Source organism: Polaribacter litoreus (genome assembly GCF_054584775.1).
Window position 1 is genome coordinate 115,343 of record NZ_JBTLRD010000010.1, and the last position, 57,500, is coordinate 172,842.

Annotated in this window: 59 protein-coding genes and 1 pseudogene (2 of these 60 running past the window's edge); 33 read left to right on the forward strand and 27 right to left on the reverse strand. The window is 29.7% G+C overall.

What is annotated here, in order from left to right; translation table 11 throughout:
* A protein-coding gene (locus ACW9UN_RS10515; protein WP_459486218.1) for a dihydroorotase crosses the window boundary here: on the reverse strand, window positions 1-385 show its beginning. The gene continues 953 nt to the left of window position 1, outside the view; 385 of the gene's 1,338 nt are visible here — the first part of the coding sequence; its start codon is at window positions 383-385; its stop codon lies off the left edge, out of view.
* 2 nt (window positions 386-387) lie between these two features.
* Window positions 388-1,116 carry a polyprenol monophosphomannose synthase gene (locus ACW9UN_RS10520; protein ID WP_459486219.1) on the reverse strand — a complete coding sequence of 243 codons (729 nt, stop codon included), beginning with the start codon at window positions 1,114-1,116 and terminating at the stop codon, window positions 388-390.
* A gap of 82 nt (window positions 1,117-1,198) precedes the next feature.
* On the opposite strand from ACW9UN_RS10520, the gene ACW9UN_RS10525 reads away from it, so the two are divergent.
* The 3 genes from ACW9UN_RS10525 to ACW9UN_RS10535 all read left to right on the forward strand — a co-directional run bounded on the left by ACW9UN_RS10525 (window position 1,199) and on the right by ACW9UN_RS10535 (window position 3,624).
* Complete coding sequence (locus tag ACW9UN_RS10525) at window positions 1,199-1,840, forward strand: DUF4271 domain-containing protein (protein ID WP_459486220.1); 642 nt, start codon at window positions 1,199-1,201, stop codon at window positions 1,838-1,840.
* Window positions 1,841-1,859: 19 nt separating this feature from the next.
* Window positions 1,860-2,606, forward strand: a complete 747-nt coding sequence (locus ACW9UN_RS10530) for a uroporphyrinogen-III synthase (protein WP_459486221.1) — start codon at window positions 1,860-1,862, stop codon at window positions 2,604-2,606.
* Between the two features lie 487 nt (window positions 2,607-3,093).
* Window positions 3,094-3,624: a plastocyanin/azurin family copper-binding protein gene (locus tag ACW9UN_RS10535; RefSeq protein ID WP_459486222.1), complete on the forward strand. Its 531-nt coding sequence runs from the start codon at window positions 3,094-3,096 to the stop codon at window positions 3,622-3,624.
* 229 nt (window positions 3,625-3,853) lie between these two features.
* On the opposite strand, the gene radA is transcribed toward ACW9UN_RS10535, so the two are convergent.
* The 4 genes from radA to panC all read right to left on the reverse strand — a co-directional run bounded on the left by radA (window position 3,854) and on the right by panC (window position 7,700).
* Window positions 3,854-5,215 (reverse strand): DNA repair protein RadA, encoded by a 1,362-nt coding sequence (gene radA, locus ACW9UN_RS10540; protein ID WP_459486223.1) that lies wholly within the window; start codon window positions 5,213-5,215, stop codon window positions 3,854-3,856.
* Window positions 5,216-5,525: 310 nt separating this feature from the next.
* Window positions 5,526-6,470 (reverse strand): lysylphosphatidylglycerol synthase transmembrane domain-containing protein, encoded by a 945-nt coding sequence (locus ACW9UN_RS10545; RefSeq protein WP_459486224.1) that lies wholly within the window; start codon window positions 6,468-6,470, stop codon window positions 5,526-5,528.
* 2 nt (window positions 6,471-6,472) lie between these two features.
* On the reverse strand, window positions 6,473-6,823 hold the full coding sequence (gene panD, locus ACW9UN_RS10550) for an aspartate 1-decarboxylase (RefSeq protein WP_459486225.1): 351 nt from the start codon (window positions 6,821-6,823) through the stop codon (window positions 6,473-6,475).
* 25 nt (window positions 6,824-6,848) lie between these two features.
* The gene (gene panC / locus ACW9UN_RS10555; RefSeq protein ID WP_459486226.1) at window positions 6,849-7,700 is read right to left on the reverse strand and encodes a pantoate--beta-alanine ligase; all 852 of its coding nucleotides are present in this window, start codon (window positions 7,698-7,700) and stop codon (window positions 6,849-6,851) included.
* Between the two features lie 96 nt (window positions 7,701-7,796).
* On the opposite strand from panC, the gene ACW9UN_RS10560 reads away from it, so the two are divergent.
* The 3 genes from ACW9UN_RS10560 (at window position 7,797) to glmS (ending at window position 12,107) form a co-directional block, all read left to right on the forward strand.
* The gene (locus tag ACW9UN_RS10560; protein WP_459486227.1) at window positions 7,797-8,606 is read left to right on the forward strand and encodes a glycogen/starch synthase; all 810 of its coding nucleotides are present in this window, start codon (window positions 7,797-7,799) and stop codon (window positions 8,604-8,606) included.
* 67 nt (window positions 8,607-8,673) lie between these two features.
* On the forward strand, window positions 8,674-10,227 hold the full coding sequence (locus ACW9UN_RS10565) for a DUF4270 domain-containing protein (protein WP_459486228.1): 1,554 nt from the start codon (window positions 8,674-8,676) through the stop codon (window positions 10,225-10,227).
* A gap of 23 nt (window positions 10,228-10,250) precedes the next feature.
* The gene (gene glmS / locus ACW9UN_RS10570) at window positions 10,251-12,107 is read left to right on the forward strand and encodes a glutamine--fructose-6-phosphate transaminase (isomerizing) (RefSeq protein ID WP_459486229.1); all 1,857 of its coding nucleotides are present in this window, start codon (window positions 10,251-10,253) and stop codon (window positions 12,105-12,107) included.
* 74 nt (window positions 12,108-12,181) lie between these two features.
* Here glmS and ACW9UN_RS10575 read toward each other — a convergent pair whose 3' ends face one another.
* The 3 genes from ACW9UN_RS10575 to ACW9UN_RS10585 form a co-directional block, all read right to left on the reverse strand.
* Window positions 12,182-12,925 (reverse strand): energy transducer TonB, encoded by a 744-nt coding sequence (locus ACW9UN_RS10575; protein ID WP_459486230.1) that lies wholly within the window; start codon window positions 12,923-12,925, stop codon window positions 12,182-12,184.
* 115 nt (window positions 12,926-13,040) lie between these two features.
* A complete protein-coding gene (locus tag ACW9UN_RS10580; RefSeq protein ID WP_459486231.1) occupies window positions 13,041-13,646 on the reverse strand; it encodes an FAD-dependent oxidoreductase in 606 nt (201 codons plus the stop codon).
* 1 nt (window position 13,647) lies between these two features.
* A complete protein-coding gene (locus ACW9UN_RS10585) occupies window positions 13,648-14,235 on the reverse strand; it encodes a MarC family protein (RefSeq protein ID WP_459486232.1) in 588 nt (195 codons plus the stop codon).
* A gap of 87 nt (window positions 14,236-14,322) precedes the next feature.
* Between ACW9UN_RS10585 and ACW9UN_RS10590 the strand changes: the two genes are divergently transcribed.
* Entirely contained in the window at window positions 14,323-14,892 is a 570-nt protein-coding gene (locus ACW9UN_RS10590; protein WP_459486233.1) for a DUF3109 family protein, read from the forward strand.
* 181 nt (window positions 14,893-15,073) lie between these two features.
* On the opposite strand, the gene ACW9UN_RS10595 is transcribed toward ACW9UN_RS10590, so the two are convergent.
* Genes ACW9UN_RS10595 through ACW9UN_RS10605 form a run of 3 tightly spaced genes read right to left on the reverse strand, consistent with a single transcriptional unit; the run spans window position 15,074 to window position 19,197 of the window.
* Window positions 15,074-16,522, reverse strand: coding sequence for a sensor histidine kinase (locus ACW9UN_RS10595; protein WP_459486234.1), 1,449 nt, complete (start codon window positions 16,520-16,522; stop codon window positions 15,074-15,076).
* 6 nt (window positions 16,523-16,528) lie between these two features.
* Window positions 16,529-18,451 carry a tetratricopeptide repeat-containing sensor histidine kinase gene (locus tag ACW9UN_RS10600; RefSeq protein WP_459486235.1) on the reverse strand — a complete coding sequence of 641 codons (1,923 nt, stop codon included), beginning with the start codon at window positions 18,449-18,451 and terminating at the stop codon, window positions 16,529-16,531.
* 11 nt (window positions 18,452-18,462) lie between these two features.
* Entirely contained in the window at window positions 18,463-19,197 is a 735-nt protein-coding gene (locus ACW9UN_RS10605) for a LytR/AlgR family response regulator transcription factor (protein ID WP_459486236.1), read from the reverse strand.
* A gap of 305 nt (window positions 19,198-19,502) precedes the next feature.
* Between ACW9UN_RS10605 and ACW9UN_RS10610 the strand changes: the two genes are divergently transcribed.
* The 3 genes from ACW9UN_RS10610 (at window position 19,503) to ACW9UN_RS10620 (ending at window position 22,003) form a co-directional block, all read left to right on the forward strand.
* Window positions 19,503-20,243, forward strand: coding sequence for an energy transducer TonB (locus ACW9UN_RS10610; protein ID WP_459486237.1), 741 nt, complete (start codon window positions 19,503-19,505; stop codon window positions 20,241-20,243).
* Between the two features lie 104 nt (window positions 20,244-20,347).
* Window positions 20,348-20,917: an acyltransferase gene (locus tag ACW9UN_RS10615; protein ID WP_459486288.1), complete on the forward strand. Its 570-nt coding sequence runs from the start codon at window positions 20,348-20,350 to the stop codon at window positions 20,915-20,917.
* A gap of 210 nt (window positions 20,918-21,127) precedes the next feature.
* Entirely contained in the window at window positions 21,128-22,003 is an 876-nt protein-coding gene (locus ACW9UN_RS10620; protein WP_459486238.1) for an AraC family transcriptional regulator, read from the forward strand.
* 213 nt (window positions 22,004-22,216) lie between these two features.
* Here the strand turns inward: ACW9UN_RS10620 and ACW9UN_RS10625 are convergent, their stop codons facing one another.
* From ACW9UN_RS10625 to ACW9UN_RS10640, 4 genes are all read right to left on the reverse strand, one after another.
* Window positions 22,217-23,143: an ABC transporter ATP-binding protein gene (locus tag ACW9UN_RS10625; RefSeq protein WP_459486239.1), complete on the reverse strand. Its 927-nt coding sequence runs from the start codon at window positions 23,141-23,143 to the stop codon at window positions 22,217-22,219.
* A 6-nt stretch (window positions 23,144-23,149) separates the two neighbouring features.
* Window positions 23,150-23,632, reverse strand: coding sequence for an ABC transporter ATPase (locus tag ACW9UN_RS10630; RefSeq protein ID WP_459486240.1), 483 nt, complete (start codon window positions 23,630-23,632; stop codon window positions 23,150-23,152).
* Between the two features lie 82 nt (window positions 23,633-23,714).
* The gene (locus ACW9UN_RS10635; RefSeq protein ID WP_459486241.1) at window positions 23,715-24,326 is read right to left on the reverse strand and encodes a thioredoxin family protein; all 612 of its coding nucleotides are present in this window, start codon (window positions 24,324-24,326) and stop codon (window positions 23,715-23,717) included.
* A 47-nt stretch (window positions 24,327-24,373) separates the two neighbouring features.
* Window positions 24,374-25,318 (reverse strand): NAD-dependent epimerase/dehydratase family protein, encoded by a 945-nt coding sequence (locus ACW9UN_RS10640; RefSeq protein ID WP_459486242.1) that lies wholly within the window; start codon window positions 25,316-25,318, stop codon window positions 24,374-24,376.
* A 176-nt stretch (window positions 25,319-25,494) separates the two neighbouring features.
* Here ACW9UN_RS10640 and ACW9UN_RS10645 point away from each other — a divergent pair, with 176 nt between their 5' ends.
* Together ACW9UN_RS10645 and ACW9UN_RS10650 are read left to right on the forward strand one after the other, a co-directional pair.
* Window positions 25,495-26,085, forward strand: a complete 591-nt coding sequence (locus tag ACW9UN_RS10645; RefSeq protein ID WP_459486243.1) for a hypothetical protein — start codon at window positions 25,495-25,497, stop codon at window positions 26,083-26,085.
* On the forward strand, window positions 26,085-26,609 hold the full coding sequence (locus tag ACW9UN_RS10650) for a nuclear transport factor 2 family protein (protein ID WP_459486244.1): 525 nt from the start codon (window positions 26,085-26,087) through the stop codon (window positions 26,607-26,609). The genes ACW9UN_RS10645 and ACW9UN_RS10650 overlap by 1 nt, the downstream gene beginning before the upstream one ends.
* Before the next feature lie 89 nt (window positions 26,610-26,698).
* Here ACW9UN_RS10650 and ACW9UN_RS10655 read toward each other — a convergent pair whose 3' ends face one another.
* From ACW9UN_RS10655 to ACW9UN_RS10670, 4 genes are all read right to left on the reverse strand, one after another.
* Complete coding sequence (locus tag ACW9UN_RS10655) at window positions 26,699-27,241, reverse strand: pyridoxamine 5'-phosphate oxidase family protein (protein WP_459486245.1); 543 nt, start codon at window positions 27,239-27,241, stop codon at window positions 26,699-26,701.
* Between the two features lie 2 nt (window positions 27,242-27,243).
* Window positions 27,244-27,915: a LytR/AlgR family response regulator transcription factor gene (locus ACW9UN_RS10660; protein ID WP_459486246.1), complete on the reverse strand. Its 672-nt coding sequence runs from the start codon at window positions 27,913-27,915 to the stop codon at window positions 27,244-27,246.
* Complete coding sequence (locus ACW9UN_RS10665; RefSeq protein ID WP_459486247.1) at window positions 27,912-28,712, reverse strand: sensor histidine kinase; 801 nt, start codon at window positions 28,710-28,712, stop codon at window positions 27,912-27,914. The genes ACW9UN_RS10660 and ACW9UN_RS10665 overlap by 4 nt, the downstream gene beginning before the upstream one ends.
* 241 nt (window positions 28,713-28,953) lie before the next feature.
* Window positions 28,954-29,613 carry a hypothetical protein gene (locus tag ACW9UN_RS10670; RefSeq protein WP_459486248.1) on the reverse strand — a complete coding sequence of 220 codons (660 nt, stop codon included), beginning with the start codon at window positions 29,611-29,613 and terminating at the stop codon, window positions 28,954-28,956.
* 132 nt (window positions 29,614-29,745) lie between these two features.
* Between ACW9UN_RS10670 and ACW9UN_RS10675 the strand changes: the two genes are divergently transcribed.
* Window positions 29,746-31,221 carry a Na+/H+ antiporter NhaC family protein gene (locus tag ACW9UN_RS10675; protein WP_459486249.1) on the forward strand — a complete coding sequence of 492 codons (1,476 nt, stop codon included), beginning with the start codon at window positions 29,746-29,748 and terminating at the stop codon, window positions 31,219-31,221.
* 22 nt (window positions 31,222-31,243) lie between these two features.
* Window positions 31,244-32,443 carry a PD-(D/E)XK nuclease family protein gene (locus ACW9UN_RS10680; RefSeq protein WP_459486250.1) on the forward strand — a complete coding sequence of 400 codons (1,200 nt, stop codon included), beginning with the start codon at window positions 31,244-31,246 and terminating at the stop codon, window positions 32,441-32,443.
* Window positions 32,444-32,454: 11 nt separating this feature from the next.
* Here ACW9UN_RS10680 and ACW9UN_RS10685 read toward each other — a convergent pair whose 3' ends face one another.
* Together ACW9UN_RS10685 and pheS are read right to left on the reverse strand one after the other, a co-directional pair.
* A complete protein-coding gene (locus ACW9UN_RS10685; protein WP_459486251.1) occupies window positions 32,455-32,850 on the reverse strand; it encodes a hypothetical protein in 396 nt (131 codons plus the stop codon).
* A gap of 247 nt (window positions 32,851-33,097) precedes the next feature.
* Window positions 33,098-34,117: a phenylalanine--tRNA ligase subunit alpha gene (gene pheS / locus ACW9UN_RS10690; RefSeq protein ID WP_459486252.1), complete on the reverse strand. Its 1,020-nt coding sequence runs from the start codon at window positions 34,115-34,117 to the stop codon at window positions 33,098-33,100.
* 195 nt (window positions 34,118-34,312) lie between these two features.
* Here pheS and gdhA point away from each other — a divergent pair, with 195 nt between their 5' ends.
* From gdhA to ACW9UN_RS10760, 14 genes are all read left to right on the forward strand, one after another.
* Complete coding sequence (gene gdhA / locus ACW9UN_RS10695; RefSeq protein ID WP_459486253.1) at window positions 34,313-35,668, forward strand: NADP-specific glutamate dehydrogenase; 1,356 nt, start codon at window positions 34,313-34,315, stop codon at window positions 35,666-35,668.
* A gap of 85 nt (window positions 35,669-35,753) precedes the next feature.
* Window positions 35,754-36,377, forward strand: a complete 624-nt coding sequence (locus tag ACW9UN_RS10700; RefSeq protein WP_459486254.1) for a LysE family translocator — start codon at window positions 35,754-35,756, stop codon at window positions 36,375-36,377.
* A 110-nt stretch (window positions 36,378-36,487) separates the two neighbouring features.
* Window positions 36,488-37,327 (forward strand): alpha/beta hydrolase family protein, encoded by an 840-nt coding sequence (locus ACW9UN_RS10705; protein WP_459486255.1) that lies wholly within the window; start codon window positions 36,488-36,490, stop codon window positions 37,325-37,327.
* Window positions 37,328-37,420: 93 nt separating this feature from the next.
* Entirely contained in the window at window positions 37,421-38,503 is a 1,083-nt protein-coding gene (gene dinB / locus ACW9UN_RS10710; protein ID WP_459486256.1) for a DNA polymerase IV, read from the forward strand.
* A 52-nt stretch (window positions 38,504-38,555) separates the two neighbouring features.
* The gene (locus ACW9UN_RS10715) at window positions 38,556-39,002 is read left to right on the forward strand and encodes a GNAT family N-acetyltransferase (RefSeq protein ID WP_459486257.1); all 447 of its coding nucleotides are present in this window, start codon (window positions 38,556-38,558) and stop codon (window positions 39,000-39,002) included.
* Window positions 39,003-39,068: 66 nt separating this feature from the next.
* Window positions 39,069-40,178 carry an NAD(P)/FAD-dependent oxidoreductase gene (locus tag ACW9UN_RS10720; protein WP_459486258.1) on the forward strand — a complete coding sequence of 370 codons (1,110 nt, stop codon included), beginning with the start codon at window positions 39,069-39,071 and terminating at the stop codon, window positions 40,176-40,178.
* A 97-nt stretch (window positions 40,179-40,275) separates the two neighbouring features.
* Window positions 40,276-40,806 (forward strand): YceI family protein, encoded by a 531-nt coding sequence (locus tag ACW9UN_RS10725; RefSeq protein ID WP_459486259.1) that lies wholly within the window; start codon window positions 40,276-40,278, stop codon window positions 40,804-40,806.
* A gap of 3 nt (window positions 40,807-40,809) precedes the next feature.
* Entirely contained in the window at window positions 40,810-41,943 is a 1,134-nt protein-coding gene (locus ACW9UN_RS10730; RefSeq protein ID WP_459486260.1) for an NAD(P)/FAD-dependent oxidoreductase, read from the forward strand.
* Window positions 41,943-42,668, forward strand: a complete 726-nt coding sequence (locus ACW9UN_RS10735) for a methyltransferase domain-containing protein (RefSeq protein ID WP_459486261.1) — start codon at window positions 41,943-41,945, stop codon at window positions 42,666-42,668. The genes ACW9UN_RS10730 and ACW9UN_RS10735 overlap by 1 nt, the downstream gene beginning before the upstream one ends.
* Window positions 42,669-42,759: 91 nt before the next feature.
* Window positions 42,760-43,812, forward strand: coding sequence for a type III polyketide synthase (locus ACW9UN_RS10740; protein ID WP_459486262.1), 1,053 nt, complete (start codon window positions 42,760-42,762; stop codon window positions 43,810-43,812).
* Window positions 43,813-43,862: 50 nt separating this feature from the next.
* On the forward strand, window positions 43,863-44,303 hold the full coding sequence (locus ACW9UN_RS10745) for a 3-hydroxyacyl-ACP dehydratase FabZ family protein (RefSeq protein ID WP_459486263.1): 441 nt from the start codon (window positions 43,863-43,865) through the stop codon (window positions 44,301-44,303).
* A gap of 107 nt (window positions 44,304-44,410) precedes the next feature.
* On the forward strand, window positions 44,411-45,703 hold the full coding sequence (locus ACW9UN_RS10750; protein ID WP_459486264.1) for a beta-ketoacyl-[acyl-carrier-protein] synthase family protein: 1,293 nt from the start codon (window positions 44,411-44,413) through the stop codon (window positions 45,701-45,703).
* 58 nt (window positions 45,704-45,761) lie between these two features.
* The gene (locus ACW9UN_RS10755) at window positions 45,762-46,013 is read left to right on the forward strand and encodes an acyl carrier protein (protein ID WP_459486265.1); all 252 of its coding nucleotides are present in this window, start codon (window positions 45,762-45,764) and stop codon (window positions 46,011-46,013) included.
* Window positions 46,013-46,567 (forward strand): 4'-phosphopantetheinyl transferase family protein, encoded by a 555-nt coding sequence (locus tag ACW9UN_RS10760; RefSeq protein WP_459486266.1) that lies wholly within the window; start codon window positions 46,013-46,015, stop codon window positions 46,565-46,567. Before ACW9UN_RS10755 ends, ACW9UN_RS10760 begins: the two co-directional genes overlap by 1 nt.
* A gap of 119 nt (window positions 46,568-46,686) precedes the next feature.
* Here the strand turns inward: ACW9UN_RS10760 and ACW9UN_RS10765 are convergent, their stop codons facing one another.
* The 5 genes from ACW9UN_RS10765 to ACW9UN_RS10785 form a co-directional block, all read right to left on the reverse strand.
* Window positions 46,687-47,403: a 3-ketoacyl-ACP reductase gene (locus tag ACW9UN_RS10765; RefSeq protein ID WP_459486267.1), complete on the reverse strand. Its 717-nt coding sequence runs from the start codon at window positions 47,401-47,403 to the stop codon at window positions 46,687-46,689.
* Between the two features lie 9 nt (window positions 47,404-47,412).
* Window positions 47,413-48,939, reverse strand: a complete 1,527-nt coding sequence (locus ACW9UN_RS10770) for a Dabb family protein (protein ID WP_459486268.1) — start codon at window positions 48,937-48,939, stop codon at window positions 47,413-47,415.
* Between the two features lie 19 nt (window positions 48,940-48,958).
* Window positions 48,959-49,444, reverse strand: coding sequence for a GlcG/HbpS family heme-binding protein (locus tag ACW9UN_RS10775; RefSeq protein WP_459486269.1), 486 nt, complete (start codon window positions 49,442-49,444; stop codon window positions 48,959-48,961).
* Between the two features lie 79 nt (window positions 49,445-49,523).
* Window positions 49,524-50,102 (reverse strand): Crp/Fnr family transcriptional regulator, encoded by a 579-nt coding sequence (locus tag ACW9UN_RS10780; protein WP_459486270.1) that lies wholly within the window; start codon window positions 50,100-50,102, stop codon window positions 49,524-49,526.
* Window positions 50,103-50,467: 365 nt separating this feature from the next.
* The gene (locus tag ACW9UN_RS10785) at window positions 50,468-51,322 is read right to left on the reverse strand and encodes an AraC family transcriptional regulator (protein WP_459486271.1); all 855 of its coding nucleotides are present in this window, start codon (window positions 51,320-51,322) and stop codon (window positions 50,468-50,470) included.
* Window positions 51,323-51,474: 152 nt separating this feature from the next.
* On the opposite strand from ACW9UN_RS10785, the gene ACW9UN_RS10790 reads away from it, so the two are divergent.
* From ACW9UN_RS10790 to ACW9UN_RS10810, 5 genes and pseudogenes are all read left to right on the forward strand, one after another.
* Entirely contained in the window at window positions 51,475-52,629 is a 1,155-nt protein-coding gene (locus ACW9UN_RS10790; protein WP_459486272.1) for a cytochrome P450, read from the forward strand.
* 5 nt (window positions 52,630-52,634) lie between these two features.
* Window positions 52,635-52,943: a 2Fe-2S iron-sulfur cluster-binding protein gene (locus ACW9UN_RS10795; protein ID WP_459486273.1), complete on the forward strand. Its 309-nt coding sequence runs from the start codon at window positions 52,635-52,637 to the stop codon at window positions 52,941-52,943.
* 9 nt (window positions 52,944-52,952) lie between these two features.
* A pseudogene (locus ACW9UN_RS10800) lies at window positions 52,953-54,193 on the forward strand (NAD(P)/FAD-dependent oxidoreductase).
* A gap of 8 nt (window positions 54,194-54,201) precedes the next feature.
* Complete coding sequence (locus tag ACW9UN_RS10805; RefSeq protein ID WP_459486274.1) at window positions 54,202-55,317, forward strand: Zn-dependent alcohol dehydrogenase; 1,116 nt, start codon at window positions 54,202-54,204, stop codon at window positions 55,315-55,317.
* Between the two features lie 122 nt (window positions 55,318-55,439).
* A protein-coding gene (locus ACW9UN_RS10810; RefSeq protein ID WP_459486275.1) for a glycoside hydrolase family 2 TIM barrel-domain containing protein crosses the window boundary here: on the forward strand, window positions 55,440-57,500 show its 5' portion. 444 nt of this gene lie beyond the right edge of the window; 2,061 of the gene's 2,505 nt are visible here — the first part of the coding sequence; it begins with the start codon at window positions 55,440-55,442; its stop codon lies off the right edge, out of view.

Sequence of the window (57,500 nt, forward strand, 5' to 3'; positions counted from 1 at the left end):
CATTAGTACCACCAAACATAAATGAATAATTGGTGTACGAATCTTTTGCTGCTATTTGAAATTTATCTTCTAATAATTTTTGTGTTGTTGCCTGTGGTACTGTATTGGGTTGCTCTATAAATGTGGTAATTCCGCCAGCAACTGCGGCTTTACTTTCTGTAGCAATGTTTGCTTTATGGGTTAAACCAGGTTCTCTAAAATGTACTTGATCATCAATAAAACCAGGAATTAAATACTTTCCTTCAGCATCAATAATTTCTATATTTTCTGTAACGTTAATTTTTGATGAAATTTTTTTAATGATCTCATTTTCTATGAGTACATCACCTTTAAAAGTGGTATTCTCATTTACAATTGTTGCATTTTTTATTAAGTAACTACTCATGGCTATTTGTGTTTTGGTAATCCTTTTAATCTCATTTTTATTACTCCAAAAAGAGCTTCAGAAATAATGTTTCCGCTCATTTTTGATGCACCTAAATTTCTGTCTGTAAAAATAACAGAAACTTCTTTAATCTTAAATTTATGTTTCCAGGCCTTAAACTTCATTTCTATCTGAAAAGCATAGCCTATAAATTTTATTTTATCTAACTGTATGGTTTCTAATACTTTTCTGTTCCAACACACAAAACCTGCTGTAGTGTCAAAAATGGGAATTCTTGTTACAAAACGCACGTATCTAGAAGCAAAGTAAGAGAGTAGTAAACGTTTTATATCCCAATTTACTACATTAACTTGATTGTTTACGTATCTAGATCCTACAGAAACGTCTGCACCATTATTATAACAAGCATTATACAACCTTATTAAATCTTCTGGATTATGAGAAAAATCTGCATCCATCTCAATAATGTAGTCATATTTTTTTGACAAAGCCCACTTAAAACCATGAATATATGCAGTACCTAAACCATTTTTTTCTTGTCTTTTTTCGATGAAAAGTTGATTGGGAAATTCACTCATTAATTGGGTTACAATTCTTGCAGTTCCATCAGGAGAATTATCATCAACAATAAGAATATGAAATGCTTTTTTTTGCTTAAAAGTTGCTCTGATTATAGCTTCAATATTTTCTTTTTCGTTATAGGTAGGGATGATTATTAAAGCGTCTGACATAAATTAATTTTCAGTAGAAAGTAGGCAAATATACACTATTTAATCACTAATTTTGTGTAAATGAATTATAAATAAAAGTTAATTGCAAGCCGTTGATAAAATAGTACAAACAAATGATTGGGTAACACTATTATTCTTAATATTATTTTCGGGTATTGTTGTGTTGAAATTCATTAATTCAAAAAAACTAAAAGAAAATTTTTTTGCATTTTCTAGGTTTACAATTCTTGGAGATAAAGATGTAGAAATAACATCCTTTTTTAAAGGATTTCAACTTTTAATTTTTATGTTTTCTACATTGGTGTTTTCCTATTTAGTATATCAATTTAAATTATATAAATTACCAGAATCAAAAACGGGTTTACAAGCATTTTTATCCATATTTTCCTATGTATTGCTTTATTTTGTGGTAAAAAGAATTTTAGAGTATTCTTTGTTACTGCTATTTATGATTAAAAAAAGGGTGCAGTTTTTTGTAAATTTAAAAAACAGTTATCTGTACAGTATCTCTTTTTTATTATATATAGCTTTAATTGTTGTTGAATATTCTTACATGCTTAAGCAATACTTGTTGTTTTTTGCAGCCTTTCTATTCGTTTTACGATATCTGTTCTTGGTTGCAAGAAATAAAAAGCTGATTTTTAATAAGTTGTTTTATTTTATTTTGTATATTTGCGCCCTCGAAATAGCACCGCTATTTGTAGTTTTTAAATTGATGTTTTAAATACAAAAATACAAAGCGTATGAAAGTGAAAACTATATTGGTTTCCCAACCAGCACCAAAGACAGAAACCTCTCCTTATTTTGATTTGTCTGATAAACAAAAAGTTAAAATAGATTTTCGATCTTTTATTCACGTAGAAGGAATACCTGTAAAAGAGGTGAGAGCAGAAAAAATTGATTTGTCTAAATTTACTGCTATCATTTTAACAAGTAGAAATGCAGTAGATCATTTTTTTAGAATAGCTGAAGAAATGCGTTTTAAGGTGCCAGATGCTATGAAATATTTTTGCCAATCTGAAGCTGTGGCATATTATTTACAAAAATATGTGGTGTACAGAAAACGTAAAATTTACGTTGGAAATAGAACTTTTCCTGAATTAACGAAACTAATTAAGAAACATAAAACAGAAAAATTTTTACTGCCTTCTTCAGATAAATTAAAACCATCTATTCCTGAAGAGTTAGATAAGTTAGGAGTAAATTGGAAAAGGGTAGATTTGTACAGAACAGTAGTTAGTGATTTGTCTGACTTAGAGGATGTATTTTACGATGTTTTGGTGTTCTTTAGTCCATCAGGAATTGAATCATTGTTCAAAAATTTCCCAAATTTTAAACAAAATCAAACTAGAATTGCAGCATTTGGAAACTCTACAGTTAAAGCAGTAACAGAAGCAGGTTTAAAGTGCGATATTGTTGCACCTTCTAAAGAAACACCTTCTATGACTATGGCTTTAGATAAATATATTAAAGAGGTAAATAAAAAATAATCTATTCAAAAAATAATTTTTTGTAATATACAAAGCCAAGCAGAAATGCTTGGTTTCTTGTTTTAGCGTACTTTATATATTACAAATTTAAAAATAGTTCTCGCGGTTTTAAATCGTTTTATTCTAGGAACAGTAAATTCATTTCCTCATCCAATATTGTTAAACATAATTCATTTGGTTTAGTGTTTATAATCAAAAGAGCGCAGTTGAGAAATCTCTTAATTTTATCAAGATTTTTCCTTTCCATTCTAAGTAACATTCGTTTTGAATAACAAAATGGAATCTAGTTAAACCATAGTTCTTATGTCGAACTTATCTTCATAATCATTTTTATAATCAATAAAAAATGGATCAATTAGATAAATAGGGGTTTTTAAAATCGAACTCACTCTACTAATTTTAATTAAATTTTATCATTTTAATTTATAGATTTCTTATGATAGTTGTTAATTTTGTTTAAAGTATAAACTTAAAAATTAAACAAAACATGAAATTATTTAAATTACCTCTTTTATTTTTAGTTTTATTAACACTTGCAAATTGTGGTGGAAAAGAAAAAAAGAAAGAAGAACCGAGCTATAAGAAAGAAATAAAAAAGCCAAAGGAAACCAAAGCAAAAGTTGATTTATACAGTGATGTTGAATTATCTAACGATATCATTTTAACATCAAGTGATATTTCTAGATTTAGTAAAGAAATTTTGAAGGTAAAAGGAGGGCAAAAAGTAAAAATTACGCTTAAACATACTGGAAAATTAAAAAAAGAAGTAATGGGCCATAATTTTGTTTTACTTCAAAAAGGGGTTAGCATGTCTTCTTTTGCCAGAGATGCAGCAAAGGCCGTTTCTAATGAATACATACCCGAAAATTCAAAGGATGTTATTGTGCATACAAAGTTAATTGGTGGAGGTGAAGAAACTACAATAGAATTTGATGCACCAGAAGTTGGAACTTACAGGTTTATTTGTTCTTTTCCAGGGCATTATGTTTCTATGAAAGGTAAGTTTGTGGTAATTTAAACATAAAATTACAATAGTTATCATTTTCTTAAAAAAGAGACTGTCTAAAACACTTCAAAAACGCATCATTTCTACTATCAGAGAGATTTTATTTATCATAATTCAATGTTATGGATTTTTCTCAATTTTGCTAAAAATGATAGCTCACTTTGCTTTTTAGGCAGTCTCTTTAATGCTGAAAATTTCATCTAAAATTGCGGATAAGTGACGTTTCTATAAAGGCTCTAAATTAAGCAAACAAAGTTGCAAAAGCCTCTTCAATTTTACCAACTAAAATTAGTCTTATAGAATGATTTTTAGAGGATATTTTATTGTATTTCGAAGCAACAAAACTTTTGTAACCTAACTTTTCTGCTTCTAATATACGTTGATCAATTTTTGATACAGGTCTAATTTCACCAGCCAAACCAACCTCTGCTGCAAAACAAACATTAGGGTTAATGGCAATATCTTGATTGGATGATAAAATTGCTGCAACCACAGCCAAATCAATAGCAGGATCATCAACATTAATTCCGCCAGTAATATTTAAAAACACATCTTTTGCACCCAATTTAAATCCTGCTCTTTTTTCTAAAACCGCCAATAACATATTTAACCTTTTTAGATTGTAACCTGTTGTAGAACGTTGTGGAGTTCCGTAAACTGCTGTAGAAACCAAAGCTTGAATTTCAATCATTAAAGGTCGTATTCCTTCTAAAGTTGATGCAATTGCAGTTCCGCTTAAATCTGCATCTTTTTTAGAAATTAAAATTTCTGACGGATTAGAAATTTCGCGCAAACCATTAGACAACATTTCATAAATCCCTAATTCTGATGTAGAACCAAATCTGTTTTTCTGACTTCTTAAAATTCTATACGTATGATTTCTATCGCCTTCAAATTGTAAAACCACATCAACCATATGTTCTAAAATCTTGGGTCCTGCAATGTTTCCTTCTTTGTTGATATGACCAATTAAGAGAACAGGTGTTGCAGTTTCTTTGGCAAATTTTATCAATTCTGCACTCGTTTCTCTAATTTGAGAAATGCTTCCAGGAGAAGCTTCTATTGCATTTGTATGTAAAGTTTGAATAGAATCTATTACCAAAACTTCTGGCTCAGTTTCTTCGATATTTTTAAAGATTTGTTGGGTATTGGTTTCTGTTAAAATTAAACAATTAGAGTTTTCAGCATCTAAACGTTCTGCTCTCATTTTTATTTGAGATTGACTTTCTTCACCAGAAACATACAATACTTTTTGACTGATGTTTAAAGCAACTTGTAATAATAATGTCGATTTTCCAATACCAGGTTCACCACCTAAAAGAGTTACAGAACCTTTTACCAAACCACCACCTAAAACGGTATCTAATTCGTTGTTTTTAGTGATTACTCGTTCTTCAGGATTTAGAACAATATCAGCAATTTTTAAAGGTTTGTTAACCGATTGTTTTGCTGTGGTAGATTGTTTCCAAACTCGTTTTTCTTCTTTCTGAATTACTTCTTCAACAATGGTATTCCACTCTTTACAAGCACCACATTGTCCTACCCATTTTGCATGTTGAGTTCCACAGTTCTGACAGAAAAAAGTTGTTTTGGTTTTGGCCATTTTTATTAGAGTTGCAAAGTTTGAAAGGCGTAAAGTTACAAAGTAAAGTTAGATTATAAATATCTATTTTTTAATATAGACCCTTCAGGTTTTAAAAACCTGAAGGGTCTTTTTATTTTGAAAAAGTTTTCTCTGCTAAATAAAAAAAGGTTTTTGGATTTTTCTTGTTGCTGGCAAATAGTTGCGTTAGCGATTGAACGACCTGTTTGAGCTCTTTTTATTTGATAAAATAAAAAAGCGAGTAGTGAAAGCGCGACCTTTAGGGAACGCCCAAGTTCTATATGAAACTTTTAAGAAAAATTACGTTAAGCTATTTGTTTTTATTTACAACAGGAAGTAGTGCAAATGCTAACCCTCCAAAAACAATTACCATGGCAGTTTGTGCAGTCCACATAATCCATCCAAAAGCGGTTGCAGGTTCTGTTGGAATATTAAACAAGGCTAAAGCTCCAGCCACAGCAATTGGGTATAAACCAATTCCGCCATTAGTAGCAGCAATAGAAAATCCACCAGCAATAAAGCCTATTAAAATTCCTCCAAAAGGAACGTTTAAACCTTCAATAGCAGGTATTGTTGCCCAAAACATGGCCACATACATTACCCAAATAAAAATAGTGTGAGCTATAAATGCCCACTTATTTTTCATTTTAAAAATGCTGGTAACTCCTTCAATTAAACCCGAAACAAAGGTTTTAATTTTTAATAAAAAACCAGATTCTGCCTTTTTTACAAAGGATGAAAAAACAAAGAACCCAATAATTAAGATGATAAAACCAATGATAATTTTTGTAGGATCGAAGTTTTTAGTTAACAAATTGTAAATAAAATCGAATTGAACAAAAAGCGTTATGGCAACAATAGAAAGCATCATAATTAAATCTGCCAATCGTTCTGCTACGATAGTTCCAAAACCTTTTTCGAAAGGAATATCTTCATAATTTGCCATTACTGTTGCTCTTGAAATTTCTCCAGCTCTTGGCAAAGCTAAATTAACCAAATAGCCCACTAAAACTGCTAAAACACTATTGGTAAATTTTGGTTTAAAACCTAAAGGCTCTAGCATAAACTTCCATCTATAGGCTCTAGAAAGGTGACTCAAGATACCAAAAAATAACCCAAGAAATATCCATCCATAATTGGCTTCTTTAAAATATAGGCCTAATGTTTCAATTGAAATATCAGACAAAGAATACCAAACTAAAAAACCTCCCAAAGCGAGAGGTAGTATGGTTTTTAAAATTTTTTTGATGTCCAAAATTAAGTAAGGGTGTTGTCTTTTTCGTTAGGAAAAACGAGTTTTGGTTTAAACGTTTTGGCTTGTTCTAGTTCCATAAAAGCATACACAATTAGAATTAAAACATCACCTACAGCAACTAATCTAGAAGCTGCACCATTTAGGGTAATTTCTCCACTTTTTCGTGGGCCAGGAATTGCATAAGTTTCTAAACGATTTCCGTTATTATTATTAACAATCTGCACACGTTCTCCTTCTATAATACCTGCAGCATCCATTAAATCTTCATCAATGGTAATGCTTCCTATATAATTTAAATCTGCACCTGTAACTTTTACACGGTGGATTTTAGATTTTACTACTTGTACTAACATGTTGCAAAAATACAGTTTTTTTTGGTTAATTGTTTTTTAAACGAATGTTATCAATCAATCTAATATCACCTGCAAAAACTGCGATAAACGCTCTGTATTTTTTGCCAGATTCTTTGTTTTTTATAGTTTTTAACGTTTTTTCTTCAGCAATGGTAAAATACTCTAAAGCCAATTCATCTTGATTTTCGAATTGATTTTCTACCCAGGCTATAACCTTGCTAGCACTTTCTTTTTTAAATTTCTTTTTTGCTTTTTTTAGCGTTTCATATATAAACGGGGCAGCTTTTCTTTGGTTGTCTGTTAGTCTGGCGTTTCTAGAACTCATTGCTAAACCATCTTCTTCTCTAAAAATTTTACAGCCTTTTATTTTAACATGAATTCTGTTTTTTTTCACCATTTTTTTGATGATTTGTAGCTGCTGAAAGTCTTTTTTACCAAAATAAGCTCTGTCCGGTTCTATAATTTCGAAGAGTGTTTTTACAATAGTGCCTACACCATTAAAATGCCCATCTCTAAATTTACCTTCCATCTCATGCTCTAATCCGTCGAAATCGAATTTTTGAGAAATAATGTTTTTGTCGTAAATTTCTTCTACAGTTGGATGAAAAAGAACATCGCAAGAAACACCCAATAAAAGATTTGTGTCGTTGTCTAATGTTTTAGGGTATTTTGCTAAATCTTCTTTATTGTTGAATTGCGTAGGATTAACAAAAATACTAACCACAACAAGGTCGTTTTTTTCTTTAGCTTTTTTTATTAATGATAAATGACCTTGATGTAAAGCGCCCATAGTAGGTACAAAACCAATGGTTTTATTTTGAGCTTTTAGCTTAGACAGGTAAACTTTTATAGATTGCTTTTCAGTAAAAATGTTCATGGTAAAAGGCTGTATAACGGATGCAAACTTACCAATTTAACACCATATTAGCATAAAAATTTGTACTTTTGCATTTTTATAAAAGAGTTTGATTTAATGAAGGACAAGAGAATTTTATTCGTATCATCAGAAGTTGTTCCCTACTTACCAGAAACAGAACTTTCTTCCACAGCATTTACTTCCGCTAAAAATGCACATTCAAAAGGAGTTCAAACCCGTATTTTTATGCCAAGATTTGGTGTTATTAACGAAAGAAGGCATCAGTTGCATGAGGTTATTCGGTTATCTGGGATGAATTTAGTAGTCAATGATGTAGATATGCCATTAATCATAAAAGTTGCATCTATACCTAAAGAAAGAATGCAAGTATATTTTATTGATAATGAAGAGTATTTTAAGAGAAAAGCAGTTTTTACAGATGAAGATGATCAGCTGTTTCCAGACAATGATGAAAGAGCTATTTTCTTTGCAAAAGGTGTTGTAGAAACTGTAAAAAAATTAAACTGGGCTCCAGATATAATTCATATTCATGGTTGGATGGCTTCTTTATTACCACTTTATTTAAGAGAATTTTATAAAGAAGAGCCATTGTTTACTGAAAGTAAAATTGTTACTTCGCTTTATAATAGTGGTTTTAAAGGTAATTTAAGTACAGATATGGCTGATAAAGTAAAATTTGATCTTAATGCATCCGATAAAATAGCTACGATAACTGCACCAAGTCATATTAATATTTTGAAAAGTGCAATCGAAAATTCTGATGCAATAATTCATGGTAGTGAAACTATTGATGAAGAATTAAGTTCTTTTATTGAAGAACAAGAAATGCCTGTTTTAGAATATCAATCAGAGCATTTAAAGGAATCTTATTTGAATTTTTATGCTGATTTAATGGCAGCAGAGTAATTGTTTATTGAAAGTGAAAAAAAATATCAATCGAAGCCTATATTTAGGTGTTTTTATATGCCTATCAATGGCAATCTTATCTTGTGAAGAAGACTTTACAAACATAGATTCTAGCGTATTAACCAATACAAAGTTTACCTCAAATTCTCTATTGGTAGATATTACTGCTGAAAATAGTCCTTTAGAAAGGGTTCAATCAGATAATATTTCAAGACGATTGGGGCAATATCTCTTGGGTGTTTACGCAAATTCTGATTATGAAAAGCTAGAAGCATCTATTGTTTCTCAAGTGGCCATTACTGCAGGCTTGCAGCTTGTTGATGATGATGATATAACAGATACAACAGATGTAATTAGTTCTATAGATACTGTATTTTTAAAGCTGCCTTATCAAGCAACTTTGCAAGACAACTTATCATCTGGTCCTGATTTTAAATTAGATTCAATTTTTGGAGATAAAACTAAAGCATTTACCTTAAATTTATACAGATCTGATACTTATATGAATGTATATAATCCAGAAGATCCATCAAAAATAAACCGTTTTTATTCAGATGATGTTTTTCAAAAAACATCAGATAGATTAAATGCAGAATTAGACTTTCAATTCATACCAAAAGATACAATTATAGGAGATAATACCATACCTACAGATACAGTATTTTATGTAAAAAGAAGAACAGATAAAAACACCCTTATTAAAACGGATACAATAACGTATAATTCTTCGTTAGGCATACCGCAGCCTTTTGCAAGAATTCCTTTAAATGAAAATCTAATAAAAGAACTTTTTTTAGACAAATATGAATCTTCAGAATTTTCATCACAAGAAGCTTTTAATAATTATTTTAGAGGGCTTATTATAGAAGCCACAGGAGAAGATGGTGCTCTTTATTCTTTTAATTTTAATTCTACTTCGGCTGATTTAAATCCTTCTATAGAAGTGTTTTACACAAACACTGTATATAGTAAAGGAACAAATGACACTATTAAAACAGTTAAGAACAACAATTCCTTTCCTTTATCAGGTTTTAGAGTAAATACGTTTACTATGGATGATAAAATATACCCTGATAATGATGAAATTATTGTTCAAGGAACTGCAGGTAGTGAAGGTGCAATTACATTATTTGATGAAGCTAAAATGCAAGAGTTAAGAGATAGAAACCTATTAATTAATGATGCTTCTTTAACATTTTATATCAATCAATCTGCAGATACAAGTCATGTTCCTGATAGATTATACCTCTATCAAGATAATACAGCCGTTAATGCAGGTTTTGGACAAATTAAAGATAGTTATAGAGAACAACTCTTTTTTGGGGGTGAGTTGCAAAGAGATGCAAATGGAACAATAGAAAAATACACGTTTAGAATTACTAAGCATGTATCAGATTTATTAAGTGGTAAAACAAATTACTCACCAACTTTTAAGCTAAAAGCTTTTAATATTACAGATTTTCCAAGTTCTATACCCTTACCAAACACAGTAAGTGCAACAGATACAATTTTTAATAATTTTAGTTGGAATCCTAAAGCTGTAACGCTTTTTAATAGTTCAACTGCAAATACAGCAAAAAAAGCAGTTTTAAAAATATCATATTCAGAAGAGAATAACTAACTTCACACCACAAAACAAATATTATGTGCGGAATATCAGCCTATATTGGTTATAGAGAAGCTTATCCAATTGTAATTAATGGTTTAAAAAGACTAGAATATAGAGGTTACGACAGTGCAGGTGTTATGATTTATGATGGCAAGAATATGCACCTCACCAAAACTAAAGGAAAAGTTTCTGATCTAGAGGTAATTACAGATAAGGATGAAAAAAGAAAAGTTGGCAAAATTGGTATGGGCCATACACGTTGGGCAACACATGGTGTGCCTAACAACATAAATTCTCATCCTCATACATCTAATTCTGGTAATTTAGTAATAGTACATAATGGTATTATAGAAAATTACGATACTATAAAAACAGAGCTTATTTCTAGAGGATATACTTTTAAAAGTGATACGGATACAGAAGTTCTTATAAACCTTATAGAGGAGGTAAAAGAAACAGAAGGCTGTAAATTAGGGCATGCTGTTCAATTGGCTTTAACAAATGTAGTAGGTGCGTATGCGATTGCAGTGTTCGATAAAAACAGACCTAATGAAATTATTGTGGCACGTTTAGGAAGCCCAATAGCTATTGGAGTTGGTAAAGATGAAAAAGAATTTTTTATAGCCTCAGATGCATCACCTTTTGTAGAATATACAAAAAATGCTATTTACTTAGATGATGAAGAAATGGCAATAATAAAACTAAGTAAAGGGGTAAAGGTACATAAAATTATCGATGACTCTATGGTTGAGCCAACAATTCAGAGCCTTCAAATGAGCTTAGATCAGATAGAAAAAGGAGGTTACGACCATTTTATGCTAAAGGAAATTCATGAGCAACCCAAGGCCATAACAGATACGTTTAGAGGAAGAATGTTACCACAAGACAATCTCATAAAAATGTCTAGTGTTGAAGATCATTTAGATAAATTTTTAAACGCAAATAGAATTATTATTGTTGCTTGTGGTACATCTTGGCACGCAGGTTTAGTGGGCGAGTATCTTTTCGAAGAAATGGCAAGAATACCAGTTGAGGTTGAATATGCATCAGAATTTAGATATAGAAACCCTATAATTACTAATAAAGATGTAGTAATTGCAATTTCTCAGTCTGGTGAAACAGCAGATACCTTAGCAGCCATTAAATTGGCAAAATCTAAAGGAGCTTTTGTTTTTGGTATATGTAATGTTGTAGGATCGTCAATTGCAAGAGAAACCCATTCAGGATCTTATACACATGCAGGCCCAGAGATTGGTGTTGCATCTACTAAAGCATTTACAACGCAAATTACAGTATTAATTTTAATGGCTTTAAAATTAGGAAGAGCCAATAAATCTTTAGCAGATCATACTTTTGAAAATTATATTCATAAAATGCAATTGATACCTAGGCAGGTAGAAAAGCTTTTAGATATAGATGAACACGTAAAAAATATTGCCTCCGTATATAAAGATGCATCAAATTGCTTGTATTTAGGAAGAGGGTTTAATTTTCCTGTAGCCTTAGAAGGTGCCTTGAAGTTGAAAGAAATTTCTTACATCCATGCAGAAGGATATCCTGCAGCAGAAATGAAACATGGGCCTATTGCATTAATTGATGAAAATATGCCAATTTTTGTAATTGCAACAAACAAAGGACATTATGAAAAAGTGGTTAGCAATATTCAAGAAATTAAGTCTAGGGCTGGAAAAATTATAGCTATTGTTACTGAAGGAGATACTCAAGTAAAAGCAATTGCAGATCATATTATAGAAATACCAGACACAGAAGAAGCTTTAACCCCATTGTTAACTACAATTCCTCTTCAGTTACTTTCTTATCATATAGCTGTATTGTTGGGTAAAAATGTAGATCAACCAAGAAATTTAGCAAAATCTGTTACTGTAGAGTAACAATTTTCTTATATAAATCTAAAAAGTTTAGCTTACATAAGCTAAACTTTTTAGATTCAACATATAGATTATTATCACATAACAACCTCAAAAGTAACAGGTATACTATAGGTAACTCCTACAGCTATGCCATGTTGTTTACCAGGTGTCATTTTAGGTAAAGATTTTGTTACCTGTACAACCTCTTCTTCTAAAGTTGGGTGTGGGCCTCTTGCTCTTACATTGGTTATGTTGCCAGTTTTATCTACTGTAAAAACAACATAAATACTTTTTTTTCCAGAACTTAAGCCAAGTTCGCTACCTAAATTAGCATTAAAGTTTTTTCCAAAGTGTCTAGCAACTTTTTTTGTGAAGCATTTTTTTAATTGCTCATTACTACCTTTACAGCCAGGATATACAGGTACATTTTGAATCATCATAAAAGGTACATCTTCTACAATCGTTTCTTCTTCTGCAACTTCAACAATATCATCTGTAGTAACAACGGCATCAGTAATTGCTTCGTTTTCATCGGTCTCTGTAGATTCTATTATGGTTTCTGGAACCTCAACATCATCTTTTACCACTTCTAACTTTTCTATTGATGGAGGTGGTGGAGTTTTTACTTGAGTAGGTTTAATTTTTATGACTTTAACAATAGGAATATCTTCTGTCATTTCTGCTACTAAAACAACAGTTTCTAATTCGCCATATGTTTTTTCGTAAGTTTTATGTTCTATAAAAACATGAACGATAAACAATGTAAGAACAATACCTATTTGGAAGAAAATTTTACTAAAATTTTCGAGCTGGAGACGAGGGTTTTTTTTGATTTCCATCTTATAATCCTTTTAAAATTTATAACATATTTGTGTCAGAAATTATGGAATTCTTAATAATTCGATTTCTGGTTATAAAATTATAAATAAAATAGGGTTTAAAATATGATTTCCGTCATAATTTATCATGAACTTTGGTATGGTTTCCATCATTCCAAAGCGTTAAAATATCTGTGGCTACAGAGGCGCCACTGCCAGCCGCAATTGCAAATTGACTTCTATGTCCGGCTATTGTACCACAACAATATAATCCTTTTTCAATAAAATGATCTTTGTTTTTAAGTTGAATTCTGTTTTTAGCTAGATTTGTTTTTTGGTGAGGAATTAAATATTCATCTAAACCTTGTATCGTAAAAGGTTTAGAATAATTTAAGGCAAGTATTACAATTTTAGATTGATATACATTGTTGTTTGTTTTTACTAAAAATGTTTCACTAAATTTATCAATAGCAACTACTTTTTCTTTTTTAATTTGATGAATATCAGGATATAAGGTAGATAGTTGTAATTTACCATCATTTAAAATATCTTTACCTAGGGTTTTGGCAGATAATCCTAAAACATTATTAAAAAGCGCATTTTCTAAATGTGAAGCTTTTTGATGCAAAACAATTCCGATGTTTTTATTAGCAGCAAAGGGTTTATTTTTAGCCGAGCCTAAAACCAATGCACATTGCATTCCTGCCACACCACCACCAATAATTAAACAATCAAAAACCATTTTAAACAAATAACATTTTTATATTTTGAGCAAATAACTTTACAGAAATAGCCAATAAAATTACTCCAAAAACTTTGCGGATTATTTGAATACCAGCAGCACCCAACAAGCGTTCAATTTTAGAAGAAGTTTTAAGTACAAGATATAAAAAAATGATGTTTAAAATAACAGCAACAATAATATTTTGTATGGCAAATTCTGCTCTTAAAGATAATAACGTAGTTAAACTTCCTGGGCCAGCAATTAGAGGAAAAGCTATAGGAAATACAGCCGCCGTTAATGAGGCATTAGAATCACTATCATCTTTATACAATGTAATTCCTAAAACCATTTCTAAAGCTATAAAAAACAGTACAAAAGAACCTGCTACAGCAAAAGAATTTACATCAATACCAATTAGGCTAAGTAAACTTTGCCCTACAAATAGAAAAAGAACCATAATAAAACCTGCAATTAAAGAGGCTTTTTCAGACTGTATGTGTCCAACCTTTTTGCGTAAATCTATGATTATTGGAATGTTTCCTATAATATCTATAACCGCAAATAATACCATAAAAGCAGTTAATATTTCTTTGAAGTCTAAAACCATTTTTATTTTTTAATTTTTTGCAAAAGTAGTTAACTATTTTTACGAAAATCAAAAAAAATCAGAAATAAATATTCTTATTTTTGCGGTATGTTTCAATTAGGAAAAACCATAGTTTCAGAAGATATTATAGAGAAAGATTTTGTCTGTAATTTGTCGGCTTGTAAGGGGGCTTGTTGTATTGATGGTGAAGCAGGAGCGCCTCTAGAAAAAGAAGAAACCAAGATTTTAGAAGAAATTTATCCAAAGGTAAAACCTTATTTAAGAAAAAAAGGGATAGAAGCTATAGAAAAACAGGGAACTTGGATTACGAACGAATGGGGAGAATTAGAAACCCCTTTAATTAAAGGAGCAGATTGTGCCTATGTTATTTTTGATGAAAAAAACACAGCGCTTTGTGGTATTGAAGAGGCCTATAATCAAGGAGAAATAGGTTGGAAAAAGCCAATTTCTTGTCATTTATATCCTATACGTGTTAAAGATTATAGTGAGTTTTCTGCCATAAATTACCATAAATGGGACATTTGTGATGATGCATGTTCTTTAGGTAAAGAATTACAAGTACCTGTTTATAAGTTTGTAAAACAAGCTTTAATCCGAAAATTTGGAGAAGATTGGTATGCTGAATTAGAAAAGGTTGCAGCAAAATATACACCATAGTTGTTTAGTGAAATTTTGTATTAGCAAATTAATTACAGAAATCTTTATTGGTTTTAAAAGATACCTTAATTCGTGTTTTACAACGTTTCGTTGATAAGCTGCGAAATACTTTTTTATGTAACTTGTATAAAATAGCGGTAGTTTATTAAAACTTATGTATGTAAAAGTTTACTAGTAACTTTTATTTTAGTGGAAATTTTATCACCACTTTTGTGCCTGTTACTTTTTCAGTATTTTGCAAATCTTTATAAGTAATTGAACAATTGTTTTTAAAGTTTTTTACCAAATTATAAAGCCTTGCTTCACTTAAATTAATGCCCGAATATTTTTGATTTATAGGTTTATTAGACGTGATTTTAGAAGAAGTTTTACTTCTAATTCCGTTATCTTTAATACAAATTTTTAGGCAATTTTTATTTTTTTTACGAATAGATAAAACAATTCTTTTGTTATTTTTTTTAGAAGACAATCTATTCCAAATAGCATGTTCTAAAAAAGGCTGCAAGAAAAATGGAGGTACTTTTATTGTGTTTAGGTTTAATGCTTCATCTGCAGAAACAGTAAAGTCGATTTTATCATAAAAACAACTATTTTCTATGCTCATATATAAATGCATCGTTTCTAACTCTTCTTGTAAGCTAATTTGTTTTGTAGTAGATGCTTCTAAAATTTTATGAATTAGGCTAGAAAGTTTATTTAAATAAAGCTTGGCAGTTTCAACTTTATTAAGAATAATAAATTGCTTTATAGAATTTATGGCATTAATAATAAAATTCGGATTCATTTTACCTAATAAACTCACAAATTGTAATTGATGTATTTCTGATTCGAATATAGTATCAATTTCGTCAGTTGTATAAAGCGCTCCTTTTTTAGAAAATTTTGTATTCAATTTTTCTTTTAAAACAGCATTTTTTTGAAGCTCAGAAATTAAAAGTGAGTTGCAATCGTTTGGTTCTTTACCATATAAATAGTATTTGTATCCTAACCCAATAGAGAGTGTTATTGCTTTTAAGAGTACACCAATTTTAAAGAAATCAATTGGAGTTATAGTTGTAAAAGGGTAAGTTTTTAGATTAGAAAAACACAATGGTATTATTGAAAAACCAAGTAAAAAACACAATCCAAATACAAAAAACACATTCATTTTATCGTTATGATGGTATATGGTTTTCAACAAAAATGAAATGATTGTTAAAGATATTGGTACAAAAATAAAGACAAAAAAACGATCTATGTAAACGCCATCAAACAAGAAAAAATCAACAAGAAAAAAGAAAGTAGAAATTATGGTAGTTATTAAAATAAAGAGCATAATTTGTACTGCTAAATTGATGTTTTTTTCTTTTAAACTTAAAAAGTGAATTGAAAACCAGCAGTACAGCATCCAATACCAAATTTGAATGATGTAGTTGAAGGTGTTAAAAAATGATTCGAATTTTTCGGTGATAAAAGTAGAAGTAAAATTCTGTGTTTTAGGAATTAAATACAGCATAACTAAACCTAAATAGCAGGCATAAATTGCAAAGCTTTTATCTTTTGTAAAAAAATAAGAAGCAGCATGATACATAATAAGAAAAAAAAGTACCCCTTGTAGCCAAGAAGAAACATCCTGAAAAAAAAGCTCCATATATTTTTAAATTATAGGAATTTTAAGGGCAACTCTTGTTCCCTTTGGTTTTTTCTCTTCATCAAGCAAATCGCTAAAAATAAGACTAAAAGGATATTGAAAATCTTTTATAAAGTTTTGTAAGCGTTCTTTTGTTAATTCTATACCAATAGATTTTCTGTTGATAATTTTTTTCGATTTAATTTTTGCAGAGGCAGTTCTACCAATACCATTGTCTTCTATTTCAATTAGAATGAATTCTTTTGAAGGTTGAGATACAGACAAGACTATTTTTTTATTGCCTTTTTTAGAAGATAATCCGTGCCACAAAGCATTTTCTAGAAAAGGTTGTAGCACTAAAGGAGGCACTTTAATGTGTGTTAAATCTAAATGTTTATCAACTTCAATGGCATAATTAATTTCATTAGAAAATCGAATATTTTCAATGTTCATGTACAAATCCATAGTTTCTAACTCTTCTTGTAAAGAAACTTCTTTTAGTTTAGAGCATTCTAAAATTTTACGAACCAGTTTAGAAAACTTATTTAAGTAGCGAACGGCATTTTTTTGCTCATTATTAATAATATAATGCTTAATAGAATTTAGAGCATTAAAAATAAAATGTGGGTTCATTTGCGTTCTTAAAACGTCTTGTTCTAAGGTTAAAATGCGCTTTTGTTTTTGTAATAAACGTTGCCTGTATAAAAAGTATAAAACAGCAATAATTAACAAAAAGGTTACAATAATAATAATCCAAATATTTCTGTTTTTTACCAATTGCAATTGGGCAATTTCATTTTGTTTGGCTAAGTTTTTTATCTCATTATTTTTGCGCTCGCTATCGTATTTGATAATAAGATCGTTTACATATTGCGTGTTTCTTTCGTTAGAAATTTTATTTTCAAATTCGTAAGATAGTTTGTGAAATTCTAGTGCTTTCTTATACTGTTTTTTTTGTTGATATAATTCAGATAAGTAACTGTAAGCATAAGATTGTTCTAACGCAAAATTATATTTTTTAGCAATGGTTAAGCCTAAATTTATATTTTTTTCTGCCTTTAAAAATTGATTTAGTTTGCTTTGTGCCCAACCTAAATTTAAGTAGTAGTCAGACAACATTTCTTTATTGCCTAGTTTTTTTACCGCATCAAAATTAGTAGTAATTAATGAAATTGCTTCTTTAGGTTTGTTTTGTTTTATGTAAATATTGGCAATACTACCATTACAAATAACCTTACCAAAACTATTATTTATTTTATTGTTTATGGCCAAAGATTTTAGAAAATACGTTAAGGCTTCGTCTGTTTTTCCTTGAGCATCTTTTGCATATCCAATGTTTTGATAGTTAATGGCTAAACCTAATTCATTACCAATACTACGTTCTAATTTTTGCGATTTTTTAAAACGTTCAATAGCCAAATCGTATTGTTTTAGTAGTAGGTAAATATTACCCATACTATTTAAAGAAACAGCAATACTTCTTTGCAATCCAAGACTTGGGTTTTCTACAGTTTCAGCTAATTTTAGTGCTTCATAATTGTAATCTAAAGCAGTTCTGTTGGCATCCATTTTACGGTAATCTACGCCTAACATATTTAAGCTAAATACTTCAAATTCTATACTTTTCGCATTTTTAGCTGTTTTTAAAGCTAAGGTATGTGTAGTGATGGCTTGGTTAAATAAAGAATAGTTTCTGTATTGAATACCTAACAAATTCTCAACATAAGTTTTACCATCTAAATAATTCGCTTCCTTAAATTTTTGTGCCAGTATTTTTAATTTGGTTGTATCTCTTCTAAAAGGTTTTAAATAGTTGTTTATACCTTTATAAGTAACGGGTTTTTCTTTTAGTATATTACTTATTTGTGCAGTAAAATCTGGAGTTTTCTTTTGCCCATTTGTATGGAAAAAGAAAAAGCCTAAAACAAAAAACAACCATAATTTTTGCATAGAGATTCAATTTATAATTTTTCTAAAAATTCAGATTTTCTTTGTCTAGCAACAGGTACCTTTGCACCACTTTCTAAAATAACATAACCATCAGACTTTAAGAACTCTTTAATAGTATCTAAATTAATGATGTAAGAATTATGTATTCTAAAAAAATGATCTTTAGGTAATAATTCGTTTATTTCTTTTAGTTTTTTAGTAACTACAATTTTTTTATTTTTAGATAAATGCAAGGTTGAATAATTACCATCAGACTCTACATAATAAATATCTTTTGGTTCTAAAAAAACCAATTTACCATCTGTATTTATAGTAATTTTTTTATGATGAAGTTTGTTGTTAAACTTTAACAACATGTCTTCAAATTTATCGGCATTAAAACCCTTAGTATTGTGTTTTTTTATTTTTCTTATGGCTTCTGTAAGATCATCTGAATCAATGGGTTTTAACAAATAGTCAATAGCTTCTTTTTTTAAAGCTGTAATGGCATATTCATTATAGGCTGTTGTAATAACTACGGCAAAATTTTTAGTTTCTAATTGCTCTAAAAACTGAAAGCCATCCATAGTTGGCATCTCAATATCTAAAAATAAGCAATCTATTTTAGTTGATTTTAAATAGCGTATTGCTTCTTCAGGCTCTGTAAAAGTAGCCATAACTTCAATTTCGTCATTAAAGTTAGAAAGTTCCCAAGCCAAACCTTGTATAGCTTTAGGCTCATCATCAATAATTACAGCTCTAATCATTCTTATCAATTTTCTCAAAGTTAAAATTTATTTTTTAATTTATTTTTAACGATGTACAAATTGTATGGTATTGAATACAACTAGTATTTAATAGTTTATAAGTGGTTAAAATACGGTAAGTAATTTTGCAACTTTATTTTAAAGTGGATGCAACAGAAAAAACATCAATTATAAATTGCTCCATAAATATGATTACAAATAAAAACTCTTACTCTTTAAGTAGTATTTAGCTAAATATCTGAAGAACTGTTTTTTGGCACGTTATTTGGTTTAACAAACCTTTAACAACTTAAAATTTTCTAATTATGAAAAACCTAAAAAAACTACCAACCAAACAATTAGAAAAGTTCTCAACCATTTTTACTCAGTTAGGACTTGTATTAGTACTCTTTATCGTTTATATGGCTTTAGAGCATAAAACCGAGCAGAAAACTTTAGCTGTTTTTGAGCCAGAAGTTACAAATATTACTTATGTAGAGCCCAATACCGAAGTTCTGTTTGTAAAAGAACCCAAACTAAAACCAAAGGTTCAAGTGCATAAACAACAGTTTATACCAGATGCAGAAATTAAAAAAGGTAAAGACGATATAATAGAAACCATTATCAATATTCCTGAAGATGAGCCTGTTCAATTAAATATAGATGATGTAATTACTGAAGATGAGCCTATAGATGACAATATACCAGATACTGTACCTTTTCTTTTAATAGAAAATGCCCCTGTTTTTAAAGGATGTGAGGCTTTATCAAAAGAAGAAAATAAAAAATGTTTCGATAAAAAAATGATGCAATTTGTACAGCGTAATTTTGATATAAATTTAGCCAATGAGCTGGGTTTACGTGCTGGAAAACATAAAATTTTCACACAATTTATTATTGATGATAATGGCAATGTTGTAGATATTAAAATTAATGCACCGCATGTAAAACTAAAAAATGAGACACAGCAATTGATAGAGAAGCTTCCTAAATTTACACCAGGTAAACAAAGAAATAAAGCTGTTAAAGTAAAATACGCATTACCGATAACATTTCGAGTAGAGTAAATATCACTTGTTAATAAAATTTTAAGCTCAACTTATCAGTTGAGTTTTTTGTTTTACATTTGTTTAACAAAATAGGCTCTCCAAAACAAGCACCCAATTTACATATGGATTATTTTGCACACGAAACAGCTGTTATAGATGATAACTGTAAGATAGGAAAAGGTACTAAAATATGGCACTTTAGTCATATTATGTCTAATTGTATAATTGGGCAACGTTGTAACCTTGGTCAAAATGTAGTGATCTCTCCCCATGTTGTTTTAGGACAAAATGTTAAAGTACAAAATAATGTATCAATTTATACAGGAGTTACTTGCGAAGACGATGTTTTTTTAGGCCCATCTATGGTTTTTACTAATGTAATTAACCCAAGAAGTGCCATTATTAGAAGAAATAAATACTTAAAAACCATTGTAAAAAAAGGGGCTAGCATAGGCGCAAATGCAACTATTATCTGTGGCATTACCATTGGCGAATATGCGTTGATAGGTGCAGGTTCTGTAGTTACAAAAGAGGTTTTGCCTTATGCGTTGGTTGTAGGGAATCCATCAAAACAAATAGGTTGGGTTAGTGAGTATGGCCATACTTTAGTTTTTAATGAAGATGGTTATGCTAAGTGTAAAGAAAGCAAAAAATACTACAAAATGGTAAATGGTAGGGTAGAGAAGTTGTAAAGTACCTAAAATTCTAAAGGTTTATCAGACAGAATAACATCACTAACTTTTTAAAAAAATTCAACAACTACTTTTTTTTGGTGATAAATATTTCGTTTTATGTTGTGTAAGAAACAGCCAGTTTCAATTTGTGTTTAAATAGTGCGATATTAAAAGGATATTGAAATAATAATTTTTTAATTTCGAAAATAATTTTTAGTCCTCCCATAAATGAATAACAGTTACCCAAAAGTTAACTACGATTTCAAGTTTCAAACATCTACTTTTAAGATATTAAAAATAGAAGACCTATTTATGTCTGAAAATAGCGATGTATTTGTAAGAAACCATAAAGTAAACTTTTATACAATAATGGTTATTACGAATGATGTTGGCAGGCATTCAATAGACTATAAAGATTTTTATTACAGCAAAGGCACAGTTTTAGCCATAAGAAAAGATCAAATTCATCGTTTTTATAGTAATAAAAATGTAAAAGGTTATTTGTTACTTTTTAAAGAAGAATTTTTAAATAGTTACTTAAATGAACATCAAGTTGCTATGACAATTCAAATGTTTAACGAGTGGATAATTTCTCCAAAAACTCAACTAAACACCACCGAATACGTAAAATTTTTACAATTGTTAATTCAAATTGAAAAAGAGTTTACAAATATTTCAGATGATTATTCTTTAAAAATTATTAGAAGCCAGCTACATGTTTTAATTACGTTAATACATAGAGCAAAATCTAAAGGCTACAACAAAGTGCAACTTAGTGGCTATTTAAAAGAGTTTATAAAGTTTCAAAGCTTATTAGAAAAAAATTATTCAAATAGTAAAAAAGTACATTTTTATGCAGATAAGTTGGGTTTTTCATCTAAAAAATTAAATATCGTTGTAAAATTTATTGCAAATAAATCTGCAAAAGTATTTATAGATGACCTAGTAATAATTAAGGCAAAAAAATATCTTTTACATTCTAATTTATCAATTAAAGAGGTTTCTTATAAGATAGGCTTTAAAGACCCTGCAAACTTATGTAAGTATTTTAAGAAGCACACACAATTTACACCAGAGGCTTATAGAAAAAGGTATAAGGTGTAAGAATATTCCCATTTTTACAATGTAAAAGCTAAAAACGACACCTTTGCAATAAAAATTCCTATTAAATTTGTTAATAAGAGAAAACAATAAATTATGTCCCCCAACTTTTTAATTGAAATAAAAAAAGATTTTTTTTAAAAGGTTCATAATTTTATCACCCTTATTTTTAAAATTTGGGTGATTTTTTTTAAAAAATGATATAACTTCATAAAGCTATTTTTCAATTTTAAAACTAACGCTACTATTTTTAGCAATTTTAGAATGATGATTTATAAATAATGGCTTATTATCAAACGATACTTCAATCAACCAAAAAGAACCTTTAAAATACGATTTAATTACAGTTGCAGAAAAGTTAGAGTGCTCAACAATTTTAATTTGATGAGGGTATAATAATAATTTTTTATTATCAATTTTCAGTTCATTTACATCGTCAAAAAGTGCAGCAACATATTTTTCTTTTGGATTTTTATAAATTTCTTTAGGATTATTATTGTCTAAAATTATGTTGTTTTTAATGATGATTAAATGATCTGCAAAAGAAAGCGCATCATTTTTATCGTGTGTTGCTACTATACAAGCAATTTCTTTTTCTTTTAAATACCCAAATAAATTACGTCTTAATGTGTTTTTTTTAAAATTGTCTATTTGTCCAAAGGGTTCGTCTAATAAAAGTAATTTAGGTTCTTTAGCCAAAGCTCTAGCAATTGCTACTCGTTGTTTTTGACCTCCACTTAAGTTTTTAACCTTTACGTTTTCAAAAGGTTTCATCTCAATAATTTCTAATAACTCCTGTGTGCGTTGCTCACTCTCTTCCGGATAAAAACGAGACAAGAATTTTTTTATGTTTTCTGATACAGAAATGTAAGGCATCAAATCAAAATCTTGAGCTACATATTTAAACTTTTCAAAACCGGGTACTAAATTAAATTTTGGCCCCAAAATCTGTTCATCATTCCAAAAAATAGATCCTTTAGGTACATCTAACAAACCATAAATGACTTTTAATAAAGTTGATTTTCCACAACCACTTTCGCCCATCACACATAAATGCTCTCCCTTTTTTAAGGTAAAATTAAAGTGTTCTAAAACCGTTTTGTGTTTAGAATACGAAAAAGAAATATGATTTACGTGAAGCATAAAATTTTATAAAAATCGGCTGTACCAACTATCTTCTATTGGGGTTTCCCAAAAGTTTTTAAAATCGTGATTATTGGTAATTAAATTATCAAAAACGATGCTTTTGCTAGTTAAAGCTTTGTTTTTTAATAATTTTTTAAAGTCTTTTAACTCTTTGTATTGTACAAACTCACCTTGTTTAAAGCAAACATTCATTTTGTCTAAAAGCTGGACATTATATTTTTCTTGTAACTCTAGAATAAAAGAAACTGAAGCATCAATATCTGTATTTGTTAATGTTGATTTTTCATCATCGGCTACCAAAACAATAAACCTATTGTATAAAAATTGATACGATGCTGTAAAGTTTTCGTCGTCCGTTTTCCATTGTTCTACAAAGGTCTTTATTGCGTTTTCAACTTCTTCAATTTCGGTTTTGTAAAACTTTCTACTTGAAGGGTATATCCATACTTTAGCATCATCAGCAATAGTTTTGTAGTCAACAAACATAATTCTGTCTTTAGTTGTACAAATATACGCAAAGAAAAACCGCAAATTAAAAAATGAGATTTTTGGTTTTTTTGTAAAAAGGTTAAACTTCTTTTAAAGTACTTTTTTGAATGATTTTAACAAAATCTTCTTGGGTGCTCACTCCTTTATCTTTGTTATACCAAACTTGTAAATCTTGTTTAAATTGCGCATCTAAAACGCCATGTGCTGCCTTATAATCTGCAACAATTTTAGCAGCAACAGTTGGTCTAGGACCCCAAGTATCTATCACGTTAAGGTTACTATCTAAAGCAATTAATTTTGGTATAGATCTGCCACCATTTGTTAAAAATAAATCCATTAAAGCTAAATTATCATCGCGTAAAACTAATTTTAGGTTGATGTTTTCATTTAATTCAGCCATTTTATGAAGTATAGGTAAATTTTGTGCGGCATCACCACACCAACCTTCGGTAATTACTAGCCAAGTTTGTGGGGTTACAACTTTTTGAATTTCTTGGGTAGTTTCTTCAGTAATTTTAATGGTTTTATCCAAACGCTTCATTCTTCTGTCATTCAACATGCTGTAGTTTGTCAAATCTTCAGATTGATTGGGGCCAGTAGATTTACCTTGGTCTAATAAACTTTTTACTAAATTTCTATATTCTTGGTAAGTATAGGTGTTTGCTAAACTTTGTTTTATAATTTCTTTCATAATTTTAATGCTAAATACATACTTTTAGACGTAAATTTAGCACAAACTTACAGTTTCTTAATCTGTTGAATAATGACTTTTGTCATTGATTCTAAATCAAACTGATGTTGCCAGTTCCAGTCTTTTCTGGCTTGAGAATCATCAATAGATGAAGGCCAACTATCTGCAATTTTTTGTCTAAAATCTGGTTGATATGTAATTTCAAACTCTGGGATATGTTTTTGAATTTCTTGAGCAATTTCTTTAGGAGTAAAACTCATAGCCGCCAAATTATATCCATTTCTAATTTTTATAGTATCGGATTCTGCTTGCATTAATGCAATGGTTGCGTTAATGGCATCCTCCATATACATCATTGGCAAGCACGTATTTTCAGATAAAAAACATTGGTACTTTTTTTCTTTTAACGCTTTAAAATAAATATCTACAGCATAATCTGTAGTACCTCCACCAGGTTTTGTTTTCCATGAAATAATACCTGGGTAACGTAAGCTTCTAACATCTACACCGTATTTTTTGTGGTAATAATTACACCAAAACTCACCAGAAACCTTGCTAATTCCGTAAACTGTAGTGGGTTCCATTACTGTTTTTTGAGGTGTATTATGTTTAGGTGTTGTTGGGCCAAAAACAGCTATAGAGCTTGGCCAATATATTTGTTGTATGTGTTTTTCTTTGGCTAAATCTAATACAGCCAAAAGCGAGTTCATGTTTAAATTCCAAGCTTTTTGTGGATGATTTTCAGCAGTTGCAGATAGCATTGCTGCCAATAAATATACCTGAGTAACATTATATTTTTGAACTACTTTTAAAATAGATAATTTATCAGTAGCATCAATAATTTCAAATGGGCCAGAGCTCATCATTTGCTCATTACCTTTTCTAATGTCAGAGGCAATTACTTGCGTATTTCCATACAAAAAACGTAATTTTTGAGTAAGCTCAGTGCCTATTTGTCCGCTTGCGCCTAAAACAAGAATACATGTTTTCATGCTTATAAATTATATATTTAACAACAACAAAGGTAATTAATTTTAGTATTCGTAATTAAAGTTTCTAAAAACATTTGTTTATTATGAAATCAAAAAATATAATGCAGTAAAAATTAAGATTTCAATAAGAGTATTACGCTTTAAAATTGTTTATTTTTACAACATAAAATTTAGTTTTGAAAGCCTACATATCACTTATAATCTCACTTATTATTTTTTCTTGTGATCAAAAACAAGATCAAGCAAAACCAGACGAAAAAGTAAAACCACTTTTAAGTGTGGTTAAAGAGCATTTGCCTGTAAAACCTGTAAACCCAATGTATGTTGCAGAAATAGAAAATTGGGAAGAGTTAAAAGCTGTAGATAACTTTTTAGGCAGATTTAAAAAAGTGTCCGCTAACGAAATACTAAGTAATGCTTTAGAATTAAAGGGTTTGGCGAAAAATTTAAAGGATAATGTAAAATTAGAACAATTTAATGTAGCCTCTTTTAAAGCAAGAATTAATATATTTTATAACGAAACCTTACGCTTGGCAGATATGACTACAATAAGGGCTATAACTGCAGCTGAAGTTCATCAACAAACAGAAAAAATTATCGATGCGTTTTCTGCAGTAAATGCTAAAGTAAATACCATTTTTTCTAAAAAACGCTTTGAAGACGAAATAGAAATTGATGTTAAATTTATAGGTTTAGATTCTACAAAAATAGACAGTATAACCCGTAAAAGTTTGAATAAAAATCTAAAGATAAAACCGAGAAACTGATGAATAAATTAAAAGTCATTTTTTTGTTATTTGTTTGTATAATAACATCTGCATCTATAAATGCACAACAATCAACATCATCAGCAGTAAAAGAAGCAACTAAAAATAAAATTAATACACTTTTAAACGATTGGCATTTGGCTGCATCAGAAGCTAATTTTAATAATTATTTTGATAAAATGGATAGTGTTTCTGTTTTTATTGGCACAGATGCTACAGAAAATTGGACCAAGACTGCTTTTGAAAAATTTAGCAAACCGTATTTTGACCAAGGTAAAGCATGGGATTTTAAAACCCTAGAACGTAATATTTACATAAATAGCACAGGTAATTTTGCTTGGTTTGATGAGTTGTTAAATACCTGGATGGGTACTTGCAGAGGTTCTGGAGTTTTAGAAAAAAAGGAGAATGTATGGAAGATAAAACAATATGTGTTGTCTGTAAGCATACCTAATGATGATGTGCAGAAAGTAATAGCTGCCAAAAAAGAAAATGATGCTGCTTTTTTAAAAAAGTTTAATTAACGTGAGTACAATGTAACTTCTTTGGTCTAAATAAGGGGTATTGAGTTAAAAATTAAATTGTTGTTATTTTTAATTTTAAAATGCAGAATCTACTCTAAAATTTTGGTGGGTAAACCATCTATACTGGTTTGGTTTTTTTCTGTCCAATAGTCTTTAATTTCTTTTTTTCCTTTGGATGCTGCCCAATCATTTAACTCTTCTCTTTCTCCTTTATATTCATAAAACGGAATAGACATTCCGCAAGAAGTTTGTGCAGAATCTACAGTAATATCAAAAATTTGACGTGTTCCAGGAGTTTCTGGAAATAGTTTTATCAATTCATCCCAAGAAGCATCACCTTCTTTAATTTCTTTGCCTTTTCCATACAAACGTAAAATATTGGGTGCTTTTTCAAAAGAGCAAAACATAATAGTAATACGTTTGTTTTCTAACAAATGTGCAGCAGTTTCATTGCCACTTCCAGTAACATTTAACCATAAAACTCGGTTTTCACTCATCACCCTAAAAGAATCCATCCCTTTTGGAGACAAGTTGATTCTGCCAGAATTTGGAGCGGTTGCTACAAAAAATATTTTTTGATTTGCGATAAATTTTTGAAGTCTTGAGGTGATTTTTGTATAGAATTTTGACATGTTTAGGATTTAAAATTGTCTATAAAGTCTTTTTTATATTTCTGACCTAAAGGTATTTTATTTGATTGAATTAAAATCATATTTCCTTCAATATAATCAATCTTATTCTTATTAATAATATAAGATTTATGCACTTGTTTAAAAAGTGTTTTTGGCAATTCAGTATACATGTTTTTCAACGTTTTGTAAACGATAAGAAAATGAGCAGAAAAATGAACTTTGATATAATCTCCCAAACTTTCAACATACAAAATATCATCTACTTTAATTTGATGCAACCTTTTGTTAGATTTTATAACAATATTATCTGTATTTAAATCTTGTAATATGTTAACTTTAGAAATGGCTTGCACAAAACGTTCAAAAGAAAAAGGCTTTAATAAATAATCTGTAGCATCTAAATCAAAACCGGCTAAGGCGTATTCTGAATAAGCAGTTGTAAAAATTACTTTTGGTGGATTTTGCAATGATTTATAAAAAGAAATACCAGAAAGTTGAGGCATATTAATATCTAAAAAAAGCAAATCAATACTTGTGTTTTTTAAATATTCTAGGGCTTCTAAAGCATCATTACAAACCTGTTTTAAATCTAAATAATCTATTTTATTGATAAAAGATTTTAGTACATTTTGAGAAGAGGGTTCATCATCAATTATAATACAACGTATTTTCATAATCGTAAATCTATTGTAAGGTTTACAGTAAAAACATCATTATTAATTTCTGTTTTAAATAAGTGTTTTTCTGGATATATCAATGCTAAATTTTCTTGAATATTTTTTAATCCAACACCCTTATAATCAGTATTATTTAAGTTGATTTTTTCTTTAAAGTTATTCGAAATTTTAAATACAAGTTGATTTTTGTTTTCACATAAATCTATTTTCACAAAAGGATTTTCAACACCACTTTTTAAACCATGTTTAAAACTGTTTTCTATTAAGGGTAGCAATAACATGGGGTAAATTTCTAACTGCTCATTCACATTATAATCAAAACTAATTTTTGAGTTTTTTGTATGTCTGTTTTTTTCAAAAGCAATGTAATTTTTAATCAAATCAATTTCTTTTTGCAACGAAATTTTATCGGTTTCTACATCATAAATTACATAACGCAAAATGTCGGAAAGCTGTAGAATAGCATGAGTAATTTCTTCTTTTTTGTCAATCGCTAAAGAATATAATACGTTTAGCGAATTGAATAAAAAATGAGGGTTAATTTGTCCTTTTAAATAATACAATTGATGCTCAATTTCTTGTTTTTCTGCCTTTAGAACTTGGTTTTCTACTTTATTTAAATACACCCAATCTTCAGCCAATTTAGATAAGGTAGAAAGTATAAAAAAGATAAAAAAGATAAAGTAAATTTCTATTTTATTATGATAACTAATAAAGTAATAATCTGTAAAAAAGCCATTTACAATGGTTTCAAAAAACAATGAATTTAACTCAGAAAAAACAATGAGGTTCAAGATAAAAAACACGCAAAACAAAATGTTTTTTTCTTTTTTTAAAAACTTAGGAACTAAAACATATAAGTTTATACAAACAGGGATGCATAAAGTTACTACAAAGCAAATGGTATAGATATAATCTATTTTTTCTAGAGTTGTTCTTCCTGAAAAAAGAAATAATAAAATAACAAAAGAACATACCCATAATATAGTATTAAATATCAATATATTATGAGAATTGGTCCTGTTTAATATTAACTTATTCGCTATCACTGGTTTTGCTTAAGGTGAATTTTGTTGAGGTATCCCATTTCTCTTCGTCTTTAGAATTCATATATTTTTCAATAAATTTTTCTAAATCTTTAGAGGTTGCCGTTAATAAATATTTGTTTTTTAAGGTGCCTATTTTTTTATGCTTAATCTTTATTTTCTTTTCTTTAAAAAGGGTTTCAATTTTATCTTCATCTAACCATCTTACATCAATTTTACCGTTTTTTTGTACGTCGTATTTAACCAGACTATGTGTGTAAATGAGGTGACTTTCTAATAAATGATTGATATCATCTTGATATTCTAAAGGATAAAAATCTAAAAAAGTTTGATTGTTAATTTTAAAAGGAGTTGCTAAAAACAATGCTTCTTCTCCTTTAAATTCTCTTTGTATATAATAACTGTTTTTGTATTCTTTATACAACTGCAAGTCATCTTTTTTCATTTTTTCTACAGGATTATTTTTTGTGATTTCATCTCTAAAACGAACCACTGTCCAAACCCCTTTTTTAGAATCTGTCCATTTTCCTATAAAACGATTGTCGTAAGAAATGGTTTTTTTGGTGTAAAAAGGATTTAATGATTTTACAACACAAGAGCTTAAAAAAAGGATACTAATACCAAATAAAATGGAGTTTCTAATTTTCATGATAATCAAATTTATAATTATTTGATACAAATGACCAAAAGATTGGAAGGTTTTAAAAGTATTTTAGACAAACATCAATTTTTTCTCGGCAAAAACACTTAAATTAATATCTTTAGCAAAATATTTTTCTTCATGGAATACGGATTTCTTTCAGTTTTACCACCAATATTAGCTATTATTTTAGCGTTAAGAACCAAACAAGTATATATTGCTTTGTTATTCGGAATTTGGTTTTCTTGGTTCATTGTAAAAGGTTGGAACCCTTTAGAAGGAACTTTAGCCATGATAGAAGGTATGGTTAACGTTTTTCAATCGAAAGGAAATACAAGAACCATTATTTTTAGTGCTTTGGTTGGTTCTTTGCTGGTATTTATTCAATATTCTAGAGGTGTAGAAGGTTTTATCAATTTTATCAACAAAAAATTGGTAAAATTAGAAGCAAAGAAATCGGGATATAGTAGAGTTATGGTTCAAATTTTGGCAACGCTTACAGGATTGTTATTGTTTGTAGAAACCAGTATTTCCTCTTTAACAGTTGGTACTTTATATAGACCAATTTTTGATAAATTAAAAATTCCTAGAGAAAAACTGGCTTACATTGCAGATTCAAGTTCTGCGCCTTCATCAATCTTAATTCCTTTTAATGCTTGGGGAGCATTTATTATGGGTTTGTTGTTAACACAAGGTATAGAAAAACCGTTTTCGGTGATGTTAGCCTCTATTAAATATAACTTTTATCCACTTTTAGCAATCGGAATTTTATTCTTCATCATCTTATCAAAAAAGGATTTTGGATTGATGAAAAAAGCAGAAAAAAGAACTAAAGAAATAGGTTTGTTAATGAACGAAGGTTCTAAACCAATGATTTCTGATGAGGTAACTTCTTTTCCGCCAAAAGAAGGTATAGAGGCCAAAGCGTATAATATGATTGTGCCACTTTTGGTGATGGTTTGTATGATGCCAATTAACTTAATTTATACAGGTTGGGATGCTGTAAAAGAAGCAACCTCATTTTTAAATCACGCTTCTTTAGCCCTTGGTGAAGGTTCTGGTTCATCATCGGTTTTATATGCAGTAATTACGGCTATTTTAGTAGCAATTATGATGTATTTTGTTCAAGGTATTTTAAAACCAAAAGAAGCCGTAAACCTAACTTTAAAAGGAATTAGCGAATTAATGCCTTTGGCTTTGTTAATGTTATTGGCTTTTGCTATTGGTGATGCTTGTAAAGTTTTAGATACTGGTAATTACGTAGCAAATATTACAGAAAGTTGGTTATCACCAGAATTGTTACCAGCTGTTGTTTTTGTGGTGAGTTCTTTTATTGCATTTTCTACAGGAACTTCTTGGGGTACTTTTGCAATTATGTTGGCAATTTCAGTACCAATGGCTAATATTCATAATGCAGATTTAACGATTGTTGTTGCTGCAACTTTAGGAGGAGGAATTTTTGGAGACCATTGTTCGCCAATTTCAGATACTTCAATTATTTCATCAATGGCTTCTGCTAGTGATCATATAGACCATGTTAAAACACAATTGCCTTATGCTTTATTTGGAGGAATAATTACGACTATTTTGTATTTAATTATTGGGTTTTTGAGGTAAAATTTAATTATATAAAATTATTTTGAAAGTTGAAAAAAAATATTTTGATCAAATTAATAGCTTAATAGATAAATATCAAAAACAAAAAAAAGATGATAGATTTAATATTTTTTATGCTTTGCATAAAGAACATGATGAAGTAAATCTTCATTCACGTTTTATATCATATTTACTATCTAATGATTCTGGCCATCAGAAAGGAAACACTTTTAAAAAGCTGTTTTTTGAGATAGTATTGCATCTAGATTTCATAAAAGGTTTTGAGGTTATTCCAAACGAATTTAATAAAACTGAATTTAAAGAGATAGATATTTTACTTTTTAATAAAACAGATAATCATGGAATTATAATTGAAAACAAAATCTATGCTAAGGACAGTAATCATAAAAACAAGATTGAAGGTTATAATGGACAATTGGAAAGATATTACAATACATTAATTAAGGGTACTCCAATTGATAATGAATTAGAAATTAATTCTGAGCCCATTAAAAAGATTGAATTTAAAAAACATAAATTCATTTGCAAGACTGTAGATATTTATTATTTGACTCTGAACAAACCAAAGAAGGAAAATTTTAATTTAAGTTTAGGGAATACCTTAAAAAAAGAAGATGTTACAATAGTATATTATAAAAATGAAATAGTTGATTGGCTAAATAAATGTTTAGAAACTTTAGAAAATGATTTTTTTATTCATAAAATTATTAAACAATACTTAATTCTAATAAAAAATATGACAAAGACAAATATACCTTATAACGAATTAAATGAATTGAGAGAATTATTTTCTAAAGAGTTGAAATCTACAAAGTACATCGTAGAAAATTTTAAACATATAAAATGGCATACTGTAGACTCTTTTCTTAATGAATTAAAAAATTCTTTAAAGTTAAAAGGATTGGAAAATGTAAAATTATACCCATTACAAGAAGAAGAAAGATTAAAAAATTTAGAAGAATTAACTCATTTTAATAATGACATTAATATGGGCGTCTTTTTTGAAGTTAATAAATTAGTTTTCTATATCAGTACTTTAAACAATTTAAGTTGGGGAATTGTTGAGACTGAAAAATGGAAAGACTTTTCACACAATACTTTACAAAATATAAGGTTTTCAGATTTTTCTACGGAGAATACTTACAATTTAATAGATAAAAGTAAATCTAAAGAAGCAATAAATAATATCATTGAAGAAATTTTAGATGATGTAATAAATTAATTTTGATTAATCTAACCAGCCAAAACTCCACGTTTATTTAGCTCAGTTATCATACGTAAAGCACCTTCTTTAATGGTGTTTGCTTCGAAGATGAATGTTTTTTCATACAATGTATTTCCTTCAAAAAAAGTAACTTGAAAACGATTATTTAATTTGAATAATTCAGGTTGAATTAATTCAATCTTAGCAAAAGAATTTGCAGGTAATTTGTCCAATTTTTTACGCAATAAAGAAGTGGTTTTCGTATCAGAAAAACCTTGAGAAACAATCACAAGCATTTCTAAATCAACATTTTTTTTATTGATGATGTATACATTCCAATCGTCTGTTTTATAAATATCATTGTATTCATAAACAACAGCCATTTCTACGTTTGTAACTTCTGGTATTTGGATATCTTTTTTCATAAGCCCACTTTCTCCCAATTGGAGATATTGTTTAGTAATATGTTTTCTATAAACTGCTTTTAAAATATTTAAAAAGTTTTGTCATTTCGACTTTATGGAGAAATCTAAAATTGATTAAAAGAAAAAAATCAAGATTTCTCAACTTCACTGTGTTTCGTTCGAAATGACAAACAAAATAATTACGATCAATAAAAATATCCACAAACTTTGTAGTTCCTTCCCTTTGGGAAGGCTAGGATGGGCTTCTTTAGATTATTGATTTAAATTGCTCTAAAAAACGCTTATCATTTTCATAAAACATTCTAATATCTGGTATTTGGTATAACAACATTGCAATACGTTCTATACCCATTCCAAAAGCGTAACCAGAATATTTTGTAGGATCTATGTTTGCATTTTTCAACACATTTGGGTCTACCATTCCACAACCCATAATTTCTAACCAACCAGTACCTTTTGTAATTCTGTAATCAGTTTCAGTTTCTAATCCCCAATAAATATCTACTTCTGCACTTGGCTCTGTAAACGGAAAATAAGAGGGTCTTAATCTAATTTTAGATTTACCAAACATCTCTTTTGTAAAGTATAAAAGCGTTTGTTTTAAATCAGCAAAAGAAACATCAGTATCTATATATAAACCTTCTACTTGATGAAAAATACAATGCGCTCTTGCAGAAATATCTTCGTTTCTAAAAACTCTTCCTGGAGAAATAGTTCTAATAGGTGGCTCATTATTTTCCATGTAGCGCACTTGCACAGAAGAAGTATGTGTACGCAATAAAATATCTGGATCTTGTTCTATAAAGAACGTGTCTTGCATATCTCTTGCAGGATGATATTCTGGTAAATTTAAAGCAGTAAAGTTATGCCAATCGTCTTCAATTTCTGGTCCTTCAGAAACTGTAAAACCAATTCTATTAAAAACTTCAATAATTTGGTTTTTTACTAAAGATATTGGATGACGAGATCCTAATTCAATAGGTTCAGAAGGTCTGGTTAAATCACCATAAACTCCTTTTTCTTCTATGGCACTTTCTAAAGATTCGTTTAATGCTGCAACTTTACCTTCAGCAGCATTTCGTAATCTATTTAAAGCTTGTCCTAAATCTTTTTTTAGTGATGCATCAACATTTCTAAATTCAGCAAATAAACCTTTAAGTAAACCTTTGCTACCCAAATATTTAATTCTGAATGCTTCTACTTCCTCTTTTGTGGTTGCTTTAAAAGCATCAACATCGCCAATCAATTCTTTTACTTTATCTAACATTTTAAAATAAAATTTAGACCACAAATTTAAACTTTTTTAGAGAGTTTAAGATTGTATTTTAAAAGAAAAGATTTGAGTAAGCGAAATCGATTGAAATAAGGGTTTTAAAAAAAATTAAGAAAACTTTTTTATTTTGCCATATTTAAAATTAACTATCTTTGCAGGGTTAAATTTTTATTAATATCACAAAAAAATATGGAGGAAAGTATTAAATCCAAAATTGATGGTTTTATGGACTTGGTAAAACAACGTAATGGACATGAACCAGAATTTTTACAGGCTGTACAAGAAGTAGCAGAAACTGTAATTCCTTATATCATTGATAATGATATTTATTTCGGGAAAAACGTTCTTTTAAGAATGGTAGAGCCTGAACGGTTAATTTCTTTTCGAGTTTGCTGGGTAGATGATGATGGAGAAATTCAAGTAAACAGAGGTTATAGAGTACAGATGAATTCTGCAATTGGTCCATATAAAGGTGGTTTGCGTTTTCATCCTACAGTAAATGCTAGTATTTTAAAGTTTTTAGCTTTTGAACAAGTATTTAAAAACTCTTTAACAACATTACCTATGGGTGGTGGTAAAGGAGGTTCTGATTTTGATCCTAAAGGAAAATCAGACAACGAAATTATGCGTTTTTGCCATGCTTTTATGACAGAATTATTTAGACACATTGGCCCAAGTACAGATGTGCCTGCTGGAGATATTGGCGTAGGTGCTAGAGAAATTGGTTTTATGTTTGGTATGTATAAAAAACTAAATAACGAGTTTACAGGTGTTTTAACAGGTAAAGGTCAATCTTGGGGAGGTTCTTTAATTAGACCAGAAGCTACAGGTTATGGAGCTGTATATTTTGCAGACAATATGCTAAAAGTTAAAAACGATTCTTTTAAAAATAAAACAGTTGTAATTTCTGGTTCTGGAAACGTAGCACAATATGCTGCAGAAAAAGCCATAGAATTAGGTGCAAAAGTAGTTACATTATCAGATTCTAGTGGTTATATTTATGATGAAGAAGGTATAGATGGCGAAAAGTTAAAGCACGTTATGTATTTAAAAAATGAAAAACGTGCTAGAATTAGTGAGTATTTAGAAAAATACCCGAATGCTAAATATGTAGCAGGAGATAGACCATGGTCTGTTAAATGCGATATTGCTTTGCCTTGTGCAACTCAAAACGAGTTAAATGGAGAAGAAGCAAAAACATTAATAAAAAATGGTTGTATGTGTGTTTCTGAAGGTGCAAATATGCCTTCTACACCAGATGCTATGCATGCATTTCAAAATGCAAAAATTTTATTTGCACCAGGAAAAGCGAGTAATGCTGGGGGAGTAGCTACGTCTGGTTTAGAAATGAGTCAAAATGCACTAAGAATGAGCTGGACTCGTAAAGAAGTAGATGAAAAACTAAAAGATATTATGGAAGATATTCATGACTCTTGTGTAGAATATGGTAAAAATGAAGATGGCTCTATAGATTATGTTAAAGGAGCAAATATTGCTGGTTTTGTAAAAGTTGCAGACGCAATGTTAGCACAAGGAATTATCTAAGAAATCTTTTTTGAGTTATTATATGTTGTAAACGCATCAATTTATTGATGCGTTTCTTTGTTTCTTTGCTATATAATAACAAACCATGACCTTTATTTTCTGCTTACTTTTGGGTTTTGTAATTGCTGCAATGGGTAGCATTACACCTAGTTTTTTAAATTTAACTGTAGTAAAATATAGTTTAAGAAATGGCAAAAAACCTACTTTTTACTTAATTGCTGGTTATGCAACAGTATTGTTTTTTCAGGCAAATTTAGGGGCTTATTTGGCCAATATTTTAATGAAAAACTCAGAATATATCACCTTAATTCAACAAATAGGAACAGGTATATTATTTCTATTATCTGTTAATTTTTTTCGAGTTTATTATTCATCCAAAGAGCAAAAAAAGGAAAAAGAAATTCCGAAATCAAAATCTTATTTCTACGGAATTCTAATGTCGTTGTTAAATATGATGGCCATTCCTTTTTACTTTACGTTTATATCGCTTTTAATTGGTTTTGAGTATTTTAACTACAGTTATTTAAATGCGTTTTATTTTTCAATTGGTTCTACAATTGGTTCTTTTACGCTCTATACAATTTATGCTATTGTTGCTAAAAATATAGAACACAACCTAACCTTTATAGCATCTAAGATGGATTTTATCTTAGGATGTTTAACCGGTTTTGTAGCTATTGGTAACTTAATTTATCTATTCAATAAATAATAATAATCACCCAACGTTTTAATGATTAGTGCATTTATCTATTTTTAAGTTTTATTGCAGCTTGTTTTGGTAACTTTACTATATTTAAACTTGTTATATAATTATTTCTGATGAAAATACTTAAAAATATAATTGTTGATGGCATTCATCAAAAACCAATTGTTACGGATGTTTTTTACAATCCAAATAATCAACCTAAAAAAGTAGTTATTTTTTGTCATGGTTATAAAGGCTTTAAAGATTGGGGACCTTGGAATTTAGTAGCAGAACATTTTGCAAAAGCCGGTTTTTTCTTTATAAAATTCAATTTTTCTCATAATGGAGGCACCATAGAGCAGCCTATAGATTTCCCAGATTTAGAAGCATTTGGAAACAACAATTACACCAAAGAATTAGACGATTTACATTCGATTATTGATTGGATTTCTACTGAAAACACGTATAAAAACGAGGTTAATATTGATGATATTTCTTTGATCGGTCATAGTAGAGGAGGAGGAATTGTGTTATTAAAAGCTAATGAAGACAATCGTGTTAAAAAAGTAGTAACATTAGCAGCAGTTTGCGATTTTGGCAAAAGAAGCTCAACGATTGGCGATTTAGAAAACTGGAAAAAAAACGGAGTTAAATTCGTTGTTAATGGAAGAACAAATCAGCAAATGCCTCATTTTTATCAGTTTTATGAAAATTATAAGCTAAATGAAGCTCGTTTAAGTATTCCAAATGCAGTTAAAAATTTAGATATTCCACAATTAATTATTCACGGAAATAAAGATGATGCTGTTTTTATATCAGAAGGAGAAAATCTAAAAAAATGGAATCCAGAAGCACAATTTAAGGTAATAGAAAACGCAAATCACGTGTTTAATGTTTCTCATCCTTGGCATAAAAATGAATTAACCAAAGAGTTAAAAGAAGTAGTAGAAATTTCTATTGATTTTTTACAATAAAGTGTTTTTTATAATTAAAATAGTTCTTTATTTTAACAAGATTGCTATAAAAACTCGCAATTAAAAACACTAACTTTTTTGTAAATTCGAAAGATGGAATTACAACCTCCTTTTCGTAAAATTATTCATGTAGATATGGATGCGTATTATGCATCTGTAGCGCAATTAGATAATCCTGAATTAAAAGGAAAAGCCATTGCTGTTGGTGGAGGAGGAGATAGAGGTGTAGTTTCTGCTGCAAGTTACGAAGCACGTAAATTTGGTGTAAAATCTGCAATGAGCAATGTTTTGGCCAAGCAGAAATGCCCACATATTATTTTTGTGAAATCCGATTTTGCTAGGTATAAAGAACTCTCTTCGAAAATTCGAGAAATTTTTTACGATTACACAGATTTGGTAGAACCTTTGTCTTTAGACGAAGCTTATTTAGATGTTACCGAAAACAAAAAAGGAAATCCGTCTGCCAATGATATTGCCAGAGAAATAAGACAGCGCATTTACAACGAAATTGGTTTACGAGCATCTGCAGGTATTTCTATTAATAAATTTATTGCAAAAGTTGCTTCGGATATCAATAAACCCAATGGACAAAAAACAGTTCATCCAGATGAGGTAATTCAATTTTTAGAAGAATTGCCTGTCAATAAATTTTATGGAGTGGGTAAAGTTACTGCTGCAAAAATGTACAATTTAGGCATTTTTGTAGGCAATGATCTAAAGCAAAAATCATTAGAAGAACTTACAAATCTCTTTGGTAAATCTGGTAAACATTATTACAATATTGTAAGAGGTATTCATAACAGCCCAGTAAAACCAAACAGAATCAGAAAATCTGTTGGTGCAGAACGTACTTTTTTTGAGAATATATCATCAGAAATTTTTATGTTAGAAAAACTAGAAAATATTGCTGATGAAATTGAAAAACGAATGCTAAAATCGAATACCAAAGGCAAAACCATCACCCTAAAAATTAAATATTCCGATTTTACACAACAGACCAGAAGTAAAACTGTTGATCATTTTATGAGCACTAAAAAGGAGTTTTTTCCTATTGTAAAAGAATTGCTTTTTCAAGAGAAATTAAAAAATTCAGTTCGTTTATTAGGTATTTCTTTTGGCAATTTAAATACAGTAATTAAAGAACCAGTTTGGGTTCAATTAAAATTTGAATTTTAAGACACATTTACCTGCAAGGTTTTGAAAACATTGTAGGTTTAACTCAAAAAAGATGAAAATAGTTAGAACAAATTCAGAAAACCAAGACTTTATAAATCTAGTAAAAAAGCTAGATGCGTATCTAAAAATTACAGATGGAGATGAACATGACTTTTACAATCAATTTAATAATATCGATGTTCTAAAAAATGTGGTTTTAATTTATTTAAATGATATTGCTGTGGGTTGTGGAGCCATTAAAAAAATGGATAATTCTGCTGTAGAAGTAAAACGAATGTTTGTTTCTTCGGATAAAAGAGGCAAAGGAATTGCTCAAATAATACTCACTGAATTAGAGGTTTGGGCAAAAGAATTGGGCTATAAAAAGTGTATTTTAGAAACAGGTAAAAGACAAGTTGAAGCCGTAAATTTTTATCATAAATGTAAGTATAAGGTAATTCCAAATTATGGACAATATGCTAAAATGGAAAACAGTATTTGTTTTGAAAAAGAGCTTTAAATTATAAACCATTTAGACCTCACAGGTTTCTAAAACCTGTGAGGTCTAGAGGATAAAAAAACAATAATGAATTATAGCTATTGGGAATTAAAAGAATGGTTTACAAACCTCGATTTTACAATTGTGGGTAGTGGAATTGTGGGCCTAACTTGTGCTTTAGAACTTAGAAAAAAGCATCCAAAAGCTAAGATTTTAATTCTAGAAAAAGGAATGTTACCTCAAGGAGCAAGTACTAAAAATGCAGGTTTTGCTTGTTTTGGCAGTTTATCTGAACTAATAGACGATTTAAATTCGCATACAGAAGATGAGGTTTTTAATTTAGTTAAAAAACGCTGGGAAGGTTTACAACTTTTAAGACGAAATTTAGGTGATGCAACCATCGATTTTCAGCAAAATAAAGGTTTTGAATTGTTTAAAAATCAGGCTTTATTTGAAAACTATTTATCAAAAAAAGACGAAATAAATAAGTTGCTAAAACCCATTTTTAAAGAAGATGTTTTTTCTGTTTCTGATAATATTTTCGGATTTCAAAAAGTGCATCAAAAATACATTGTCAATCAATTTGAAGGTCAGATTGATACTGGAAAAATGGCAAGTCAGTTGCTTTTAAAAGCACAAAAAAACGGAATTAAAATCCTGAATAATATCACCTTAAAAAGTTTTGAGGAAAATAACAGTCAAGTAGATTTAAAGACCGATAAAATCAACTTTAAAACCAAACGCCTTTTTATTTGTACCAATGGTTTTGCAAGTCAATTATTAAACGAAAAAGTAAAACCTGCAAGAGCACAAGTTTTAATTACAAAACCGATTAAAAATTTACAGATTAAGGGCACTTTTCATTTAGATAAAGGGTATTATTATTTTAGAAATATAAACGATAGAATTTTATTTGGTGGTGGCAGAAACCTCGATTTTAAAACAGAAGAAACTACAGCGTTTGGGCAAACAAAAATAGTTCAAAACGAATTAGAACGGATTTTAAAAGAAACCATTTTACCCAATACAAAATTTGAAATTGAACACAAATGGAGTGGAATTATGGGTGTAGGAAATCAGAAAAATGCCATTGTAAAACAAGTTTCTAATACTGTTTTTTGTGGTGTGCGTTTAGGAGGAATGGGCATTGCTATTGGTAGTTTAGTGGGCAAAGAATTGGCAGAATTAGTTGAGTAAATTTTTTAGAAAACATTAATATTGAGTGTTTTAAATATTTGAAATTTTTATTTTAAGATAAATTTTTACTAAATTGGTAACCTAAAACAATCCCCCAATGTTAAAACGTTCCCTTTATTTCGTTCTATTTTGCCTTTCCAGTACTATTTTTTCTCAAGAATGGCAGCAAAATTCTAGTCAAGCTTTATTTTCAGTAAAAAAACTCGGTATCAACGTTGTTGGTAATTTTAATGATGCCAAAGTGTACACCAATTTTAATTCTAATGATTTAGAGAATAGTTACATCAACTTAAAAATTAGAGTAAAATCAATCTCTATGGGAAAAAAGAGTAGAGATAAAATGATTTTAAACAGAAAGTATTTTTTTGAAAAGAATTATAAATTTATCCATTTTAAATCGTCAAGAATTGTGAAAAGAAAAAATGGTGATTTGTACCTTATTGGAATTCTAAAAATTAAAGGAATTGCAAAAAAAGTTCAAATTCCTTTTGAAGTTTCAGAAGATGATCAAAAAATTATCATCAAATCTAACTTTAAAATCAAGAGAAAAGATTTTAATCTTGGAGAAAACGACGTAAGTTTGTCTAAATCTGCAAAAATAGCAGTAGAATTTACAGGAACAACATAAAATTTGATAAAAAGTAGCTATTTTGATGTTATAATAATAGGTGGTGGTTTAGCAGGATTATGCAATGCCATTCATTTATCAAAATTTGATAAAAATGTTTTATTGATAGAAAAAAATAGCTATCCAAAACACAAAGTTTGTGGCGAGTATATTTCTAACGAAGTCTTACCTTATTTATCTTTTTTAGAGATAGATCCTTTTAATTTTGGTGCTGTAAAAATTGATAATTTTAAATTATCAACCACAAACAATAACGTGATTTCTGCAAAATTACCTCTTGGTGGATTCGGAATTTCTAGGTACACTTTAGATTTCGAATTGTATAAAAAAGCCATTAAAAACGGAGTTACCTTTCTGCAAGATACTGTAATTAATATTGCTTACAATGATGCTGTTTTTTCGATAGAAACCAAGGAAAACAAAACATTTACAGCTACAATTGCAATTGGTGCTTTTGGCAAAAGATCTTTATTAGATGTGCAAATGAAGCGCAATTTTATCCAAAAAAAATCACCTTATTTGGGTGTAAAAATTCATGTAAAAGGCAATTTCCCTAAAAATTTAGTGGCGCTTCATAATTTTAAAGGCGGTTATTGTGGAGTTTCTAAAGTAGAAAACAACGCAATAAACTTGTGTTATATTACCAATTTTTCATCCTTTAAAAAGCATAAGAATATTAATGATTTTCAAAATTCAGTAGTTTATCAAAATCAATTTTTGAGAGAAATTTTTAAGAATACAACTCCAATTTGGAACAAACCATTGTCTATCAGTCAAATTTCATTTGAAACCAAAAAACCAATTGAACATCATATTGTAATGTGTGGCGATTCTGCAGGAATGATTCACCCACTTTGTGGAAATGGAATGAGTATGGCCATACAATCTGCACAAATAGCATCAAAACTCATTCTAAATTACTTAAATGATGAAAATGCATCAAGAAATGAGCTAGAAAAACTATATCTTAGACAGTGGAACAAACAATTTAAATGGCGTTTAGAAGCAGGGCATTTTATTGCAAGGTTATTCAGAAATGATAAAATAGCCAACATGCTGCTACAAATAATTCGTAGAATGCCTTTTTTATTGCCTATAATTATTAAACAAACGCACGGAAAACCAATCAAGGTCTAATGGAATTTTTTATCAGCACAAAACAAAGAACCGACAAAGAAGAAATTATGGACGATTTTTCTATTGGAGGTGATTTGTTACGTGATACTTTAAATAAATTAGAGAATATAAACCGTTGGTTAGGTGGGAATAAAGTAACCTTAAAGGGGTTAAAATCTGTTCTAAAAAATTATCCAAAAGCGCAAGAAATTACTATTGTAGATATTGGTTGTGGCCATGGCGATATTTTAAGAGATGTGGCTAAATTTGGTAGAAAACATCATTATAATTTTAACCTATTAGGTGTTGATGCCAACCCAACAGCCATTGCATATGCTAATGAATTGTCGTCAGAATTCGATGAATTACGTTTTAAAACCCAAGATATTTTTTCTGAGGAGTTTAAAACTCAGCAATTTGATGTAGTATTAGCCACCTTGTTTTTGCATCACTTTAAAGAAAAAGAACTCATTTCTTTTTTAGGAAATACGCTAAAACAAACTAGAATTGGTATCGTGGTTAATGATTTACACAGACATAAATTAGCGTATTACCTGTTTATGTTGTTGTCTGTTTTTATTAAAAATAAAATGATAATTGAAGATGGATTAACCTCTGTTTTAAGAGGTTTTAAAAGACAAGATTTGAGAAGAATATCATTAAAGATAAATAGGGAATCTCAAATTTATTGGAAATGGGCATTCCGTTTTCTTTGGATAATAAAGAACCCAAAATCTAAAGTTTAATATTCGAAGTTTATAAAAAGAACGATATAATTAGAAAAATTAAAGGAGTTTTTTTATTTGTAAAAATTAGTGAAATTCCTGTCATAGTATTATGAGTGTAAAAATAACATCAGTAGCCAAACAGCTACCTAAATATTATAGAGAAACAAAAGATATTATTCCGTTTGTAGCACTCTGGATGCAAAATCAAGAAACGCGTTTTCAAAGAAAAGTAATTAAATTGTTTGAAGGAGCTGGTGTAAATAAGCGCTATTCCATTATGAATCCTGAAGAAGTTTTTACGGCAACATCTTTCGAAGAAAAAAACAACATTTATCAAAGAGAAGTAACACAATTAGCAGAAAAATCGCTTCAAAAATCATTAGAAAAAGCAAATTTAAAACCAACTGATTTAGATTACATTATAACTGTAAGTTGCACAGGAATTATGATTCCATCTGTAGATGCATATCTCATCAATTCTTTAGGCATGAAGCAAAATATTGTGCGTTTGCCTGTAACAGAAATGGGTTGTGCAGCTGGAGTTTCTGGAATTATTTATGCTAAGAATTTTTTAAAAGCAAACCCAAATAAACGAGCAGCAGTGGTTGCTGTAGAAGCGCCAACAGCTACCTTTCAATTAGATGATTATTCCATGACCAATATTGTAAGTGCTGCTATTTTTGGTGATGGAGCATCAAGCGTTATTCTTTCTTCTTTTGATGAAGATTTAGGACCTAAAATTATAGACGAAGCCATGTATCATTTTTACAATGCTACACATATGATGGGTTTTAACTTGGTAAATTCAGGTTTACAAATGATTTTAGATAAGGAAGTTCCTCAAAAAATATCAGATCATTTCCCTGCAATTATTCATCCGTTTTTAGAAAAAAACAATTTAACTATTGGCGATATTGACCATTTAATTTTTCATCCAGGAGGAAAGAAAATTGTACAAACTGTAGAAGATTTATTTGGAGTTTTAGGTAAAAATATAAATGACACCAAAGAAGTGTTGCGTTTGTATGGAAATATGTCTAGTGCAACCGTTTTGTATGTTTTAGAACGATTTATGGATAGAAATCCGAAAAAAGGAGAACGTGGTATTATGCTAAGTTTTGGTCCAGGATTTTCTGCACAACGTATTTTGTTAGAGTGGTAACAATTTATTGTCATTCTGAACTTGTTTCAGAATCTTATTAAATTATCAAAATGAAACAATCAGAAATTATAAAACACCTTCCATATTCTAACCCATTTTTATTTGTTGATGAATTGACAGAAATAAATGAAAATGGAATAACAGGAAGTTATACTTTTCATAAAGACGCTTATTTTTATAAAGGTCATTTTAAAGATAATCCAATTACACCTGGTGTTATTTTAACAGAAACTATGGCACAAATTGGTGTAGTTTGTTTGGGTATTTATTTGATAAAAGATGAAATTTTATTAAAGAAAGATTTACAAATTGGGTTGACTTCAAACCAAATAGATTTCTATCTCCCAGTTTTACCCAACGAAAAAGTAACCGTAATTTCTGAAAAAATGTATTTTAGATTCAACAAGCTAAAATGCAAAGTAAAAATGTTAAATTTCAAAGGCGAATTGGTTTGTAGAGGTGAAATTTCAGGAATGGTTATCGCAAAGTAACTAGTTATCCTTTGAGTGATTCTGATTTTTTATCAGAATTGTATAGAGAATATATTTATAAGTAGATTCCTTTTAATTCGTGGAAATCTGTGAAATCTGTGTCAAAAATGAAAAAGTCTGTGTCAAAAAATAGAGTCGTTATAACAGGTTTAGGAGTAGTTGCCCCAAATGGAGTAGGACTAGCTGCTTTTTCTAAAGCCATTAAAACGGGTAAGTCAGGAATTACGTTTCATCAAGCATTAAAAGACAAAGGCTTTTCATGTTGTATAGGTGGAATTCCAGAAGTTTCTGAAGAAAAAAAGTTAGAATATTTATCACCTTTACAATTACGAGGTTTCAATTCAACTTCCATTTTATACGGATGTATGGCAGCAATAGATGCTTGGAAAGATGCCGGTTTTATGGTTGATGAACATTCGAAAACAGACTACAGTTCAGGGTTAATTTTCGGAACAGGAACATCAGGAATAGAGAAGTTTAGAGAATCTATTTACAAAATTGATGATCAAAAAGTAAGACGCTTAGGAAGCACATCTGTAGTGCAAACCATGGCAAGTGGTATTTCTGCATATTTAGGTGGAATTTTAGGGCTTGGGAACCAAGTTACCACAAATTCATCTGCATGTACAACAGGTACAGAAGCTTTGTTGTTGGGTTTTGAGCGTATACAGTCAGGCAAGGCTAAAAGAATGTTGGTAGGTAGTTCTAGTGATAGTAGCTTGTACACTTGGGGAGGTTTTGATGCGATGAGAGTGATGACATACAAGCATAATGAAACTCCAGAAAAAGGGTCTAGACCAATGAGTGCAACAGCATCTGGCTTTGTGCCAGGAAGTGGAGCAGGAGCTTTGGTTTTAGAATCTTTAGAAAGTGCTTTAGAAAGAAATGTAACGATTTATGCTGAGGTGTTAGGAGGAAATATAAATTCTGGAGGACAACGAAATGGAGGTACTTTAACGGCTCCAAATGCTGAAGCTGTGCAAAAATGCATTATAGATGCAGTTGTTGATGCAAAGATTAAACCCTCTAAAATTGATGTGATTAACGGGCATTTAACAGCAACTTCTAAAGATGCTTTAGAAATTGAAAATTGGACAAAAGCGTTGCAAAGAAAAGGAAATGATTTTCCTTTTATCAATTCTTTAAAATCGCAAGTAGGGCATTGTTTAGCAGCTTCTGGAGCCATAGAATCTGTAGCTTCTGTATTACAAATTAAAGAACAATTTGTGTTTCCAAATATCAACTGTGAAGATGTACATCCAGAGATTTCTAAATTGATTGCTGTTCATAAAATTCCAACAAAAAGTGTAGAAACAAACATTAACATTTTAGCAAAAGCAAGTTTTGGTTTTGGTGATGTAAATGCATGTGTTATCTTTAAAAAATATTCTAAAATTTGATAAAAAAGACCTCACAGGTTTTTTAAAACCTGTGAGGTCTGAATAGAATTTAAATAAAATGACAAAACAAGAAATCATACAAAAATTAACCACAATTGTAAAACCTTATGTACAAAACGAAGAAGGTTTTAAAAACATCAATGAAAATACAGATTTTATCAAAGATTTAGAAATAAACTCTGCGAATTTAGTAGATATTATTTTAGATGTAGAGGATGAATTTGATATACAGATTGATAATGATTCTATGGAACAAATGCTTTCTGTAAAAGCTACTGTTGAAATTATTCAGACTAAAATGAGTGCTTAATGATTGGTAATGACATTGTAGATTTACAACTCGCAAAAAGTCAAAGCAATTGGCAACGAAAAGGTTTTTTAGCAAAACAATTTACAGTTTACGAACAAAAACAAATTTTAAATTCAGAAAACTCTTTTTTAAAAGTTTGGTTATTTTGGTCTATGAAAGAAGCTGCTTATAAATGTTATACTCAAAAGTTTCAAAAACGATTTTTTGCACCGTTAAAATTTTCATGTAAAATTGTAAATAATACATTAGGTATTGTAAAAGTTGAAACTCAAAAATATTATATAAATTATAGTATAACAGATGATTATGTATATTCTATAGCGCAAGAATATCAATATAAAAAAATGGTTTCTAATTTGTTTTTTATCAACAAAAATGAGCATCAATCTCAAAAAATAAATCAGAGATTATTAGCTTTTTTTGATAAAAAAGTACAGCTTCAAAAAAATGATTTAGGTATTCCATATTTATATAAATATGACATGAAATTACCAATTTTTATCTCTACCACGCACCACGGAAATTATGGTGCTTTTGTAATTTATTACGTGTAGTTTAGAAATTTTTAATTTAAATTAAGATTTCTCCATTTTAGTCGGAATAACATTCGTTTCAAAGACTAAAAATTATAATATATCAATAATCAGTGGTTTTTAAAGCGAACTCACGTTGATTAAGGATTTGTAGACCATAGAGAAGCGTTTTTAAGCATGGCTCTTCTTGGAAGTTTTAAGCCAGCGACTATTAATTCTGCAAAATCTTCTGGTTGTAGTACATTTTCAGAGCCTTTGGTTAACATCCCTAATTCAACTGTCATATCTGTTTCAATTGTACTTGGTGTTAGTGTATTTACTCTAATATTGTTTTTGCGTACTTCTTTCATTAAAGATTCAGACATCCCTATTACAGCAAATTTTGAAGCACAATATGCAGATATATTTGGGTTACCATTTAATCCTGCTGTAGATGAGATGTTAATAATATCGCCTTCGTTTTTATCTATTAAATGCGGTAAAACTTCTTTAGTTACATAATACATCCCCATTACGTTAGTTTGAATAATATTGCTCCATTGATCAACAGGCATATCGTTAAAAGAACCAATAGCAGCAATTCCTGCATTATTTACTAAAATATCTATACCCCCCAAGGTGTTTTTAATATTTGTAATATTGCTTTTTACTTCTTTGTAATTACCAACATCAAAAACGGCGTAAGTAGCTTTTACGCCAAGAGCTTCTATTTCTGTAACGGTTTCTTTTAATACACTTTCTGTTCTTCCTGTAATAGCAACATGAATTCCTTCTTTGGCAAAAGCAAGTGCAGTTGCTTTACCCAAACCTCTTCCACCTCCAGTTATAATTGCTGTTTTGTTGTTTAAATTTTCCATTTTTTTATTTTAATTATTTGTTGTCCAATAATCCATCACAAAAACATCGTCAATAATTGGCCCTACTTTTTTAACTAAATTTAAATGTGCCTTGTGAAAAAGATAAATTTCTCTGCCATGCTCATTATTAAAGGTTAAAGTAAAAGTATGTGTGAAACCTTTACTAGCTCCTTCAGTACTATCGTTTATACCCCATTCAATATTTGCAATATCAGGAATTTTGTTTTTAAGGTTTAAAAATGTTTGTACTGCTTCATCAATTTGAGCTTTGGTAGCTTCTGCTTTATACTTTAAGTTTACGATATGCCTTAACACTTTATCACCTCTTTTTATTTTAGGAGCAACAGTATAACTAACAATTTTTCCTAAATCAAACCTAAACGAACCCGCTATTAAAAAGTTTTTGTCTTTAATTTTATGAGATCTTAAGCCATAATAGATAGAAAAACCTGTTTCTAAATAATTGATTGGACTAAGAATACCTTGAGCGTTTAGGTGAAGTAGCTGAATGCTAGCATCATCTCTTGTGCCTACAGCTAGTATTGCTTGGTTTTGATCTGTTGATACAACTTCTATACGTGTTTGCCCTTGTAACTTTGTAGTTTTATCGTCTTTTAGAACATAATGAGGAACTAAAGCCCCTTTTTTATTTACTTTAAAAACACTAACGCCATCACCATGGTATACAAAATTAGGTCTTTTTATAAATCCACTTCTTTTGTAATATTTATGGTGCCTATGTCCTACAATAATATAATTATTGTTGTTCAAGGTTACCCCAGTTACAGGGTAGGTACCTGTTAAATATCTATCAGTAGTATTATCGCTAATGTTGTTAATATTTTTGAATTTACCATTTTCATAAACTCTAAAACTGCTTATTCCGTTGTCTTGAAAACCACCTGTGTATAGATAGGTTTTTCCTTTTATTTTATGAGAGTACATGCCTATAATTCCGTCTGTATGTATAGTTTCATTATCCTTCATAGACTGTACATGAGTAAGTTTTCCATCGTTTTGTATTTTGAAACTACTCAACCCAGGGGTTTCTTCTAAACCACCAATAAAAAGGTAAGATGCTTTTTTCATGTGAATTACTTGTAAAGTAATTGCAGTACCTAAATGTGTTTTATCTGTATCTTCAACTAAGGCAACACGTTTTAAAGATCCGTTATTTAATATTTTAAATGTTTCAATAACGTTACCATATTTGTTAGCTACAAAAAGAAAATCTGTGCCATTAATATGATCGGCAACCATTCCTCTTGCAGGCCCTTTTTGCATATGAAGTTCATGATTACTTATAGGTGTAAGAATGCCATCTTCACTCAAACTATAAACATCTATATTACCAATTCCACCTGCGTAAACATAATGAAAACCGTCTTTGTTATAAGTTGTAACAGAAACAGTATTCTTGCCAGATATGTTTTTGAAGTCTTTTCTATAAAGCATTAAATCATTTGTAACTTGCGAGAAAGTTATTTGAGATATTATTAATACGCTAAATAGAATGATATTTTTTATTCGATTCATAAATTTTAAATTTAAGTAATTAGTCTACTATAGCTTTTGCTCCACTAATAGCAATTTGTCTGTCTTGTTCTATAGTTCCTCCGCTAACACCTATAGCACCAATAATTTTACCCTCTTTATTTTTAATAGGAAAACCTCCTGGAAAGGTAACTAGTCCGTTATTAGTAAGTTCAATATTATAAATGATGCCTCCTGGTTGGGTTAATTCTCCTAATTTTCCAGTATCAATATTAAAGTATCTTGCCGTTTTTGCCTTTTTTATAGCCACATCAATACTACCTAGAAAAGATTCATCCATTCTTATAAAAGCTTTTAAGTTAGCCCCTGCATCAACTACAGCAATATTTACCAATACTTCACTTTCAACGGCTTTTTCTTTTGCTGCTAAAACAGCTTTCAAAGCCTCTTCATGAGAAATATCGTTTGTAATTTGTGCATAACTTAGGTTAGATAGTAATAACAAGCTAGCAAAGTAATAAATTTTAAAATGTTTTAAAGCGTTCATTTTTCTATTTTTTCTTGAACCACAAAAATTGCAAACAGATTCGAGAAAAATGTTGAACAAGTTCAACTTCAAGAAAAAATTAAAATAAATTCTGTTTTTTAATTTTACTTAAAAATTCATGACGAATGCCAAGATAGCCTGCTATTTGTTTATCGGTTACTTTGGATGCGATATTGGGGTATTTTTCAATAAAGTGATTATATCTTTCTTTAGCCGTAAATGAATGATTGTTTATTAAGCGTCTCTGCCATGAAACAAGTGCTTTTTGAGACATAATTCTAAAAAGTTTTTCAACCTTTGGCAATGTGTCATATAAGGCCATTTTATCTTGTTTATCGATTAATAATACTGTGCTATCTTCTAAGGCTTGAATATTTAAATTAGAAGGTGTTTGGTTCATAAAGCTATCAATATCCATAAGCCACCAATCTTTAGCTGCAAAATATAAAGTGTTTTCTTTACCTTTTACATCTATATTAAAAATTCTAAAACAGCCCTCTAACACAAAGCCTTCAAACTTGCAAATTTTACCTTGAGTTAACAGAAAGTCTTTTTTTTTAATAGACTTCGTATAAAACGATTTACAGAATTCTTCTATTTCTGTTTTAGAAAATGCTACATTTTTAGATATGTTTCTTACTAATAAATCGTTAATCATCTATTATTATTCTAATGGTTTTATTAAAAATATGTCTGATAAAAAGGCAAACCTAATATTATATTTTTTAATTGAAACGTCATCAAAAATACATTTTATTATAAAATTTAATATGCATATTTTTTGGGTTTAGCACAGAGCTCTATAAAGAATTTATGTTGAAAAATTTTAATGTTAAATTCGATTTTAATTTCGTGTATTCTAAAATAGAAAAAATAGTCACTCAATTTTTACTGCTTTTTGCCAAAAAAAACCTCAATACTCAAAGCTATTTATTTTGAAAGTTTTTTGTAATTATAAATAGACAGAATTGGATAACATATGGTTTAAAGCAAAGAAAGTTGCTACCTCATGCTTAAAGCTTTTTATAAAGTTGCCTTATGTGCTGCTTTAAATTTTTGCCTATACTTAGAAGGTGTTGTTTTGTTGAATTTTAAAAACTGCCTGTGAAAAAAAGACAATGATTCGTAACCACAGGTAAAACAAATTTCGGTAACAGACCAATCTGTATCGATTAATAATTTACTGGCAACTTGAATGCGATACTCATTCAAAAAAGTAAAAAAAGGTCTATTCATCATTTTACTGAAAAAACGAGAAAATGATTGTTCAGACATATTTATAAGTTTAGAAACATCTTTTAAGTAAATTTTTTTTTGATAATTTTTATCTACAAATTGATGAATAATACGCATTCTAGTAGTGTATTCGTTAGGCAAATCATCTATAAAACTTCTTTCAGAAATAAAACTATATTCCATTTTAGATAAGTTTACGAGTATCTTTTGTAGATTTAAATAGAGACTTGTATCGTCTAATAAAATCATTTTTTTTATTTCTGGTAGTATTTTTATAACATCATCTTTTTTAAAAATAACGCCCTTACTAGCATCTTTTAACAATTTAAAAAGACTTTCTAATTCTGGTACTCTTGAAAAAATTCCTTTATTCCATTGAATTACAATAGACGAAGAATTTCCTTCCTTATCAGAATCATTTTTCCAACAATGAGGTAAATTAGAGCGCAATAACACTAATTCACCTTCTTCATAAGGGCCAACAAAGTTGCCAATAAACTTAGTTCCACTGCTTTTTTCTATATAAGTAAGTTCGTGCTGTGGATGAAAATGCCAAGGGGAATCAAAATTTTTAGCAGAAAACCGAAAAGCTAATATTGACTTTCTGTCTGTTAGAGGAACTTTTTCAAAAAATGCATCCATAGACCTTATTTTAACGTGAAAAGCTAAATATACAAATTATAGTAACATAATAGTGTAGTAAATTGCAAAAAAAAGAGGATAGGATACTTCTACAAATACGAAATCTTTGCGTAAACCTAGATCTAATCGATATCAAATTAAATTGGTGAATTATGAAAATAAGTGAATTTCCAGATCCTTTTAAAAAAGAAAGAGAAGAAAAAGGGTACGATTCTATAAACGATCAAAACGATCCTGCAATGGTAATTTTAGGACATAAAAATGTTCGTAAATGTGCACATCAGTGGCAAACTTTTCAATCGGGTGCAAAACCTGGTCGAATTGTAATTCCATCCGAAGTAAATATTAGAGATACCAGACAAATTCCTTTTGAGGTAGATCCGCCAGAACATAAATCTTACAGAAACCTTTTAGAAGATTGGTTTAAAAGACCTTTACAAGAAGATTATAAAAATAAATTAACAGCACAAATAGAAAATATTGTAGATGAAGTTTTAAATAAAGACACAATAGAAGTTGTGGGCGATTTTTCTTTACCTCTACAATCTAGAGCTTTAACTTTATTATTAAACATACCATATGCTGAAGCAGATTTATGGATTTCTTGGGGCACACATGTTTTTAGAAGCGACGATTCTGCTTTAGATGCAAACAAAGCCAATATTTTATACAATTATATAGATGCTAAAATAGACGATGCTATAGAAAAACCAAGTGATAGTTTATATTCTGTGCTTTTAAATTCTGAAATTGATGGTAGAAAACTTACAAAAGAAGAAGTAAAAGGAGTTATCATTTTAACCTTTGCAGGAGGTAGAGATACTGTAATTAATGCTGTTGCCAACTCTATTGCGTACTTTTCAGAACATCCTAATTCGTTAAAAGCATTAAAAGAAAATCCAGCAATGATTAATAATGCTGTTGAAGAATTGGTGCTTTATTTTACACCTCTTACACAGATGGGTAGAGTTGCCACCAAAGACACTCAAGTTTGCGAACACGCAGTAAAAGCAGATAGTAGAATTGCTTTAAACTGGGCATCTGCAAACAGAGACGAAAGTGTTTTCGAAAATCCGAACGAGGTTGTTTTAGACAGAAAAGTAAATCCGCATGTAAGCTTTGGTTTTGGTACACACAATTGTTTAGGAGCTACACATGCGCGTCAAATTTTAAGAATATTACTTGCTACTTTATCAGAAAAAGTAACCGAAATAAAAATAGTAGCAGCAAAAGAAAACATAGAAGATTTAGGCAAGTTTAAAAGAAAAGTGGGTTTCGATTCTCTAAAAGTACAATTTAAAAAATAACAAAAATGGCAAAAATTACATTTATAACTTCAGACAGTGAAACAGTAACTCTAGAAGCAACTTCTGGTTCTGTAATGGAATTAGCAGTAAACAATAACATTAAAGGAATTGATGGCGATTGTGGAGGCGTTTGCTCTTGCGCAACTTGCCACGTTCACGTAGCTCCAGAAGATTTTAATAAAACTGGTGCACCTAACGAAATGGAAAACGACATGTTAGAATTCGATGATTTAACAAACGAATACAGTCGTCTTTCTTGTCAATTACAAGTTAGCGAAGAATTAGACGGAATTGTTTTAAAAGTGGCTAAATAATTTTTGTTGATGTTAGAAACTGCAAATAAAATTTGTGTAGTAATTGGTGCTAGCCACGCAGGTGTAAACTTTGCTTTTAATTTAAGAAAAGAAGGTTGGCAAGGAGAAATTATTTTGTTTGATATCGATAAAAACACACCTTATCACAGACCTCCTTTATCTAAATCGTATATTATTAATGGCGATTTAAATAGCAATCTTTTAAAGCCAATTGAAGCTTACCAAAAAGAAAACATCACTTTACAATTGGGTAAAAAAGTTACCAATATCAATAGAGATTTAAAAAGCATTTCTATCGAAAATGAAGCTAATCAAAAATATGATAAATTAGTTATTGCAACTGGTGCAAGTCCTTTAATTCCAAATATTAGAGGTATTGAAGAAGCTCATAATTTATTTGCAATGCGAACTGCTGCAGATGCTATAAATATTAAAAATGCTTTAGAAACATCAACAGAAAAAAGAGTAGTAATTATTGGTGGTGGTTATATTGGTTTAGAAACAGCAGCTTCATTAAAAAAATAGGAGCTTCTGTAACCGTTTTAGAAAGAGAGTCTAGAGTTTTAGAAAGAGTAACAGCACCTTTATTGTCTGAATATTTTATGGATTTACATCAAGAAAACGAGGTAAATATTCGTACACATAAAAATGTAATTTCTATAAAAAATGAAGGCAATTATAACACTGTTTTTTGTGATGATAACACTCATTTTGAAGCAGATCTTGTAATTGTTGGAGTTGGTATTCGTATAAATACGGAGTTAGCGCAAAAAGCTGATTTAACCATAGAAAACGGAATTAAAGTAAACGAATTTACACAAACAAACGATGCAAACATCTATGCAATTGGCGATTGTACTTTACATTACAACCCTCATTATAATAAATATATTCGTTTAGAATCTGTACAGAATGCCGTAGATCAAAGTAAAATTGCTGCTGCATCAATTTGTGGTAAAAGCATTATTTATGATACAATTCCTTGGTTTTGGTCAGATCAATATGATGTTAAATTGCAAATGGTAGGTTTATCAAATGGTTATAATGAAGTGCTATTAAGAAAAGAAGAAACAGAAAACACCTGTTTTTCTATTTGGTATTTTAAAAATGATGAATTATTAGCAGTAGACGCCATTAATAATGCTAAAGCTTACGTGTTAGGAACACGTTTTATAAAAGGAAAACAAAAAATTAATAAATCGAAACTAGTTGATGTTTCCATACCAATGAAACCCAACAGTTTTTTATAAAAAATAGAATGAGTTTACAATCAAAATCTGCCATTGCAACAGGAGATGGAAAGTTTATCATAGACACCATAACAATTGCAAACCCAAAAGAAGACGAAATTATTGTAAAAATAAAAGCGGCAGGTTTATGCCATACAGACCACGACTCTTTAACTTGGGGTAAAGCCATTATTTTAGGGCATGAAGGTGCAGGAATTATAGCACAAATTGGTACCAATGTTACCGATTTTAATGTGGGTGATAAAGTTATTTTAAACTGGGCAACTCCTTGTATGAAATGCTTTCAATGCCAAGAAGGAAACCAACATATTTGCGAAAACAATTCTCCTGTAACTGCTGGCGGAAATGGTTACACACCTGGCCACGCACATTTAGAAGGATCAAAATGGAAAAACGAACCTATAGAACGTTCTTTTAATATTGGTACCATTGCAGAATACGCACTAGTTAAAGCATCAGCTTGTGTAAAATTAGAATCAGAAATGCCAATGCCATCTGCAAGTATAATTAGTTGTGGTGTAATAACAGGTTATGGTTCTGCTGTAAATACCGCAAAAGTAACAGCAGGTAGTTCTGCTGTAATTCTTGGAACTGGTGGTGTAGGATTAAATGTAATTCAGGGTGCAAAAATATCTGGAGCATCAAAAATAATTGCTATTGATATTAATCCTGAACGTTTAGAAATGGCCAAACAATTTGGAGCAACACATACCATTTTAGCAAATAAAGATGATGTTGGTTTGATGAACGCATCAGAAGAAGTAAAAAAAATGACAAATGGCAGAGGAGCAGATTTTGCTTTTGAGTGTACAGCAATTCCTGCTTTAGGTGCTGCACCATTAGCCATGATTAGAAATGCAGGTACAGCTGTTCAAGTAAGTGGAATTGAAGAAACCATTTCTATAGACATGAATTTGTTTGAGTGGGATAAAATTTACATCAATCCATTGTATGGTAAATGCAGACCGCAAATCGATTTTCCAAAATTGGTAGATTTATACGATAAAGGTGATTTGCTATTAGATGAAATGATCACCAAAACGTATCCTATAGAAGATTTACAACAAGCTTTTGATGATATGTTGGCTGGTAGAAATGCAAAAGGTGTAATTGTTTTTGATTAAAAATAATCTAAATATGAAAATTCAAAGTAGCAAGTGCATCAAAAGAAGACAGAACTGCATACATAGATTACATAAGAACTTATAAATTAGAAGATAAAAACTAAAAAAATTACCATTCTATTATGAAAATAAAAACATCCATTTTACTTTTTACTTTTTGCTGTTGCTATCACTTTTTTACTGCTCAAGAAGTAGAACTTTTAAAAAACTGGAAGTTCAGTAATTACGATTATGGTGCTGCTTTTCAAGAAAATTTCGATGATTCTAATTGGGATAAAGTAACTGTACCTCACGATTGGGCCGTAAAACAAGATTTTGATTTTGCGCACGATGTTCAGTTAACCATGGTAATACAAGATGGAGAAACACAACCTAGATACAGAACAGGTAGATCTGGAGCTTTACCTTATGTGGGTATTGGTTGGTACAGAACAAACTACTCAGTTTCTAAAGCTGATTTAGCAGAAAAAGTTCAGTTGCTTTTTGATGGTGCCATGAGCAATGCAAAAGTATATGTAAATGGAAATTATGTAGGCGAAAGACCTTTTGGATATATTTCTTTTTATTTTGATATCACCAAATATTTAAAAGCAGGAGACAATTCAATCGCAGTTCGATTAGAAAATTTTAACAGTCAATCTCGCTGGTATCCAGGAGCTGGTTTGTACAGAAAAGTTTCTGTTATTAAAACCAATAAAACCCACGTTAAAACTTGGGGAACTTTTGTAACAACACCTATCATTGAAAAGAAATTTGCAAAAGTACATGTAGATGTAGAGGTTTTAGGTTCTGGAAATTACACCATGGTAAATGAAATAATTTCTTCGGATGGAAAAATTGTTGCAAAAAAATCAAAAGAAATTACACTGCACAAAAACACTAAAATCACAGCAGATTTAGAGGTTAAAAAACCAAAACTTTGGGATATTCAATCGCCAAATTTATACAAGCTAAAAACAAGTATTTTAAAAAATGACAAAATTATAAACACCTATAATACCACTTTCGGAATTCGAAAAATCCGTTTTGAGGTTGATGGTTTCTATTTAAATGATAAAAAAGTAAAGTTTAAAGGTGTAAACATGCATCATGATTTAGGTCCTGTTGGTGCTGCTTTTCATAAAGAATTGTTTGTGCGTCAAATGAAAAAAATGAAAGAAATGGGTGTAAATTCCATTCGTTTTTCTCATAATCCTCCTGCTCCAGAAGCCTTAGATATCTGCGATAAAATGGGAATTTTAGCTATAGATGAAGCTTTTGATGAATGGCAAATTGGTAAAGTTATGAATGGTTATGCTTTGCATTTTGACAAATGGTCTAAAAAAGATTTATCAGATATGATTGTAAGAGATCGTAATCATCCATCCATTATTATGTGGAGTATTGGTAACGAAATTTTAGAACAATACAGAAAAGATCCAAAAGATATTACTGGCTATTTAAACAAAATTGTAAAATCTTTAGATACCACTCGTGCAACAACTGCTGGTTTTAATTCTTCTGTAGGTGCATTAAGAAGTAAAATGGCACACACAGTAGACGTTGCTGGGTTTAATTATAAACCAGGAATTTACCATCAAATAAGAAAAGAATACCCAAATTTAAAGTTTTATGCCAGCGAAACTGGTGGTGCTGTAAGTGTTAGAAATAGCTATAAATTCCCTGTTGTTTTTGATACCTTACACAACAAAAGAGGGAATTCTTTAAACACAAAAGTGTACAAAGATGGTTATCCAGGTAATTACGAAACTACCAATGTTCCTTGGGGATATCCTGCATACAAAGAGTTTGTGGCTTTAGAAAAAAACACTTCTGTTTATGGAGAATTCGTTTGGACTGGTTATGATTATTTAGGTGAACCTTCTCCATATCATGATGCAAAATCGAGAAGTTCTTATTTTGCACCTGTAGATTTTATCGGTTTAGAAAAAGATAAATTCTACTTATACCAAACCCAATGGAAAAAGGATAAAGATGTATTGCATTTCTTTCCTCATTGGAGTTTACCAGACACAATGAAAGGCAAAGAAATTCCTGTGGTTTGTTATACTTCTTTTGATAAAGCTGAACTTTTTATCAACGGAAAAAGTTATGGCATACAAACTAAAAAAACCATAAAAAAACACAGTTACGAAAACAACTCAATAGCAAAACCTGCTTCTGGTGGTGGAAATTGGGATTTA

Excerpts from the sequence above, each read along its gene's own strand:
- ACW9UN_RS10520 (WP_459486219.1), bottom strand. The coding sequence starts at position 1,116 with ATGTCAGACGCTTTAATAATCATCCCTACCTATAACGAAAAAGAAAAT.
- ACW9UN_RS10530 (WP_459486221.1), top strand. The coding sequence starts at position 1,860 with ATGAAAGTGAAAACTATATTGGTTTCCCAACCAGCACCAAAGACAGAA.
- ACW9UN_RS10535 (WP_459486222.1), top strand. The coding sequence starts at position 3,094 with ATGAAATTATTTAAATTACCTCTTTTATTTTTAGTTTTATTAACACTT.
- radA (WP_459486223.1), bottom strand. The coding sequence starts at position 5,215 with ATGGCCAAAACCAAAACAACTTTTTTCTGTCAGAACTGTGGAACTCAA.
- panD (WP_459486225.1), bottom strand. The coding sequence starts at position 6,823 with ATGTTAGTACAAGTAGTAAAATCTAAAATCCACCGTGTAAAAGTTACA.
- panC (WP_459486226.1), bottom strand. The coding sequence starts at position 7,700 with ATGAACATTTTTACTGAAAAGCAATCTATAAAAGTTTACCTGTCTAAG.
- ACW9UN_RS10560 (WP_459486227.1), top strand. The coding sequence starts at position 7,797 with ATGAAGGACAAGAGAATTTTATTCGTATCATCAGAAGTTGTTCCCTAC.
- ACW9UN_RS10565 (WP_459486228.1), top strand. The coding sequence starts at position 8,674 with ATGGCAATCTTATCTTGTGAAGAAGACTTTACAAACATAGATTCTAGC.
- glmS (WP_459486229.1), top strand. The coding sequence starts at position 10,251 with ATGTGCGGAATATCAGCCTATATTGGTTATAGAGAAGCTTATCCAATT.
- ACW9UN_RS10575 (WP_459486230.1), bottom strand. The coding sequence starts at position 12,925 with ATGGAAATCAAAAAAAACCCTCGTCTCCAGCTCGAAAATTTTAGTAAA.
- ACW9UN_RS10580 (WP_459486231.1), bottom strand. The coding sequence starts at position 13,646 with ATGGTTTTTGATTGTTTAATTATTGGTGGTGGTGTGGCAGGAATGCAA.
- ACW9UN_RS10585 (WP_459486232.1), bottom strand. The coding sequence starts at position 14,235 with ATGGTTTTAGACTTCAAAGAAATATTAACTGCTTTTATGGTATTATTT.
- ACW9UN_RS10590 (WP_459486233.1), top strand. The coding sequence starts at position 14,323 with ATGTTTCAATTAGGAAAAACCATAGTTTCAGAAGATATTATAGAGAAA.
- ACW9UN_RS10595 (WP_459486234.1), bottom strand. The coding sequence starts at position 16,522 with ATGGAGCTTTTTTTTCAGGATGTTTCTTCTTGGCTACAAGGGGTACTT.
- ACW9UN_RS10600 (WP_459486235.1), bottom strand. The coding sequence starts at position 18,451 with ATGCAAAAATTATGGTTGTTTTTTGTTTTAGGCTTTTTCTTTTTCCAT.
- ACW9UN_RS10605 (WP_459486236.1), bottom strand. The coding sequence starts at position 19,197 with ATGATTAGAGCTGTAATTATTGATGATGAGCCTAAAGCTATACAAGGT.
- ACW9UN_RS10610 (WP_459486237.1), top strand. The coding sequence starts at position 19,503 with ATGAAAAACCTAAAAAAACTACCAACCAAACAATTAGAAAAGTTCTCA.
- ACW9UN_RS10615 (WP_459486288.1), top strand. The coding sequence starts at position 20,348 with ATGGATTATTTTGCACACGAAACAGCTGTTATAGATGATAACTGTAAG.
- ACW9UN_RS10620 (WP_459486238.1), top strand. The coding sequence starts at position 21,128 with ATGAATAACAGTTACCCAAAAGTTAACTACGATTTCAAGTTTCAAACA.
- ACW9UN_RS10625 (WP_459486239.1), bottom strand. The coding sequence starts at position 23,143 with ATGCTTCACGTAAATCATATTTCTTTTTCGTATTCTAAACACAAAACG.
- ACW9UN_RS10630 (WP_459486240.1), bottom strand. The coding sequence starts at position 23,632 with ATGTTTGTTGACTACAAAACTATTGCTGATGATGCTAAAGTATGGATA.
- ACW9UN_RS10635 (WP_459486241.1), bottom strand. The coding sequence starts at position 24,326 with ATGAAAGAAATTATAAAACAAAGTTTAGCAAACACCTATACTTACCAA.
- ACW9UN_RS10640 (WP_459486242.1), bottom strand. The coding sequence starts at position 25,318 with ATGAAAACATGTATTCTTGTTTTAGGCGCAAGCGGACAAATAGGCACT.
- ACW9UN_RS10650 (WP_459486244.1), top strand. The coding sequence starts at position 26,085 with ATGAATAAATTAAAAGTCATTTTTTTGTTATTTGTTTGTATAATAACA.
- ACW9UN_RS10655 (WP_459486245.1), bottom strand. The coding sequence starts at position 27,241 with ATGTCAAAATTCTATACAAAAATCACCTCAAGACTTCAAAAATTTATC.
- ACW9UN_RS10660 (WP_459486246.1), bottom strand. The coding sequence starts at position 27,915 with ATGAAAATACGTTGTATTATAATTGATGATGAACCCTCTTCTCAAAAT.
- ACW9UN_RS10670 (WP_459486248.1), bottom strand. The coding sequence starts at position 29,613 with ATGAAAATTAGAAACTCCATTTTATTTGGTATTAGTATCCTTTTTTTA.
- ACW9UN_RS10675 (WP_459486249.1), top strand. The coding sequence starts at position 29,746 with ATGGAATACGGATTTCTTTCAGTTTTACCACCAATATTAGCTATTATT.
- ACW9UN_RS10685 (WP_459486251.1), bottom strand. The coding sequence starts at position 32,850 with ATGAAAAAAGATATCCAAATACCAGAAGTTACAAACGTAGAAATGGCT.
- pheS (WP_459486252.1), bottom strand. The coding sequence starts at position 34,117 with ATGTTAGATAAAGTAAAAGAATTGATTGGCGATGTTGATGCTTTTAAA.
- gdhA (WP_459486253.1), top strand. The coding sequence starts at position 34,313 with ATGGAGGAAAGTATTAAATCCAAAATTGATGGTTTTATGGACTTGGTA.
- ACW9UN_RS10700 (WP_459486254.1), top strand. The coding sequence starts at position 35,754 with ATGACCTTTATTTTCTGCTTACTTTTGGGTTTTGTAATTGCTGCAATG.
- ACW9UN_RS10705 (WP_459486255.1), top strand. The coding sequence starts at position 36,488 with ATGAAAATACTTAAAAATATAATTGTTGATGGCATTCATCAAAAACCA.
- dinB (WP_459486256.1), top strand. The coding sequence starts at position 37,421 with ATGGAATTACAACCTCCTTTTCGTAAAATTATTCATGTAGATATGGAT.
- ACW9UN_RS10715 (WP_459486257.1), top strand. The coding sequence starts at position 38,556 with ATGAAAATAGTTAGAACAAATTCAGAAAACCAAGACTTTATAAATCTA.
- ACW9UN_RS10720 (WP_459486258.1), top strand. The coding sequence starts at position 39,069 with ATGAATTATAGCTATTGGGAATTAAAAGAATGGTTTACAAACCTCGAT.
- ACW9UN_RS10725 (WP_459486259.1), top strand. The coding sequence starts at position 40,276 with ATGTTAAAACGTTCCCTTTATTTCGTTCTATTTTGCCTTTCCAGTACT.
- ACW9UN_RS10735 (WP_459486261.1), top strand. The coding sequence starts at position 41,943 with ATGGAATTTTTTATCAGCACAAAACAAAGAACCGACAAAGAAGAAATT.
- ACW9UN_RS10740 (WP_459486262.1), top strand. The coding sequence starts at position 42,760 with ATGAGTGTAAAAATAACATCAGTAGCCAAACAGCTACCTAAATATTAT.
- ACW9UN_RS10745 (WP_459486263.1), top strand. The coding sequence starts at position 43,863 with ATGAAACAATCAGAAATTATAAAACACCTTCCATATTCTAACCCATTT.
- ACW9UN_RS10750 (WP_459486264.1), top strand. The coding sequence starts at position 44,411 with ATGAAAAAGTCTGTGTCAAAAAATAGAGTCGTTATAACAGGTTTAGGA.
- ACW9UN_RS10755 (WP_459486265.1), top strand. The coding sequence starts at position 45,762 with ATGACAAAACAAGAAATCATACAAAAATTAACCACAATTGTAAAACCT.
- ACW9UN_RS10760 (WP_459486266.1), top strand. The coding sequence starts at position 46,013 with ATGATTGGTAATGACATTGTAGATTTACAACTCGCAAAAAGTCAAAGC.
- ACW9UN_RS10765 (WP_459486267.1), bottom strand. The coding sequence starts at position 47,403 with ATGGAAAATTTAAACAACAAAACAGCAATTATAACTGGAGGTGGAAGA.
- ACW9UN_RS10770 (WP_459486268.1), bottom strand. The coding sequence starts at position 48,939 with ATGAATCGAATAAAAAATATCATTCTATTTAGCGTATTAATAATATCT.
- ACW9UN_RS10775 (WP_459486269.1), bottom strand. The coding sequence starts at position 49,444 with ATGAACGCTTTAAAACATTTTAAAATTTATTACTTTGCTAGCTTGTTA.
- ACW9UN_RS10780 (WP_459486270.1), bottom strand. The coding sequence starts at position 50,102 with ATGATTAACGATTTATTAGTAAGAAACATATCTAAAAATGTAGCATTT.
- ACW9UN_RS10785 (WP_459486271.1), bottom strand. The coding sequence starts at position 51,322 with ATGGATGCATTTTTTGAAAAAGTTCCTCTAACAGACAGAAAGTCAATA.
- ACW9UN_RS10790 (WP_459486272.1), top strand. The coding sequence starts at position 51,475 with ATGAAAATAAGTGAATTTCCAGATCCTTTTAAAAAAGAAAGAGAAGAA.
- ACW9UN_RS10795 (WP_459486273.1), top strand. The coding sequence starts at position 52,635 with ATGGCAAAAATTACATTTATAACTTCAGACAGTGAAACAGTAACTCTA.
- ACW9UN_RS10805 (WP_459486274.1), top strand. The coding sequence starts at position 54,202 with ATGAGTTTACAATCAAAATCTGCCATTGCAACAGGAGATGGAAAGTTT.